We start from the raw sequence: 57,671 nt of genomic DNA, 5'->3' as shown, positions 1-57,671 counted from the left end.
CATGTGGGCTCACATCCGGAAGACGCCGAAGTTCGACGTCCCCTTGATCGGGCCATTGGCGATGGCGGACAAGCACATTCCCAGCACGGTGCGGGTATCACGAGGGTCGATGATGCCGTCGTCGTACAGCATCCCGGACAGCACCATGGGCAGCGATTCGGCCTCGATCTGTCCCTCGACCGCAGCCCGCATCGCGGCGTCGGCGTTCTCGTCGACCTGCTGGCCGCGCGCCTCGGCGGCGGCGCGGCTCACAATCGACAACACGCCCGCGAGCTGTGCGCCGCCCATGACCGCGGACTTCGCGCTCGGCCAGGCGAACAGGAACCGCGGATCGTAGGCGCGGCCGCACATGCCGTAATGGCCCGCACCGTAGGAGGCACCGATGAGCAGCGAGATGTGCGGGACGGTCGAGTTCGACACGGCGTTGATCATCATCGAGCCGTGCTTGATCATTCCGCCTTCCTCATACTGCTTGCCGACCATGTAGCCGGTGGTGTTGTGCAGGAACAACAGTGGCGTGTCCGAACGGTTGGCCAGCTCGATGAACTGGGTGGCCTTTTGCGACTCTTCGGAGAACAGCACTCCCCGGTGGTTGGCGAGGATACCGATCGGATAGCCGTAAAGGTTCGCCCAGCCGGTCACCAGCGACGACCCGTACAGCGGCTTGAACTCATCGAATTCCGAACCGTCAACGACACGGGCGATGACGTCGCGAGGATCGAACGGGATGCGTAGATCGGACGGGACGATGCCCAACAGTTCCTCGGCGTCGAACAGCGGCTCGGTCACCGGGCCGGGAGTCGGGCCCTGTTTGCGCCAGTTGAGCCTGGCGACGATGCGCCGACCGATGCGGATGGCATCGAGTTCGTCGACGGCGAAGTAGTCGGCCAAACCCGAAGTCCTGGCGTGCATTTCGGCGCCGCCCAGCGATTCGTCATCGGATTCCTCGCCGGTCGCCATCTTCACCAGCGGCGGCCCGGCCAGGAATACCTTCGAGCGTTCCTTGATCATCACGACGTGGTCGGACATGCCGGGGATGTAGGCGCCGCCTGCCGTTGAGTTGCCGAACACCAGCGCGATGGTCGGGATACCAGCTGCGGACAGCCGGGTCAGGTCGCGGAACATCTGACCGCCGGGGATGAAGATTTCCTTCTGCGTTGGCAGATCGGCGCCACCGGATTCGACCAGCGACACCACCGGCAGCCGGTTCTGCATCGCAATCTGGTTGGCCCGCAGGATTTTCTTCAATGTCCACGGGTTGCTGGTGCCACCCTTGACGGTCGGATCGTTGGCGACGACCAGACACTCCACGCCCTCGATGGCGCCGATGCCCACCACGATGCTGGCGCCGACGTTGAAGGCGGTTCCCCACGCCGCCAGTGGACTCAATTCCAGGAACGGCGAATCGGGATCGAGCAGCATCTCGATGCGTTCGCGCGCGGTCATCTTGCCGCGATCGTGATGACGCCGGACGTACTTCTCACCGCCGCCGGCGAGCGCCTTGGCGTGCTCGGCATCGATCTCGGTGAGCTTGGTGGTCATCGCCGACGCAGCCTCGGCATAGGCCGGTGACGCCGCGTCAAGCGTCGAGCGCAACTGAGTCATGGGCGATTCGCTCCGCTTCTCGCTTGTGTCATGACTGGAATCCCAACGTCTTAGCCGCAAGCGCGGTCAGTATTTCGGTGGTGCCGCCGCCGATGCCAAGGATGCGCATATCGCGGTACTGGCGTTCGACCTCGGATTCGGTCATGTAGCCCATGCCGCCGAACAGTTGCACGGCCTGGTTGGCGACCCATTCGCCCGCCTCGACCGCTGTGTTCTTCGCGAAGCACACCTCGGTGATCAAATTGCTCTCTCCCGCCAGTTCCCGCTCCACGAGGTGGTGCGTGTAGACCCTCGCCACGTCGATGCGCCTGGCCATGTCCGCCAGCGTGTTCTGGACCTGCTGACGCGAAATCAGTGGCCGTCCGAAGGTTGCCCGGTTGCGGCACCATTCGACGGTGAGGTCCAGGCAGCGCTGCGCGCTCGAATACGCCTGTGCCGCAAGGCCAACACGCTCGGATACGAACGCCGCCGCGATCTGTGCGAAACCGGTGTTTTCGCCGCCGATCAAGTTGGCTGCAGGCACCCGCACATCGGTATAGGACAGCTCGGCCGTGTCCGACGAGCGCCAGCCCATCTTGTCGAGCTTGCGGCTGACCTCGAAACCTGGTGTGCCCTTATCGACCACGATCAGCGAAACCCCCGCCGCGCCAGGGCCGCCGGTGCGGGCGGCCGTCACGACGTAGTCCGCGCGCACCCCCGAGGTGATGTACGTCTTGGCGCCGTTGATGATGTAGTCCCCATTTCCTGAGCCGTCGCGAACCGCACGCGTGGTGAGGTGCCCGACGTCCGAGCCGCCGCCGGGCTCGGTGATGGCCAGGCTGCCGATTTTCTCGCCGTGCAACGTCGGCCGCACGTACGTGTCGATCAGCCGCTGATCCCCGGAGGCGATCATGTGTGGCACCGCGATCCCGCACGTGAAGAGCGACGCGAACACGCCGCCGGGCGAACCGGCGTAATGCATTTCCTCGCAGATGATCACGGCGTCGGCACCGTCGCCGCCACCGCCACCCACAGCTTCGGGCAGGCCGGCGCCGAGCAACCCGGCTTCGGCGGCCTTGCGGTGTAGGTCTCGGGGGAGTTCGCCGCTTTGCTCCCACTCGTCGACGTGCGGCAGGACCTCACGTTCGGCGAAGGCGCGCACGGTCTTTCGTAGCTGTTCGCGCTCGGGGGTGTGCCAGATACTCATAGCAGACTTTCTGGTATGTCGATGTGACGGCTGCGCAGCCACTCGCCGAGCCCCTTGGCCTGCGGGTCGAACCGCGCCTGATACGCGACGCCCTGGCCGAGGATGCCGTCGATCACGAAGTTGACGGCCCGCAAGTTCGGCAGTACATGCCGGGTCACATCCAAATCGGTTGTCTCGGGTAACAACTCACGCAGTTTCTCAACGGTCAGTGTGTGTACGAGCCAGCGCCACTGCTCTGAGGTGTGCACCCAGACTCCGACGTTGGCGGAGCCGCCCTTGTCGCCGCTGCGCGCGCCCGCGATCACGCCGAGCGGCACTCGCCGCGTCTCACCGAATGGCAGCGGCTCGGGAAGCGCGAACGGTGGGACCGGCGCAAGCTCCAGCGTCTGGGCCGCAGGCGCAATGTCTACCCGGGTGCCATCGGCATGCACAGCGACATGCGGCACCTTGGCGGCGTCCACATAGCCGGGCGTGAACACCCCGTACACCTGGCCGTCGCCCGGTGGTGACGTGCTGGTGAATCCTGGATAGCTGGCGAGTGCGAGTTCGACTGCCGCCGAAGAGAATTGGCGTCCCACGTTTGCAGGGTCGGGATCACGGACGACGCAGCGCAGCAGCGCGCTGGCGGCTTCCTCGGTGTCAGCGTCGGCGTGGTCGGTGCGGGCCAGCGTCCATTCCATCTCCGCAGGCTTGACCGTCAGGCTGGTTTCCAGTTGCCTGCGCACGAGTTCGGCCTTCGCCTCGATGTCCAGACCCGTGAGCACAAGCGCCATCTCGTTGCGGAAGCCGCCGATGCTGTTGAGCGACACCTTGAGCGTGGGCGGTGGCGGCTCACCCTTGACGCCGCTGATCCGCACCCGGTCGGGTCCGTCGTCGGACAGCTCCATGGTGTCGACACGCAGTGTCACATCGGGATTCGCATAGCGTGCACCGCCGATCTCGTAGAGCAGCTGGGCGGTGACCGTGCCGACGGTGACCGCGCCGCCCGTGCCGGGATGCTTGGTGATCACCGACGAGCCGTCGGCATGAATCTCGGCGAGCGGGAAGCCGGGATGTGTCAGGTCGGCGAGTTCGGTGAAGAAGGCGTAGTTCCCGCCGGTGGCCTGCGCGCCGCACTCGATGACGTGGCCCGCGGCCACCGCACCCGCTAGCGCGTCATAGTCCGTCGGTGCCCAGCCGAAATGCGCGGCCGCCGGGCCAACGATCACCGACGCATCCGTCACGCGTCCCGTCACCACCACGTCGGCGCCGCCGCGCAGGCAGTCGGCGATGCCCCATGCCCCGAGGTACGCGTTGGCCGCCAACGGAGTGCCGAAGCCCAACTCCTCGGCGCTCGCCACCAGGTCGTCGCCCTCGACGTGTGCGACGCTCACGGTCAGGCCGAGTCGGTCGGCCAGCGCCCGCACCGCGCTCGCCAGGCCCGCGGGGTTCAGGCCGCCGGCATTCGCGACGATCCGCACGCGCTTGTCCAGCGCGAGCCCTAGGCAGTTCTCGAGCTGCTTCAAAAAGGTCTTGGCATAGCCGCGGTCAGGCGCCTTGGCGCGGTCGCGGGCCAGGATCAGCATGGTCAGCTCGGCCAGGTAGTCGCCGGTCAGATAATCGAGGCCACCGCCGGTGAGCATTTCGCGCATGGCAGCCAGCCGGTCACCGTAGAAGCCGGAGCAGTTCCCGATGCGCACTGCACCAGAGGAAGCGGCCACCCAGTCTCCTGTCGTCGTCATCGACCAACCAACCGGTAGGTTAGCGGTTACCGGCGGTATCGCGTAAAGGCCATCCCTTGTTTTGGAGCCTATGCAGCTCACCGGCTATCCTGAAGGACAATTGCCGACGCCCGTCCAAGCGTGGCGCGCATTCAGTACTTGTAAAAGGAGAGCTCGATCATGGCTGTGCCCAAGCGCAGGATGTCGCGCGCGAACACCCGTAGCCGGCGCGCGCAGTGGAAAGCCACCCGTACCGAGTTGGTGAATGTCACCGTCGCGGGTCAGCAGCACAAGGTGCCCCGGCGCCTGCTCAAGGCCGCCCGCCTCGGCCTCATCGACCTCGACCGCCGCTAACCGGCCGCGCACGCTGCGGTGGCGAAATCTCGCCGGTAGCGGCGGCTCCGGCGAGCCTCTCAGGCCAGTCTCAGGTGATCGATAGACACTGTGGCTGTGCGCATACTTGTCGTTGACGACGATCGCGCTGTGCGCGAATCCCTGCGCCGGTCGCTTTCGTTCAACGGATATTCCGTCGATTTGGCGCAGGACGGCCGCGAAGCTCTCGACTCGATCGCCAACGACCGGCCCGACGCCCTCGTACTCGACGTGATGATGCCGAGGCTCGATGGCCTCGAGGTATGCCGTCAGCTTCGCAGCACCGGAGACGATCTGCCGATCCTCGTGCTGACCGCCCGCGACTCGGTGTCAGAGCGGGTGGCCGGGCTGGACGCCGGCGCTGACGACTACCTGCCCAAGCCGTTCGCTCTCGAGGAACTGTTGGCGAGGATGCGCGCGCTGCTGCGCCGGAGGACCCCCGACGACAGCGCCGAATCGCCCGCGCTGACGTTCTCCGATCTGTCCTTGGACCCGGTGACCCGCGAGGTCACCCGAGGGACGCGGCAGATCAGCCTGACCCGCACCGAGTTCGCGTTGTTGGAGATGCTGATCGCCAACCCGCGGCGAGTGCTCACCCGCAGCCGCATCCTCGAAGAGGTGTGGGGATTCGACTTCCCGACGTCCGGCAATGCTCTCGAGGTGTACGTCGGATATCTACGCCGCAAGACTGAAGCCGAAGGAGAGCCGCGACTGATCCACACCGTGCGCGGGGTGGGTTACGTGTTGCGTGAAACACCGCCCTGATGTCTGCCCAGAAGTTCGGGTTCGGGCCGCGGAGAAAGTCGCGGCCGCAACTTGCCACTGCCAGCTCGCTGTCGTTGCGTTGGCGCGTGATGCTGCTCGCCATGTCGATGGTGGCCATGGTCGTGGTGCTGATGGCCGTCGCGGTCTATGCGGTGGTATCGCGCGCGCTCTATGACGACATCGACAATCAACTGCATAGCCGGGCCCGCCTGCTGATCGAAAGTGGTTCATTGGCAGCCGATCCGGGCAAGGCGATCGAGGGCACCGCCTATTCGGATGTCAACGCCATGCTGGTCAACCCAGGCCGGTCGATCTATACGGCCAACCAGGAAGGCCAGACGCTGCCGCTCGGGCAGCCGGAAAAGGATGTGGTGCAAGGCGAATTGCTGATGTCGTTGCGCACCGTCAATCACCAGCGCGTGCTCGCGCTGCACCTGACCAACGGCAGTTCGTTGCTGATCTCGAAGAGCCTGGCCCCGACGAGCGAGGTGCTCAAACGGTTGGGCACGGTGCTACTGATCGTCGGTGGGCTCGGCGTCGCGGTGGCCGCAATGGCCGGTGGAGCGGTGGCCCGCGCAGGGCTGCGGCCGGTGGCCCGGCTGACCGAAGCCGCCGAACGGGTGGCCCGCACCGACGACCTGAGACCCATTCCGGTGTTCGGCAGCGACGAACTCGCCCGTCTCACCGAGGCTTTCAACATGATGCTGCGGGCGCTGGCAGAATCGCGCGAACGGCAGGCCCGGTTGGTCACCGACGCCGGCCACGAACTGCGCACCCCGTTGACGTCGCTGCGCACCAACGTCGAGCTACTGATGGCGGCGATGGCACCCGGTGCACCACCGCTGCCCGAAGAGGAGATGGCCGATCTGCGCGCCGACGTGATCGCCCAGATCGAGGAATTGTCCACACTGGTGGGTGATCTGGTGGATCTGACCCGCGACGAGGCGGGCGGCGTCATCCACGAACCCCTTGACATGGCCGATGTGGTCGAGCGGTCGCTCGAACGAGTTCGCCGTCGCCGCAACGATATTGAGTTCGACGTCTCGGTGATCGGATGGCAGGTGTACGGCGACGGCGGCGTGTTGGAGCGCGCGGTGCTCAACCTGCTGGACAACGCCGCGAAATGGAGCCCGCCGGGCGGCCGGGTCGGCGTCAGGCTGACGCAGATCGACCCCGTCCATGCCGAGCTGGTGGTGTTCGACTTCGGTCCCGGCATTCCGCCGCAGGAAAGGGCACTGGTGTTCGAGCGGTTCTACCGCTCTACGTCTGCGCGCGCCATGCCCGGCTCGGGTCTTGGTCTGGCCATCGTGAAACAGGTGGTGGTCAAACACGGCGGCACGCTGCGGGTCGAGGACACTGTCCCCGGCGGGCAACCACCCGGAACCTCGATCCATGTGGTGCTGCCAGGGCGGCCGCTTGCGGCGACACACCCAACCGATGTGGACCAGCCAGTGGTCAGCGCCGACAATGGTTGATCGGGGCAGCGCGCCGCGGGGGGAAAGTCTGGGGATGTGCCGAACGTTCTCTAAGTGGATTCTCAGCCCGGGTGGGCACCCTGAGCTTGCATCCGTCGTTGTCCAAGATGTCGGAACCTACTCCAGGAAGAGCACCGCAGCGACATGACGAACCACCCGAGGTATTCGCCGCCGCCACCGCCGGGTCACCGGCCCGGCGGCCATGAGCAGCATGCGGCGCCCGGCTATCCCGGCGCGCCTCGGCAGTACCAGCAGCCGACGCAGCAGCAGCCGTACGACTGGCGCTACGCGACGCAGCAGCAGTTCCGTCCGCCCTACGACCCGTACCGCGGCGCGCCACAGCAGCCGCCCGGTATGCCGTTGCCGCCTGTGCGCCAAAAGCGTTCCCGTGCAGGAGCTTTGACAGCGGGCGCGCTCGCCGTCGCGATCGTTTCGGCGGGTATTGGCGGCGGCGTGGCACTGCTGACGCAGCCGGATCGGCCGTCGGCAACTTCAAGTGCAACCGGATTGGCGCCAAGCGTGCCCGCGGCCAGCCTGCCCGCAGGCTCGGTGGAGCAAGTTGCCGCCAAGGTGGTGCCCAGCGTGGTCAAGCTGGAGGTCGACCTCGGCAAGCAGTCCGAGGAGGGCTCGGGAATCATCCTGTCCTCGGACGGTCTGATCCTGACGAACAACCATGTGGTGGCCGCCGCCAAAGACAATCCAGGCGGGCCGCCCGCGCCGGTCCCGGCCGGCGGCGCCCAGACAAAAGTGACCTTCGCCGATGGCCGCACGATGGGATTCACGGTCGTCGGGACCGACCCCAGCAGCGATATCGCCGTCGTTCGCGCGCAGGGCGCATCGGGGCTCACGCCGATCACACTCGGCTCGTCGAGCAACCTGCGGGTGGGCCAGGACGTGGTGGCCGTCGGCTCGCCGCTTGGCCTGGAAGGCACCGTCACCACTGGCATCATCAGCGCACTGAACCGGCCGGTGGCCGCGGGCGGCGACGCACAGAACCAGAACACCGTGCTCGACGCCATTCAGACCGACGCGGCGATCAACCCCGGCAACTCGGGCGGCGCGCTGGTCAACATGAACGGCGAACTGGTTGGCGTGAATTCGGCCATCGCGACCTTGGGTGGCGACGCGGGTCCGCAGGCTCAGAGCGGTTCGATCGGACTGGGCTTCGCGATCCCCGTGGACCAGGCCAAGCGGATCGCCGATGAGCTCATCCAGAGCGGCACCGCGTCGCATGCCTCGCTCGGCGTTCAGGTGGGCAACGACGCGGGCGTCGACGGCGCGAAGATCGTCGAGGTCACCAGCGGTGGCGCGGCGGCGGCCGCGGGCCTGCCCAGTGGCGTCGTCGTCACCAAGGTGGACGACCGGGTGATCGGCAGCGCCGACGCTCTGGTGGCCGCGGTGCGATCCAAGGCGCCAGGCGACAAGGTGACGCTGACATACCTGGATCCATCGGGTAAGCCGCAGACCGTGCAGGTCACGCTCGGCAAGGCACAGCAGTGACCATCACTGTGGGTCCCGGCGGCCCGCCGACACTGAGAGTGGCCGCGCCACTGTCCCTTCCCAGATATACGGTTGCACTCATGGAACAGCCAGGGGAGTTGGTGGGCCGGGCGCTCGTCGTCGTCGTCGATGACCGCACCGCTCATGGCGAGGAAGACCACGAGGGTCCGTTGGTGACCGAACTGCTCGGTGAAGCGGGCTTCGTAGTGGACGGCGTGGTCGTGGTTTCCGCCGACGAGGTGGAGATCCGCAACGCCCTCAACACAGCGGTGATCGGGGGAGTGGACCTCGTCGTGTCGGTGGGCGGCACAGGCGTCACCCCGCGCGACGTCACCCCCGAAGCCACCCGCGACCTCCTCGACCGTGAACTGCTCGGTATCTCCGAGGCGCTTCGTGCCTCCGGTCTTTCGGCCGGAATCGTCGACGCCGGGGTCTCCCGGGGTCTCGCCGGGATATCCGGCAGCACCCTCGTAGTTAATCTCGCGGGCTCGCGTGCCGCGGTCCGAGACGGCATGGCCACGCTGAGTCCGCTGGCCGTCCAGATCATCGGTCAGCTATCCAGCTTGGAGATCTAACGAGATTGGTCTCGCTCCGCAACCGCCGCCGCAAGGCAGACGCCGCGTCGTGGTCAGTGGCGCGTTGCGCTGCGCGAATTTTGAGGTCGTACCGCCGGTTACGGCTACGTGAACGGCTATCTTTGACCAAATGTGATCTTCGTCACACAAGGAGTGCGCTGTGACGGACTGTTCAAAGCGCACCAGGGATGCAGTTAACAAGGTCTTCGGGGATCCCTTGCGCGAGTTACCCGTTGACGAGCGGGACAGTTTTTCGCCGGATGACGCTGCTGATCACGACCAGTGGTTGCGGGACAATATCCCGCCTCACCACGATTGACCTGTGATTTCGCGTTAAGCGCGGAAAACGCCAGACACCCATTCGGCGTCAGCCGCCGTCACGGATGTGCGACGCGAAAGCGGCCGTGCTGCCTCGTCGTTGCAACACAATCGGCCCAGCGGATCCTGTGTCACCCTCTAGTCAGGCTGCCAGCAAACTCCCATTGCGGGGTGGCGGAATCGACGCAGAGGTCCCCCACGCGTTGCCGGGGCGATGCCTCCCCGTTATGTTCCTCGTGTCAACGATGAGCGAAACGTAAGAGCAGCATGTGAGCTCTCTCATTTGCGTCACATGCCACTCACGCGTCGTGTGTGGTTTAGCGGTAGGAGCCGCGCACGGACAACCCACGGTGGACTAGCCGGTCTGCCGTCTACATAGCTAGGGAGAACATGAAGGCATTCAGTCGGGTGCTGGTCGCGATGGTGGCGGCGTTGGCCGCTTTGTTCGTGAGCACGGGCACCTCTCACGCAGGTCTGGACAACGAGCTGAGCCTGGTTGATGGCCAGGATCGGACGCTGACGATCCAGCAGTGGGACACCTTCCTCAATGGTGTGTTCCCCCTGGACCGCAACCGGTTGACCCGTGAGTGGTTCCACTCCGGTAGCGCGGTGTACAACGTGGCCGGCCCGGGCGCCGATGCGTTTGCAGGCACGCTGGAGTTGGGTTACCAGATCGGTTTCCCGTGGTCGTTGGGTGTGGGTATCAACTTCTCCTACACCACGCCGAACATCCTGCTCGATGACACGAATATCGGTCCGACAGCGTTCACCGGCGGCGGCGGCGGGGTTCCGCAGACATTTCAGGTGATCACCCCGAACCTGTTCCCGGGGGTGTCGATCAGCGCTGACCTGGGTAACGGTCCGGGTATTCAGGAGGTGGCGACGTTCTCGGTGGATGTGTCGGGTCCGCACGGCAAGGTGGCGGTGTCCAACGCGCACGGCACGGTGACCGGTGCGGCCGGTGGTGTGCTGCTGCGTCCGTTCGCCCGGCTGATCTCCAAGGCCGGCGACAGCGTCACCACCTACGGCGAACCCTGGAACATGAACTAACTCCCCAGCTCAGGGAATAGCGGAGCAGCCCCCGGCGAGATGCCGGGGGCTGTTTTGCCGTTAACCACCCCAGTAACGGAAGAAATCAGCTACAACACCTGTAACGGTTGCATCACGCTCTGCGATCATCCGTTTGTACGCCAGGCCTTACGAGATGGGGAATACATGAAGGCATTCAGTCGGGTGCTGGTCGCGATGGTGGCGGCGTTGGCCGCTTTGTTCGTGAGCACGGGCACCTCTCACGCAGGTCTGGACAACGAGCTGAGCCTGGTTGATGGCCAGGATCGGACGCTGACGATCCAGCAGTGGGACACCTTCCTCAATGGTGTGTTCCCCCTGGACCGCAACCGGCTGACCCGTGAGTGGTTCCACTCCGGTAGCGCGGTGTACAACGTGGCCGGCCCGGGTGCCGATGCGTTTGCAGGCACGCTGGAGTTGGGTTACCAGATCGGTTTCCCGTGGTCGTTGGGTGTGGGTATCAACTTCTCCTACACCACGCCGAACATCCTGCTTGACGACACGAATATCGGTCCGACAGCGTTCACCGGCGGCGGCGGCGGGGTTCCGCAGACATTTCAGGTGATCACCCCGAACCTGTTCCCGGGGGTGTCGATCAGCGCTGACCTGGGTAACGGCCCGGGTATTCAGGAGGTGGCGACGTTCTCGGTGGATGTGTCGGGTCCGCACGGCAAGGTGGCGGTGTCCAACGCGCACGGCACGGTGACCGGTGCGGCCGGTGGTGTGCTGCTGCGTCCGTTCGCCCGGCTGATCTCCAAGGCCGGCGACAGCGTCACCACCTACGGCGAACCCTGGAACATGAACTAACACCCCAGCTCAAGCCCAACAAAACACCCCCGGCCCCGCGGCTGCTTCTGGCGTGCGGCCCAGGCATCTGCCGGTTAATGTATGTGGGTGCCGAGACTGACTTTGATAAGCGTCGCGTGTGCTATCGGAATGTACGCGTTTTCGGCGCCGATACATGCGCTGGCCGATGACGCGGTCCTGCCAAACGTCAATGCGTTTCAGCCTGTGAAGCCGAGTGATTATTCGGTGATGGAGGGCGCTTGGTATGCGTTTGCCACTCCGGAAGGTCTGACGTGTGTCCTGGATCGCCGGAATGGTGGCTACGGATGCAGTGGAGCGATCCCAGCTGCTCCCAGGGGAGCGAATATTGTGAGTGCGGGGCCAACAGGTCCTCCTGATTTCGCTAGCGGCGACCGTCCGCTGTACGGCGACATTGGCCAGCCAGTCAAAGCGTTGCCGACGAACAGCCGGCTGAGCGTCGGCACCATCAGCTGCGGCACCGATGGCGTGGCCACGTCATGCGTCAACACACGAGACCAGACAGGGTTTGTCATCAGTCCTGCTGGTAGCTTCGTTATCCGCCGCTGATCAACTGGTTGCCTGTCCGAGCTCGGATTTGTCGGCGCTCGTAGTCTTGGCGGTGTCCGGGCTGGGGCCGGCCACGGTCTTGCCGCTTGCGCCGTTCGTCTCGGCGAGGATGTTGCGGATCTCGGTCAGCAGGCTCAGCTCGGTGTCCTGAGCCTGCTCGACCTCCCCCTTCTTCCGAAGCCGGTTGTACGGAAGGACCACGAGGAAATAGACCACCGCAGCGACAAGAATGAAGTTGATGGCCGCCGACAGCAGGATGTTCAGGTCAATGGCCTGGCCCCCGCCGATGCCGATCCGCAGGATGCCGTAGTCGGAATCGGGGCCCGCGCCGATGCGGCTGATCAACGGCTGGATGATGCTTTCGGTGAACTTCGTGACCAAGCCCGTGAACGCGGTGCCGATCACCACCGCGACGGACAGGTCGACGATGTTGCCCCGCGAGAGAAACTCCTTGAAGCCCTTCAACATGCGCTCAGATCCCTCCTGCAGTCGTGTGCTGTCTACGGCAAATACGAACTTAGTCGGGTTGGGCATGGGTTGGTCGATGCTCGGTGCTGACTTCGCGGGATCAACTTGCGCGGCAATCGATACGAACGGAGCGGTGATGCTGGGGGCTCCGGTGCCCGTCCCGCCGCACTGGCGGCGCTCAGTGGAAGGTGAGCGTCACGGTCTGAAGCAGCGCCGCCGCTGCCACCTCATTCGCGGCGTGCGCGCCGACGGCCACGAGCACGACGCGGTCGCTTCCATTGCCTGCGCCCTTCGGCTTCTCGGACACGAGGACGACAACGGCATTCGTCGCAACCAACTTCGGTCTGGCGTCGGTACCGGACTCGGTGCCCGCGGCGAGCACGTCGACGACATCGCCGGGGCGGACCAGATCCAACACGGCGCTGTCGGCCAGAGGGAGCGGCACGATGCGGGCGTCGGGGCCCGCCACCGATTCGGCCAGTCGAGGTCCCAGCACCCGCACGTCGGTCAGCATCTCGCCGCGGCGGGCAGGACCGGCGAGCGTCGCACCCACAACGGCATCGATATTCGACTGTGCGCCGTCGGGAACCGTTGCCGCCGTGCGGTTTTCGAGCCGGACATCGTCTGCGGTCAGTTCGACGCCTGAGGCAAGGTCACGCGTCGCGACGACGATCTCGGTGCGATCACCGTGTGGGTCGGCGCGCAGCGCGACGACAGCGGCCAGGATAACCAGCGCACCCGCGGCGGTGCGGCGGGCGGCAAGCGTGCGCGACCAGTCCGGCCGCGCGGCCAGCAGCCGGCTCAGAACAGACGGATTGAGCGAATCCCCCATGCGGCCACGCTAAGGCGCGGCGGCACAGTCATGGTGCGGAAGCCGTCCGCGGCTGTGGATAACTCCGCGGCGTCAGCTCGATGCGGCGGCCGCGGGAGCAGAGCTTGTCGAGCTGGAGCTCGAGCCATTGGAAGACGACTTGTCCGACGACGAGGACGACGAACTGGCGGTGGACTCCGAGCTCGAGCCGTTGGACGAACTCGACGAGCTCTTCGCGGCGCTCTTGGCCGAATCGCGGCTGTCAGTGCGGTAGAAACCGCTGCCCTTGAAAACCACTCCCACATTGCCGAACAGCTTGCGCAGCCGACCGTTGCACTTGGCGCAGGTGGTCAGCGCGCTATCGCTGAAGGCCTGCACTGCGTCGAACCGGTCGCCGCACTCCGTGCACGCATAGGAATAGGTAGGCACAAAAACCTCCGAGATGGTCAAACTTCTTAGCACTCTACCGGCTCAAGTGCTAGAACCGCTATGTGGGCTCGATCATTCCCATGTCTGATCGCTACTCCAACGCGGTCAAGCCGCTGTTCGGCGTCAGCGCATGCGTCATCCGGACGTCGTGCGGTTCGGCGGGCAACCGTTCGACCAACTCGTCGTCGCGTACGACGGCCACCAGTCGCGCGGCGGGCGCGGCCAACGGCAGCGAGCGGTCGTAGAAGCCTGCGCCACGGCCCAACCGCACCCCGGTCCGATCGACCGCGAGCGCCGGCACCAACACCGCCGAGGCGACGGCGATGGCATCGGCGGGCAGCCACGGCTGCGTGGGCTCCAGCAAACCGAACCGTGCCTGCACCAGGCCGCCGGGGCGGTACTCGCCCCACAGCAGTGGCACCGGCAACCCCGCCGCGTCGTGGTGGGCGACCGGCAGCAGCACCCGAACTTCGCGACGCAGCAGGGAGTCGATCAGCTCCACCGAGCCGGGCTCTGAACCGACAGGCACGTAGGCGCATACGGTTTCACCGGCTTCGATGAAGGTTGGAAGATGTTCGCACAGCGCATGAGCCTCGGCGTCGTGTAGCTGAGGCGCGAGAGCACGGCGAGCCGTCAGGATCTCGGCTCGTAGCTCCGTCTTCGTCGAGTGCGCCACGGCGTCCACGATGACAGCCTCTTCGCAGGAGTCGCAAAACGCACGCAATACAATCCTTCGCGGCCTAACCGAGCTAAGACCGTTAGGGTGTGAACGATGACACGGCCTGAGGTACCGATTCCGCACACTGCGGTCGTCCCCGCAGCGGGTTTGGGAACCCGGTTTCTGCCCGCGACCAAGACAGTGCCGAAGGAATTGCTGCCCGTCGTCGACACGCCCGGCATCGAATTGGTGGCCGCGGAGGCGGCCGAAGCGGGTGCCGAACGGCTGATCATCGTCACCTCTGAAGGCAAGGACAGCGTTGTCGCCCACTTCGTCGAGGACCTGGTGCTCGAGGGGACGCTGGAGGCCCGCGGCAAGACGTCCATGCTGGAGAAGGTGCGGCGCGCACCGGCCCTGATCAAGGTCGAGTCGGTGGTGCAGGCCGAACCCCTTGGCCTCGGGCATGCCGTCGGATGCGTGGAAGGCAGTCTGGCGCCCGACGAAGACGCGATCGCGGTGCTGCTGCCCGACGATCTGGTGTTGCCGACCGGCGTGCTGGAAACCATGTCGAAGGTGCGCGCCAAACGCGGCGGCTCGGTGCTGTGCGCAATCGAGGTGGATCCCACCGAGATAAGCGCCTACGGCGTGTTCGACGTCGAGAAGGTGCCAGATACCAACAACCCCAACGTGTTACGCGTCAAGGGCATGGTGGAGAAGCCGAAGGCTGAAGACGCACCGTCGCCGTATGCGGCAGCGGGACGCTATGTGCTGGACCGTGCCATCTTCGACGCGCTCAAGCGGGTTCCGCATGGCGCCGGCGGCGAGATTCAGTTGACCGACGCCATCGCGCTGTTGATCAAGGAGGGACATCCAGTACACGTCGTCGTGCATCGCGGGTCTCGACACGACCTCGGAAATCCTGGCGGCTATCTCAAGGCTGCGGTTGACTTTGCATTGAAGCGCGACGACTACGGCCCCGAGTTGCGGCGGTGGTTGGTGGAGCGATTAGGGCTGATCGACTGCTGATACGCCACGACGGCTCCTGAACGGCAGAAAGGCGTGCAGTGCGTTCGGTGGAGGAGCAGCAGGCCCGGGTAGCGGCCGCCGCGGTGGCGCCACGACCCGTCCGGGTGGCGATCGCCGAAGCCCAAGGATTGATGTGCGCAGAGGAGGTCGTCACCGAACGCCCGCTGCCGGGGTTCGATCAGGCGGCCATCGACGGTTACGCCGTGCGGAGTGTGGACGTGCTGGGCGTCGGTGGCGACGATGACGGTGACGGCTCGGACTCTGACGACGACGCAGGCCGCGAAGTCAGCCTTCCGGTGATGGGCTCGATCGAGGCTGGGGCCCGGACGCCGAGCCGGCTGCAGCCGCGGCAGGCCGCACGTGTGCAGACCGGCGCGCCGATGCCGACGCTCGCGGATGCGGTGCTGCCGTTGCGGTGGACCGACGGCGGCGAGTCAAGGGTGACGGTGCTGCGTGGCGTGCGGTCCGGGGCCTACGTCCGTCGCACCGGCGACGACGTCCAGCCTGGCGACGTCGCCGTGCGGGCAGGCACGATCGTCGGCGCGGCCCAGGTCGGTCTGCTGGCGGCCGTCGGTCGTGAGCGCGTGCTGGTGCACCCGCGGCCCCGGCTCTCGGTGATGTGCGTCGGCGGTGAACTCGTCGACATTTCCCGGACGCCGGGCAACGGGCAGGTCTATGACGTCAATTCCTATGCCCTGGCCGCGGCGGGCCGCGACGCCGGCGCCGAGGTGACCCGCGTCGGCATCGTCGACACCGACCCCAAGGAACTGCGGGAAGTTGTTGAGGGCCAAGTCAATCGCGCAGAGGTGGTGGTGATCGCAGGCGCGGTCGGAGGCGCCGCCGCCGAAAGCGTCCGCTCGGTGCTCGCCCAACTCGGCGACATGGAAGTCACGCGCATCGCGATGCATCCCGGGTCGGTGCAAGGCTTCGGCCAACTGGGCCCTGAGGGGGTGCCGGTGTTCCTGCTGCCTGCCAATCCGGTGAGCGCGCTGGTGGTCTTCGAGGTGATGGTGCGACCGCTGATCCGGCTGACGCTCGGCAAGCGCCAGCCGATGCGCAGGGTCGTGCAGGCCCGCACGCTGTCTCCGATCTCGTCAGTGGCGGGCCGTAAGGGCTATCTGCGTGGCCAGTTGATGCGCGACCAGGACACCGGCGAGTACTTGGTGCAGGCCCTCGGCGGTGCTCCGGGAGCGTCGTCGCATCTGCTCGCAACACTCGCCGAAGCAAACTGCTTGGTGGTGGTTCCGACCGAGGCCGAACAAGTCCGCACCGGCGAGATCGTCGACGTCGCGTTTTTGGCGCAGCGCGGCTGAACGACAGCGGCGTGTCGTCATGAACCTGTGGCGTTCGACTTCATTGCATCCCGGATGGCCGATGCCGGTCGGCCCGCTGCGGGTCGCAGGGGGATTGGTGCGACTGCGTCCCGTGCGTCTGCGCGATGCATCGTCCTGGAGCCGGATCAGGCTGGCCGACCGTGCACACCTGGAACCCTGGGAGCCGGTAACCGAGGTGAATTGGGAAGTGCGACATGCAGTTTCGTCGTGGCCTTCGGTCTGTTCAGGGCTGCGGTCCGAGGCCCGCAAGGGCCGGATGTTGCCATACGTGATCGAGGTGGACGGGGAGTTCACCGGTCAACTGACGATCGGCAACGTGACGCACGGCGCGCTGCGGTCGGCGTGGATCGGCTATTGGGTGGCCAGCTCGGCCACCGGTGGCGGGATCGCGACGGCCGCGCTGGCGCTGGGGCTCGACCACTGTTTCGGGCCGGTCATGCTGCACCGGGTCGAGGCGACGGTGCGGCCGGAGAACGCCGCGAGCCGCGCAGTGCTGGCAAAGGTCGGCTTTCGCGAGGAAGGACTGCTGCGGCGCTACCTCGACGTCGACGGCGCTTGGCGCGATCACCTGCTGGTGGCCATCACCACCGAAGAGCTCAACGGTTCTGCCGCGGGCGCATTGGTGCGGGAAGGCCACGCACAGTGGGCCTGATTCGTCGCTAGCAGGCCTCCGTCGCCGATTTCTGCCTCAGGACTGTGTCGCCTGCCGAAATCACGACCGTGGTGCAGAAGTCGGCGCCAGCGAAGAAGCCGCCGTTGTTACCAATGTGACATTTGTGACTGATGGTGCTTGTCACCGCTGAATTACAGGTGTGTAATTGACCTCGGCGCGCCGCCCATGGATGCGCTGGTCACGGACCTAGCCTGAAGGGGAAAGGAGCAGGCGCCATGCCAAGCATCCCCCAATCCCTCTTGTGGATCTCCCTCGTCGTGCTCTGGCTCTTCGTGCTGGTTCCGATGTTGATCAGCAAGCGCGATGCCGTTCGCCGCACCAGCGACGTGGCATTGGCGACGCGCGTCCTGAACACCGGCCGCGGTGCGCGGTTGCTACGGCGTGGCAGGCCTGCGGCCGGACACAACAGCGATCCGCACTGGCAACCGTCGGACGACGATCTCGACGATGACCTCGACGAAGAACCCCACGACGAGTCGACAGAGCGCGCGGTGGTGCGCGTCGCGGCAGTGCAGTCCGAGTTCGACAGCGAGCCGGACTACCTCGACGTCGACGTCATCGACGAGGACTCAGGCGCGTTACCGGTGGGCGCTTCGGCGAACGAGGCAGTCGCAGAGGACGAGCCCGGGGGCCAAACCGGCGAGCTGCCATTGGATTTCGGCGAGGAACCCGGGGCCGACGAACTCCTCGCCGACGAGGCGGAAGCCGAGTACGGACCCGAGGCCGAGTACGAGCCCGATGCAGAGTACGAGCCCGATGGCACCGAGGACGAATACGAGTACGTCGACGATTCCTCGGGCCTGGAGGCGCCGTCGGACACCGATCTGCAGATCGCCGAGTCGATCAGCGCCGCGCGCCGGCGGCGGGCCGAGGCCAGGGCCGTCACGATCGACGCGCGCAAATACAAGTTCCGCAAGCGGATGCTGATGGTGCTGACGGTGGCGACGATCGTCGCCGGTATCGCGGGGGTCACCCTGAACCCGATTGCGTGGTGGGCGTGCGGATCTATTGGCGCGCTCACACTGCTGTATCTGGCGTACCTGCGTCGTCAGACCCGAATCGAGGAGCGGCTGCGGCGGCGCCGCGCCCAGCGGATCGCGCGGTCGAGGCTGGGCGTAGAGAACACCGACGATCACGAGTTCGACGTCGTTCCGTCGCGGCTTCGGCGACCTGGCTCGGTGGTGCTGGAGATCGACGACGAGGACCCGATATTCGAGCACCTCGACTACGCCCCTTTCGCGCGCGACTTCGACCTTCCGCACGCTGCCGGCCAATAGCCAATCGATTTTCGGCGGCGGCGCCGAGGCTGGTAGCCTGTGCTACCGGTACCAGGGGCTATGGCGCAGTTGGTAGCGCGACTCGTTCGCATCGAGTAGGTCAGGGGTTCGAATCCCCTTAGCTCCACAAAGTTTACGCAGCTCAGAGGTGCTTTCCAAAGTTGCGTCGGGAACGACGTAACACTTCACGTAACATCAAGGGTTGCGGCAAGCATCCACGCCCAAAGGAATCGCGCCGGAAACACCTACCGCGTGCTGTGGCGCCAGGACGGCCGCCAGCGCTCGCTGACGTTCGAAAACCTGCCTGCCGCAGAGCGTTTCAAAACTCTGCTGGAAGACCACGGTCCCGACGAGGCGCTGCGCATCATTGAGTTAGACGAGATCGGCCGCCATGTCCCGACGGTCAGCGAGTGGCTGCGCACCCACATCGACAACCTGACCCGGGTCCAGCCGGCCACCCTCGCGCGATACCGCACCTACGTGGCCCGCGATATCGGCCCAGTGTTCGGCTCGATGCCTATTACCGCCGTTACCGAGACGACGATCGCCAAGTGGGTGAAACAGCTTGGTGGCAGCGGCAAGACCATCGCTAACAAACACGGATTCCTGTCCGGGGCGTTCAACGCCGCGGTGTGAGCTGCGGTTGTTCCGTCCAATCCGTGCCAGGGGCGACGGTTGCCGCACACGCGCGTCGAGGAGACGGTCTTCCTCACACCGGACGAGTTCCGACTGCTGCGTGACCACATCGAACGCGACCGCTGGAAGAACCTGGCCACGTGGCTGGTCACCACCGGCATGCGATTCTCAGAGGCGACTGCGCTTAGTGCCGCCGACATCGATAGGAAGGCCAAGACGTGCCGAATCAATAAGGCCTGGAAGTACTCCGGTGACTACCGGCCCGAGATCGGGCCGCCCAAGACGAAGAAATCGATCCGCACGATCAGCCTGCCGCCGGCGGCGCTGGAGGTCATCGACCTCACAGCGCCGGGCTTCCTGTTCACTAACGGCGCCGGCAATCCGGTTCGTGCGCAGGAGTTCTTCAACGGCGGCTGGAAGCCGGGACGTGAGAGTGCGATGAAGGCTGGGCTGACGAAGTCACCGCGTGTGCACGACCTCAGACACACGTGTGCCTCTTGGATGATTCAGGCCGGGGTGCCGTTGCCGGTCATACAACAACACCTTGGTCATGAGTCCATTCAGACGACAATTGGCGTATACGGCCATCTCGACCGACGAAGCGCACAGGCGGCGGCAGACGCTATCGGGTCGGCGCTCGGCTAACCGACTCGTTCGAATTGCTCTACAAGCGACTGTCGTCGACGTGTAACAGACGTTGCCCGATACCCAGCATGACTGCTAATGCCCCGACGCGGCCTATAAACCTGGCGTTCCCCATTGCAGTTTCCTTCGTGTCTTACTGCGATCATGAAAACGGTGCCGGCGTTCGTGATGGCACCTAACGAGACGGTAATCGCGACCTCGTCGCCAGGCACAAGTAGAGCACTACATGTTATTGCGTGGACCAGACTTCAATGACTACTCGTTTAGCCAGTTGTTGGTCCTTTAGTGGGACGTCTAGGCGGCTTCATCAAGCCATTCCTGCCGAAGAATGCGTGATCAATACACCCTTGCGGGTAGCGGACCGTTTGTGGTGTTTTTTACCTGGACTTAGTTGGTCAAGTGGGTTACCTGGAAAAGCTGTACTTGGCCCCGTACACCTTTGAGGCGACGTGTACCCGCGGGGCTCCATCTGAAAGAAGATGAACCGGCAGAATGGCGCACAGACTCCGCGGCCAGCACCGTACCCGCACGTGCGATTGCGGTAATACGGCTGGCCACATTGACCGGTTTGCCGAACCAGTCACCGGCGCGGCTGACTGCCATCCCGGCCGCAACGCCGACCCGCAGCCTAGGCAACCCCTCCTGTGCCGCGAGGTTCACCAATTCGAGGGCTGCGCTCAGCAGCGGATCGGGTTCAGGGCACACGAACATGACGGCGTCGCCGATCGTCTTGATGAACCGAACCGGACCACCCTCCACTTCGTGGGCAAGTGAGGTGAGACGACTAGCCACATGCTCGAGTTCCTCGGGAGATAGCACCTCACCTAAGCGAGTGAAACCCGTGAGGTCAGCGAATGCCACTGCAACTGTTCGAGCGCCGGGCAGTTTCCCGGCTGACAGCTCGGCGGCGCTCACCCACTCTGTTTCGAACGTATGGCGTAGTTGCAACATGAGAATGGCTACAACAAGTGGGCCAAGCTGCGGTGCGGCGAGCTCTGCCATCCGCTCCGCGGCCTGAGCTAACTCAGTTTCGCTAGCGCCCGGTTTCACCCAAATCTTGAAACCAGCATCACGCATCGTCGCCGCAGTACGGCGCAGTCCGTCAGACAGCACGCGCATGACGGCCACCGCATCATCGGGCTCAGCGCCGAAGTCGATGAAGGTTTTCGCTTGGGCGGCGGCCTCCACGTCAGCTCTCGGCAGAACGGCTGCATCGGGATCCTCTATTCGGGGCAGGCCAGCCGCTCGTTGCAGACGCTGCAAGAGATCCAAATCGATGCCGCTCGATTCGCAGATCTGACGGGCCGACACAAAACTGCCATCGTCGCCCAGCACTCGGTAAGAGGGCAGCAGCATGGGGGCCGCGCGCGACGCGCGGATCTGTTGCATGCTGAAGCCGCGATCAAGCAACCAACCAATGAGCTCTTCGCGGTCCCGGCGCCCTTTTCCTTCAAGGCCGTGAAGCAGACCCGACGCCTCAATGTCAACCTCGATCCCCACAGAGCCAGCCATTCCTCAGTCGGTGGTGTGGACGATCAGGACGTCGGTCTTGGACCTGCGCAAGACGTTGCCCGGCACCGAGCCAATCCACTTGTCGCTGCGCGTTCCCAGGCCCACGTTGCCGACTACCAACAGATCCGCCTTAACCTCCTTGGCGAGGCGGGAGAGCGCGTGTACCGGATCACCCGCAATCGGTCGCGCCTCGATATTTCTCGCCCCAGCCGCCCTGGCCCGCTCGCTGGCCTCCCGCAGAACCGCATATACGGGTGCCATGCCGTGCATCTTGTAGTCGCCCTCGGCCCCGAGGACGACCTCGGCGCGGCCATCAAGCACACCGTCCGGACGGGCTGGTCTTCCCCACCCACCCTTGTCCACATTGCGCAGGTGCGCCGTCGCGATGATCAACTTCGCGTTATTTGCCGCGGCGAACGCGGCTGCGTGGTCGACCGCACGCAATGACGTGTCCGAGCCATCAGTGCCGACCACCAGGGTCTGATAGGCGCCCATTTCCCTCCCCGTAGAAACCCGACGGCGGCTCAACCTCCCCACACGAAGACCGTCACTGAACACGAAACGGACCGCCGACCAACCGGAGTGCTGTCCGCCTTGCCGTTGGCGGTGCTCGAATCAGACAACCACCACCACCTCGTATTGACCAAGGGGTAAACGATCAAACACTTCCCCCGAGAATCGCAATTGCTCAAGCGCCGTGCTGCCGGAGTCGACGGCCGTAGCGACTGTGCCTGGAGAGTCCGGATGGCGACGGTGGATCGGTCGGCCGTGCGTCGATGCACATCGACTCAATTGCTGCTTCGATCTGAGCCTCCGTCATCGCCCACCGCCCCGCGCGTTTCATCCCGGCGAAAGTTCGGTCGCGAAGCTTCGAACGAAGATACGACTCGGAGAATCCGAGAATGCGCGCCGCCTCTGCGAGGTCGTAGATGATTGGAATCATCGCTGGTTCCTCACAGTGTCGGCGTCGGTGGCCCGCGGTGCCGCGCTGGCGATCGGTTCGGCGGCCTCACGCGTTGGTGCGCCGCGCTCAGTCCCGTCCTGGCGGTCCTGGATCCGCTCGGCCTCCCAGTCGGCGATGTCGCTGAGACGGTATCGAACGTGTCGACCCATACGCGCATAGCGCGGACCGGTTCCCATCGAGGCCCACTGTGCGAGAGTCTTGACCGGTAGCTTGTATCGATCGGCGAGTTCCTGGCGGCTGAGCCACTGCTCATTGATGTTGTTGCTCAAGGTGTTTCGACCCTTCCCACCTGCGATCAACGCGGTATTACATGAGCGTAAGCCCGCGCAAGCACTGCTTCAGGCGGAAGTTTCGGGACCGACGACGACGTCGACCCAGCCCATGCATGGGCCGGGCGGCGCAATCCACCCAACCCAGAACCCAATTTCCACCACAATGCTCAACCATTCTCAATCTTCTACCATCCGCGCCCAGCACCACTGATCTATGCTCAGCGCACACCAAACAACTTGGAATACAAACGATTCCGCCAAATTCCTTTCAAAATCTCTGCGTGGCACATTGGCACAGGGGTGCAATACTTGTTTCAGGCGCGCTTACGCACCCCCGAAACAAGCTCCTCCTCAACGGAGTTCGCGATCTAAGGCTGGCGGCGATGTTGACGATTTCGCGTCTGAATCGGTTCGGTATCGCCTACTACAACGACACCGCCGACCAAGCCACGCAAGCGTCGATGGACCGCCAACGCGCCAATGGTGGTCTGGGGGAGTATTACTCCGAAGGTGACAGCCGCACACCCACCTGGCTGATCGTCGGCGACACCGAGAGCATCGCTGACACAACGGGACTCAGCGGCGCCGCGCTGGATGGTGGTGAGGTCGACACCGAGACGGCCCGGATGTGGCTGGATGAGGGCCGCGCCCCGTCGGGTGCCCGGGGACGGATGTTCACCGAGAACAGTGTGCACGGTTTCGATCTGACCTTCGCCGCCCCGAAAGTGTGTCGCTGCTGCGCGCGCTGACCGATGACCTCGGCGAGAAAGTGATGGTGGCCGCTCATCTTCGCGCTGTGCAGGCGGCGATGAAGTATCTGCACCGGCACGCCGCTTATACCCGGGTTCACAACCCGATCACCGGGATGAAGGATCTGCAGCGCCTGCCGGGTTTGGTGGCGATCGCCTACCAGCACGAGACCTCACGCTGCGGGGACCCACACTTACACACTCATGTGATCGTGCCCAACCGCCAACCCCGCGCCGACGGTCAGCTGGTCAGTATTGATTCCAAGTCGCTGTATCACGAGGCCAAGGCCGCCGGAATGATTTATCAGGCCACACTGCGTCACGAGTTGCACGTCGAACGCGGCTTCGAATTCGCGCCCATCGATGCGCACACCGGGATGGCCGACATCGCCGGCGTCACCTGCGAGTCGATTCGGGCGTGGTCGCAGCGCTCCACCCGGCTGCGCGAATGGGCCCGCGACAACCTGGTGCTGGTCGACGGCCACCCCAGCGCGGCGCAGTTGGCCGCCGCGCAGAAGGCCACCCGCCCCGCCAAACCCGAATCCCTGGCATGGGCGCAGCTCAAGGAGCAGTGGCGCGCCGATGCGCGCGGCCTGGTGGTGGATCGCGACGCGCACTACCGCGCGCGCGCCGAGCGCCGCGCCCGCGCCGCGCACCACGCCAGCGCCGCGCAGCTGGGCGCGCACCGCGCCAGCGCCGCGCAATTCAGCGCGCACACTGCGGCGGCGGCCGCGCACATCGATAAGGCCGCGTTCACCCGCGCCGACCTGGTGAAGCTACTAACCGCCCAGCTGCCGATCGACGCACCCGGTGAGCCGGGTGAACTGGTGGAGCGCGCCGTCGATGCGGTCGCGGTACCCATCAATGCGCCGCGCGCCGCGCACGAACGTGAAGGCCACCAGCGCTACACCCTGGCCGCGATCATCGCCGAAGAAGAACAAATCCTGGACATGGTGGATGCGCGCGACAACCGCGCGCGCCTCGATGTACGTGCTGAGGACTGCGCGGCCTTGTCGACGGGGCAGGCGCGCGCGGTGAGCGCGATCGCGGCCTCCCCGTTCCTGGTGCAGCCGTTGGCCGCGCCCGCGGGCGCGGGCAAAACCCACTCCCTGACCGCGTTGCGCGCCGCGGCGCATCGGGCGCGCAAACAGGTGCTGGTGCTCGCGCCGACCGGCAAGGCCGTCGATGAAGCCCTCAACGGCGGCGCCGGCGATGAGGGCCTGACCGTCGCCAAAGCCCTGAGCCTCCTCGCTGACAGTCAACTGCGGCTCGATCACTCCACGGTGGTGATCGTGGATGAAGCCTCCATGCTGGGCACCCCCGATCTCGGCACCCTGCTATCGGCCGCGACACGGGCGCGGGCGAAGGTGGTGCTGGTCGGCAATGCCCACCAACTGGCGCCGGTCAAAGCCCGCGGCGGCATGTTCGAACAACTCTGCGCTGATCTGCCCTGGAGCCAACACCTCACCGAAGTCTGGCGCGTGCAAGACCCCCAGGAGCGCGACGCCTCCCTCGCACTGCGCTGCGCACACGGCCACCGGTTGCGCAGCGCGGTCAAGTGGTACCGCACCCAGCGTCGGCTGCACACCGGGGACCCGATCGCGATGGCCGCCGACGCCCTGCACGCCTACCTCGCCGACCGCGCGAACGGCAAAGACGTGCTGTTGGTGTGTGACACCTGGGAGATGGCCGACGCGCTGAACCGCCGCCTACACGACACCCTCACCGAGGGTCCCAGTGTGAGAGCCGCCCGCGACCCACACATCCGCATCGGCGATGTGATCATCAGCCGCGCCAACGACCCCACCATCGCGCTGCACCCCGGCCCTAATAACACGGCGGGCTCGTTGGATCAGGTTCGTAACGGCAACCGCTGGCGCGTCGCGGGCATCGATGTCGCCACCAATCGGCTTGCCGCCGAACGGCTGTCCGACGGTGCCCGCACCGTCTTCGACGGCGACTACCTCACCGAGCACATCACTTTGGGCTACGCCACCACCGTGCACGCCGCCCAAGGCGTCACCACCGACACCTGCCACGCCATCCTCGGCGAGACCGCCTCCCGGGCCATGGCTTATGTCGCCATGACCCGCGGCCGCCACACCAACCACGCCTACCTCTACCACAAACTCAACCACGAAGCCGACCACCAACACGCCACACCCATCACCGCACCAGAAATCCACCAACTGCACCGCGGCGACAAATACTGTGCCGCAGCCGCTTTCCGCACCATCCTGGCCAACGACGACCGACCCACCACCATGCACACCGCAGCCGAACACACGCCGACCGAACTACTCCCCAACATCGTCGCAGAGACGCTTCAACGTAACCAGCAGCGCCGCAGCACACGCCGAACGATCTGGAACCAACACCTCAAAACCGTCGACGCCTGGCACACCGCATACGAACGCCTGGCTGCCGCGGCCACCCGCTCAGCCGAACCTGGGCGATCCCAAGAACTTCTCGGCTGGTGGCCAAGACCCGTACAGTCGCGGACTGTTCGAGGATTGCTTCGATCAAATCGGCGGCGGCGTCAAGGACGTGCTCGCAGTTATCTATGACCAACAGCCTCACACGACCCTCTAATGCCGCGGCCACCGATTCGCGGACCGTTCTGCCTGGTTGTTGGGTTATGCCAAACTGCGGCTACGGCGTCGGGCACTGCTGCCGGATCAGTGACCGCTGCCAATTCGAAAACCCAAACACCGTCAGGAAACTCATCGGTCAATTGGGCCGCGACTTCCAACGCGAGACGGGTCTTGCCGACGCCGCCCACCCCGGTCAGAGTGATCAACCGGTGTGCTCGCACGGCTGCTGCAATCTCGCTGATGTCGGACTCGCGCCCGATGAAGCTGGTGGTCGCAGGTCGCAGATTCCCCGGCGTGGTGTCGAGTGCCCGCAGCGGCGGGAAGTTCATGCAGAGACCCTCGGCCCTTAACTGAAACACCCCGACGGGCATCGGGATATCGCGCAGCCGTCGCGGTCCGAGATCGACCAGATCGACTCCGCTGACCAGACTCGCTGTCGAGTCGGCCACCAAGATCTGGCCGCCGTGCCCTCCTGCCATCACTCGTGCGGCCCGGTTGAGGACCGTGCCGAAGTAGTCGCCGTCGCGCAGTTCGGCCTCGCCGGTAGCGATGCCCGTCCGCACCGGCAACTCAAGAGCTAGCTGTGCCGCAACAGCCGCGTCGACAGCCGCCTTTGGCGATGCGAATGCCGCAACCACACCGTCTCCGGTGTGGCTGAAGAGGAAGCCGCCATGCTTCTCTATCGCGGTGCGCAGCGCCGCGTCATGGGCGAGCAGGGCCGCCCGCATCAACTCCGCGTCTGACTCCCACCGGCGGGTCGAACCCCTCAATATCGGTGAACAATAATGTCACAACCCCGGAAGGCGGCACCGCCGCGGACACTCGCACAGAATGTCACATAAATCCCTGTTCAACGCCGCAAGGTGACGAACTTTTGAGACTCTCGTATGTGGTCTATATCGAGACGCGGCCTTTCGGGTCGAGACCGAACACCTGTACGGCGGTTGACTTACCTTTCAAGGCATGCGATCCGCGATCGGCGAGTCCTGACGGTCTGGACGCCAACGCGTCGACGGTCTGCTCGGTCAGCAGGATCACGTCGCCCGTTGTCTTGGTCAACTGTTCGACGCGGGCGGCTACGTTGGTGGTGTCGCCGATCAGGGTGAACTCCAGATGACTTCCGCCGCCGATGGTGCCCGCGATCACCACACCGGTATTGATTCCAATGCCGACCCGAAGGTCCCCGCCGAATTGCTCGGCGACCAGACGCTGAATCAGCACACCAGCGTTCACCGCCGCATCAGCATGATTCGCAAGATCATGAGGAGCGCCGAAGACCGCCAGCGCACCGTCACCGAGGAACTTGTTAACGTGCCCACCGGCGTCAACAACGGCAGGCACCACAATCTCGAACAATGCGTTGAGTCGGGCGACCGTGTCCTCGGCGGTGTTCGCTTCGGCGAACGGCGTGAAGTCGCGGACGTCAACGAACATCACCGTCACCTCACGGCGCTCCCCAGTGAACACGTCATCACCCTGCTCAAGCAGGCGTGCAGCGAGGGCGGGATCGACGTAGGTGCCGAACGCGGCCCGAAGGCGCTGCCGCTCAGCCAAACCGGCCTGCATCCGGTTAAACGACGCGGACAGTGCCCCGAGGTCATCGTCTTGCACAACCGGAAGGCGTTGGGTGTAATCGCCCGCCGCGACACGTTCAGTTCCGGCTGCGAGGTCGCGTATAGGACGCAGAGACGGCGCCACAACTGTGCCGACTGTGATCGGTACACCCAAGATAAGTGCCAACGTCGTCGCGATCGCCACGGCAAGCACCGCCGGAGGAACATCACCGCTCCTATCGAGCACGATCCCCAACCCCACGCCCATGGCGGCGAACCAAAACAATGAGCCCAAGGTCGAGAGGTTCAGCCACGTCGCAAATGTCGGACGAGCGCGGGGGAGGCCGTCGCCGATCGGTTGATCCCCGGCAAGGGCTGCCCTAATCGGTCGCACTGCTGCCTCGAAAAAGGCGTGCGTAGTCACCAGCGTCGCAGCGAATCCAGTTGCTGCGCCAAGGATCCCGTACTGGACAAGCGTCACACCGCTCGCACCGGCGATCGCACCGACAACTATCAAGAGGAGGGCGGCCGAGGCCGGCATGAAGCCCAACGAACGCGCCAACGCCGCCCGAGCCCACGTGTAAGTCGCGTCCAAAGCGCCCGCACGATCGACCTCAAGCCCAGCCGCCCACCGTTGGGCAATGCGAAAAACCTGGTTACCGGGAAGCATCACCACCAGTGCCATCACCGCCACCGCAACAGCGGTTGCAGCCGTAGCCTCGACGTAACGAGATGACTTCTCCAAAGCAACTATGACCGACGACCAAACCAGGTACGCCGACAACATCTCTGCGAACGTGATCAGCCAGACCGCCCACGGGTACCTCGCCCCGTACCGATCCCACGCCCACTGCCAAATGCGGTCCATGCCGGGAGACTAAACGCCAGCTATCCCAGATCCATCTGGATGAACAATTAGGAATCTGATGTCCTCGGATGTCAACCACTGTGGCTGAGAGCGAAAACTTGACCCGCCCTCGGCATACACTTCCGCCGTGTTCTCCGAGACGCGCTATGCGATGAACGGAGACTTGCGCGTCGCCTACCGCGCGTCGGCCGAAGGTGTGCGCGACATCGTGGTCGTCTCTAACTGGTTTGCGAACTGCGAACTCCTTCCGGAACTCGCGCCCGTTCGTGGGTGGGTCGAGGCGATGACATCGCTCGGTCGCCTAATCCTCTTCGACCAGCCGGGCACGGGAGTGTCCGATGCTGTCACGCCGGGCGCGCTGCCGACGTTGGAGCAATGGGCCGACAGCATCACCGCGGTGCTCGACGATCTACAAAGTCGTGAAGCGGTCCTCGTCGCGGTCGTCGGCGCATTTCCGGCTGCGGCATTCTTCGCGGCAACATACCCATCTCGCACGACAGCGCTGGTGTCGCTTGAGGGCTACTCAGACCCACTCGATGACCACGGAGGTGGTGAGGGGCCGATTTCTGAAGAGGGCGTCGCCGCAATGGTCGCCGCGTGGGGCACTGGAGAATTCCAGCATCTACTCAATCCGGACATGCCGTGGAACGAGGACATCCGGGCGACGTGGGCCCGATACGAACGCCTTACGGCGAGCCCGGCGACTGTCGCACTGATGGCCCCACTCGCGCGATTGAATGTACGGGCGTTACTTCCGACGATCCGCGTCCCCACTGTCGTCGTGCACCACAACCACGACGAGACGATCACGCCCGAGTGGGGCAAGAACGTCGCGGATCGCATATCGGGGGCGAAGTACGTCCAGCTTCCGGGGCGCAACGTCTACCACTTCGTCGAACCATGGCGGGCATCGTTCCAGGAGATCGCCGAGTTCCTCACTGGCCACCAGGCTGAGGTGGCCGATGATCGAGTGCTGGCCACGGTGCTGTTCACCGACATCGTGGAGTCGACACGGCTCGCCGCGGACATGGGCGACCGTGACTGGCATGCGCTGCTCGATGCGCACGATGCAGTGGTCCGGTCGCAACTCGCACGCTTCCGGGGCCGTGAGGTGAATACGTCAGGCGACGGCTTCCTCGCGACATTCGACGGTCCGCAACGAGCGATCCGCTCCGCTATGGCAATTCGCGACGCCGTGCAAGCGCTCGGCATCGAGGTACGTGCCGGGTTGCACACCGGCGAGTGCGAGGTCCGCGGTGACGACATCGGCGGGATCGCCGTGCACATCGGGGCGCGGGTGAGCGCACTTGCGCGGCCGAACGACGTGCTCGTGTCCAGCACGCTGCGCGACCTGGTGATCGGGTCGGGTATCGAGTTCGAGGACCGCGGTGCCCACCAGCTCAAGGGCGTGCCCGGCGAGTGGCACCTGTTTGCGGTCGTCTCGGCATAGGAGACGTCTGTTTCTGAACAGCCGCTGAGTTCGCCGACCTGGACATCCCAGGTTCGTAAGTTGTCAAGCGGCTTGGTTGCTGGGTGTGGTTTGGCGATGTGCCCAAGCTTTGTGTTCGTCGTAGGCGGTGTGGTGGCGTAGGCAGCCGTGCAGGATGCCGACGAGCCGGTTTCCCAGGGCCCGTAGTGCTTGGTGGTGGGTGTCGCCGGCGGCGCGGTGCTGGCCGTAGAAGACGCGGGCGCCGGGGCTTGTGGACAGGGCACAGAAGGCCCATTGGTCGATGGCGTCGTAGAGGCGTCGGTTGCGGACGTGGCGGGCCAGCACGGCGTGTTTCTTACCCGACGCGACGGTCAATGGTGATGTTCCGGCGTAGTTCTTGCGAGACTTGGCGTCGGTGTAACGATTCGGGTCGTCCCCGAATTCACCGAGCACCCGGGCGCCGAGCACAACACCGAGTCCTGGCAGGGAGAGGTAGATGTCGGCGTCCGGGTGTGTCTCAAAATGTGTCGCCAGCTCGGTTTCGAGGTCGGCGATCTGGCGGTTCAACTCGACGATGATGCCCACCGCGGCTCGGGTGGTCGCCCCGAACGCGGCGGTCACCGCGGCGGGGGCGGCGAGTTGATCGGTCCGTAGCATTTCCTGAATCTGCAGTGCCCGGCTGTCGAGATTACGTTGGCGCCCAGCCTGTTTGAGTGCTGACCGGATTTTCGACAGACTCCGGCCCGCGGCCTGGGCTGGGGTGGGTGCACGCCCCAGGATAGCCAGCGCATCGTGGCCTGCCAGGTCGTCAAACGCCTCCAGTGCCGCCGGGTAATACTCCCGCAACGCACTACGCAGGGCGTTGGTGTGCCGGATCCGGGCCCAGATCAGGTTCTGGTGTCCGCGGGCGAGAACCTTGATCGCCTCGACGGCTGCGGTGTCACCGGCGATCGGGCGGTGGTTGTGCCGGTCGGTGCGCACCAGATCAGCCAACACCTTGGCGTCCCCGGCATCGGACTTCGCCCCGGAGACCTGATGGCGCTCGCGGTAGCGAGCGACCGCGAGCGGGTTAACCGCGAACACCTGATAGCCAGCCGCGCTCAGTGCCTCGACCCACAAGCCGCGGTCGGTTTCGATGCCGATCACCACATGGCCGGCCTCTTCAGCGTGCGCGGCCACCAGCTCGTGGAACCCGCGGATACCCGGGAGTCCTTCAGGTAGCCGTCGCGACGCCAGCCGGGCACCGTCAACGTCCATCAGGTAGACGTCGTGGTGGTCTTCGGCCCAATCGTCTCCAACGAAGATCAGCGGGATCACCCCTCCTCAATCGATGTGGTCGAACATGTCCGAGCCCAAGGACACCCGGCGGCAACCTAATGGATCAGTGCTCTCGCGGCACGACACCCCATCAGCGCTCAAGGTGACCTCACCAAACCGACCGGGGCACGATCTAGGACTAGGAATCGATCATTCACTCCAGGCTGAAGAAGTGCTCACCGGCCGGCGGCTCGGGATCAGCGTCCCCCGATCAACCAATTACTGGTCGAAGGCGCGCTGGTCGATCCCCATTAGGCTGAATTGGGCAGCCAGCGAGAATCGCGACTGACATTCGAGGCTCTCGTATGTCGTGTAAATCGAGACATGCGTGCCCGGGCTGCGTCGGCAGTGAGCTAAGGGGATGGCAGCGTCATCGCAACGGCCTTGCTCATGGCCAGCTTGTTCGGTTTCTCATTCCAAGCCGTGGGGCCAAAATAGGGCCAAACTGCCAAAGCAGGTGCTCCAACCCGTCCAATCAGAGGATTTTCGCCTGGCATGACCAGCAGAGAGACAACGGCGTAAGCTCCAACTCCGCCTGAAAAGCGGAAGCTCGGGTGTCGACTCGGGCTGGAGGTATCCCGCGTCGAGACAGCGGTCCGCGTGGCGGTGGACATTCCCTTCGCGACAGGTTCTCCGGACACCCCGCCGGACCCGCAAATTAGCGATTGCTTGGGAACACTTTTGAGTACCAATCCCGTGAACCGCCCGAAATCCGTGCGACGGGGTGCAAACGGTCGGACACCTGACCACATCTGGCCAGCCTTTTCACGACACTGCGAATCAGCCAAATCGCTTCGGACACAGCTCACAGACAGAGCCCGCACGGTGATCGCTAGTAAGCGTTACTGCTCTAATGAGTGGTTGATCGGCCCGTCAGCCAGCGCTGCCCGTAGGTGATCACATTGGCTGGCGAAGAATGTCAAAGACACCGGCGCGTCGGGCACGATCGAATCAAACGCGTGGAACGCGCCGACCGCAGTCTCAACGTGGCAGGGCGTGCCCGCCTCATTCAAGCGCCTGCCGTACTCGATGGCCTCGTCATGCAGCAAGTCCAACGAGCCGGTGCCGATCCAGGCCGGTGCCAGCCCGGCGAGATCGGTGCGCCGCGCCGGGCTGGCGACCGCCGGGTCCGCGTCCCCCAGATACCACCGCCAGGCTTGGCGGTTGTCACCCTCCGACCAGATCAAGCGTCGGCGACCGGTGGCTTGACTGCCGGTGCGGTCGTCGAGGTTGGGTTGGGACAGCAATTGAAAGGCCGGCTGGATCTCGCCGCGATCGCGAGCCAGAAGCGCCAAGGCTGCTGCCAGCCCACCACCGGAGCTGAGACCGCCAATCGCGACTCGTGACGAATCCACCCACGGCTGCTGCGCCAACCACAGCAGCGCAGCGTAGCTGTCTTCCAGCGGAGCGGGATATGGATGTTCGGGCGGCAACCTGAAATCGACGGCTGCAACCGCCACGTTTGCCAGATGAGACAGCCTGCGGCAGAAGCCATCTTCCAGTCGCGCGCTGCCCATCACGAACCCACCGCCGTGGATCCACAGCAACGCAGGCGCCGGATCAGCGAGGCGCGCGGGACGATGCAGGCGCACACTCACATCAGAATCGACCGCCACCACCGGCACATACCGAACGGCATTGATGCGTCCCAACAGCGTCATCGCTGCACGCGGCACCGCCAGCCCACGGCTGAGGCCATAGCCTCTCGGCAGAATTCTGGCCACGGTCCGCAAGGCAGGGTCCACATCAGGTCCCGACGTGAACGAGGTCACTTGTGGCTGGTTCCGGCGAGATCGTGCAGACCGCCTTCGATGTCGCGGATAGTTCCTACCACTACGGACATGCCTGCGATAATCCCAGCTATCACTACCTGACACGGATCTTCCGTGTGATTGGAGTGTTTGGCGCCGGCACACCTCGCGGCCTCGAAATGGTCGAGCATCAGCGGCAGGCGGAAGCTCCTAGCACTGTTACGTCGCGTAACACGCTGCGCCATATTCGCAGGAAAGCAAGCGCTCGCGTAACAACGCGTACAAACAATAATCGAAGTTCAGGGGCCATTTTCGCAGGAAAGCAGAGGGGTTCGATTCCCTTAGCTCCACCAGAGAAACACCAGCCAGACCGGGTCTACGCCTTAACTGGCGAATTAGAGACAGCCGCCCCGGCCCGCAGTCGGCCCGCAGCAGCGTTCAATTTCGGCCCTGGAACAGGTTGCGGCGCAGCGGCTTTGATTGCATTCGTCGGTGGACCCATAGCCACGGGGCCGGTCCATGTGACCAAGTTCGATCCGCTCCTCGGCTTACACTTCCGCCATGTTCTCCGAGACGCGCTATGCGATGAACGGGGACTTGCGCGTCGCCTACCGCACGTCACGTGAAGGTCCCCGCGACATTGTGTTCGTCCCGAACTGGTTCACAAACTGTGAGGTCTTTCCAGAGCTGCAGTCCATTCAAGGCTGGGTCGAGGCAATGACGTCGCTCGGTCGACTGATCTGTTTTGACCAGCTGGGCACGGGAGCGTCCGATCCCATCACGGGTGGTGCGTTGCCGACCTTGGAGCAGTGGGCTGACAGCATCACCGCGGTGCTTGACGATCTCGGCAGCAGTGAGGCGGTTCTCCTCGCAATCGCCGGTGCGTTGGCACCAGCGGCGCTGTTCGCAGCAACATATCCGTCTCGCACCACCGCACTCGTTGTACTCGAGGGCTACGCGCATCCGGAACGCCATGATGGGTTCGATCCCGAGGAATACGACGCTGCCGCCGTCGCCGTGTGGGGAACCGGGGAGTCCATCCATGTCGTGAATCCGGACATGCCGTGGAATGAGGAGATCCGGGCAACGTGGGCTCGGGCGGAACGCCTGGCCGCCAGCCCACGCACCATCGCTGTCGTAATGCCCCTGGTGACCAAAATGGACGTGCGTGCGGTTCTTCCGACAGTTCGCGTGCCGACGCTCGTGGTCCAGCACGCCGACGACCCATTGATCCTGCCCGCGATGGGCAAATACATCGCTGATCACATACCCGGCGCGAAGTACGTCGAACTCCCGGGCCGCAACCTGTACCACTGCGTGGAACCATGGCGCGCGTCGTTCCAGGAGATCGCCGAGTTCCTCACTGGCGAGCAGCCAGCAGTGGCTGACGACCGGGTCCTAGCCACGGTGCTGTTTACCGACATTGTGGAGTCGACGCGCCGGGCAGCAAAATTGGGTGACCGCGAGTGGCATGCGCTGCTCGATGCGCACGACGCCGTCGTCCGGTCGCAGCTTGCTCGCTTTCGTGGTCGAGAAGTCAGCACAGCGGGCGACGGCTTTCTGGCGACCTTCGACGGCCCGCAGCGAGCGATCCGCTGCGCGATGGCTATTCGTGACGCGGTGCAGACGCTCGGCATCGAGGTGCGGTCAGGGTTGCACACCGGCGAGTGCGAGGTGCGAGGTGCGGACATCGGTGGGATCGCGGTGCACATCGGCGCAAGGGTGAGCGCCGTGGCCGGCCCGAACGACGTGCTGGTGTCAAGCACCTTGCGGGACCTGGTGATCGGGTCGGGACTGGAGTTCGAGGATCGCGGCACTCACTCACTTAAGGGCGTGCCAGGCGAATGGCGTCTCTTCGCCGTCGCCTCGACGTAGCGTGGGTTTCGGCGAAACGGCACCATTACCCGCGCGACTTCCGACGAGCGTCGGCAGCGGTGCGGATCGCCGCGTCCAGGTTCACGGCCACCGCGTCAAGGTCGGTGTCGAACAGGTCCGCGTAGGTGTCCAACGTCATCGACGCCTTGGCGTGCCCGAGCATCCGTTGCACCGCCTTCACGTTGGCACCCGCGCTGATGGCCAGCGACGCCGCCGTGTGCCGCAGATCGTGCGGAGTGATCGTCGGGAACGACCTGCCCGGCAGTGTTACGGCCTCATGGTCGCGCTATCGGATCCGTCCACCATCCCGGCGGCAGACGACGGCGATATTCGAGTAGTCAAATACTCACGTCGACCCTTGCGCCGGGGGCGAGGCTGAGCCTATGTCGAAGATCTGTGGGCGTGACTCGTCATACGCGCGAGCTCGCATCGCGAATTGGGCTCGGCACCGCATCGACGCCGGTCTCAATGCGCCGAGTACGAGGGGTATTTGAATGACGGATGACGGAGCGGCCGCAGCTGCCGCGGCAGAGCCAACCACTGAGCTGCGGCTGGCTCTGGTGTGCTATGGCGGGGTATCGCTCGCGGTCTACATGCATGGGGTCACCAAAGAACTGCACAAATTGATCTGTGCGGCAAGGGCATTCGACAGGGACTCCGAGAACAACCCGTTCGACGAAGGACAGACCGAAGCCGTCTATTTCGAGGCGCTGCAAAGCATCAGCATGGCCGGACGCAAGCTGTCGGTCAGCATCGACATCATCGGTGGCACGTCGGCCGGCGGCATCAACGGCATCGCCTTGAGTAGGGCACTGGCTTACAACGTCGACATGGAGCCACTGAAGAACGTCTGGCTCAACCAAGGCGACATCCGCCAGCTGCTGCGCGGACCTTCCAAGGTGCCGCTGACCCTGCAGGTCGCACTGACGGTCGGCCGCCAGCTGCTCCACGCCCTCGGCAACTCCTCGCCTCTGAAGGGCGAGTACATGTCGAAGCTGTTGTTCACGGCTCTCAGCAAGATGCAGGACAGCCCGCCGCTGTCCGACGCCCCCTCGTTGTTGCCGGACATCGCCGCCGGCCTCGAACTGTATGTACCGACAACCGATCTCCTGGGTTACGACGCCCTAGTGGCCTCGGGTGCAGGTGGCGCGAGCAATCGCGACCACGACTTCCGCCAGGTCATGGTGTTCAGCCGCAACGAGGAAGCCGACGATGAGCATAAGCTCGAACAATTCGGCCCTTCCTACACCGCCGACCTCGCCTTCGCCGGACGCGCCACCTCGAGCTTTCCGGGTGCCTTCGCACCCGTGAGCCCCCAGTCGTTCGTCGAGGAAGTCACCAAGATGCTTCCCGGCACCGCGGATGTCGATGTCAGGATCCACCCGAAGACACTTTTCCTGCGCCCGTACGGATCACGCAGTAGCGCAACGCAACTCGATGAGCAGGCCGCCGCGCAGCAGGCGTGGGCGGCGGCCAAGGACGTCTATTTCGTCGACGGCGGTGTGCTCGACAATGCGCCGTTCGACCTCGTCATCGATGCGATCGCCCGACGCCAGGCGCAAAGGCAGGTGACGCGTCAGCTCGTGTATGTCGAGCCCGACCCGGGGCAGGCGCTGTATGCGCACGTCGGCGGCACAGCTGATACAGCCAGACCCAAGCGGCGGTGGCTGAAGGACCTGCTGGCCGTCAGCGGTGTCCGCGGTAGTCACCCGATCCTGACGGACCTGGCTCGCCTGCGCGACCTGAACTGGCGCATCGCCGAGGTTCGCGCGATCTCCGAACAACAAGAGCAATACGTCGCCGAACAGACGCGGGTCGCACTGGCTGAGGTGTGGAACGAGACGGGTGGCGGCGGATCCGCCGGGGTGACGCTGCTGTCGGCCCAGACCACCGCCGAGCTGGTCCAGGAGCTGGCCCCTGCTGATATCCAGTCCGCCTCGAACAGGGTCTACACACGGGCCGAAACGTCACTCGAACCTATCTGGCCTACCTATCTTCTGCTGCGGTTGGAGGCTGTGCTCAAACAGCTTTCGGCCGACATCTGCTGGACACTTCAGTGCCCGAGCCCGTCCAACGCGGCGGGTTTCATCGCCGCGGCGTGGATCGAGTGGGCGCGCGCGCAGGACTGGACGGATCGGGCAAAGCTTCGCGATCTGCTGGACGCCACCGACATGCTCTACCGGCAGCGGCGCCTGCTGTTCATCATCAACGGAATCAACGCCATGTATGACACCGCAGTCGCCCCGCCGAGAGCCGACCTGGACACGTTGAAGATGATCGTGTGGGATTTGGTCGGCCACATTCGAAGCGGCACAGCTGATGCGGTCGGCGCGCTGAAGGCCGAGGGCGCGCTCAGCTTCCTCGACATCGCCGACGAGATTGCCGTCAGGGCCGATCCCAAGGACTTCGCGGCACACCGCGCAAACGACTTTGAGGTGCTGTTGGAAAAGTACAAAGAGAAGGTGAGCGGACTGACCACCGACAGCGACCAGCTGCGCAGCGCCTTCGCCGATCACACCGCCAGCCCAGACTGGACGGAGGAAGCCAAGACAACGCTGGTGAGTAGCTATCTGGGGTTTCCGCTGTGGGACGGGATGCTGTTTCCGACGATCTCGTTGTCCAATGTTCCGCAGTTCAGCCCGATCCCGGTGGCGCAGTTCAGCCCGATCAACGCCACCGCGCTGAAACCGCCCATCGAGGAGAAGCACGGCACGCTGCGGTCATCACGGGGGGACGAGAAGCCGCCCGCGAAGCTAAAAGGCTTACCCGTCAAGCACTTTGCGGCATTCTTCGCGACCCGATACCGCCAGAACGACTACCTGTGGGGGCGCCTGGATGGCGCCGAATTAATCTTGCGCCTGCTGACCGATGTCGGCCTGAACGAGCAGGAAACCACGACGCTGGCGACCATCGGTGGTGCGCAATCGCCTGCGCCGCCCTACGCCGCCGAAGCGTTCGACGCGGTGCTGGCCAGTGAGACCGACCTGAACCTCGTGAAGGACCTGCGCGACTACCTCAGAGGCGAAATCGAAAAGATGCCCCGGACACCCTCGGGCGCAACGGTTTCGGATTCGGTGTAGTGGCTGACCCAACCGTTCCGCGATCACAGCAGGAGAAGACGCCGATGACCGAGCGATCGGAGTTGCTGAAGGCTTTCGCAGTGCTCTACGAGGACCAGCAGGTCAGTGAACCCCTCACGGGCAGCGTGCAAGAGAACCGCGTCGAGACCGCAAACTACAGGCGTTATCGGTCAAACTTGATGGACTGGCAGGAGGCCAATGTTGCCTACGCGGTCGAACTAGCACATCTGGCCCAGGCCGATCAGGCAACGAGGGCAGCCGCGCTGGAGCCGCTGCAGCGGGCAGCAGACCAGGCGTTCGACGAATTCAGAATGTCGGAGGGCATCGCTGATATTGAAATGGCCTTGACGGTCTGTCAACTGTTGTCCGAAGCGAGGCGCGAGGCTGGCGGGCAGTGAGCCGATCTCCCGCTCGCGACAAAGGATTCGCCGATCAGCTCGGTGGGAGGATCGGCGGAACCTGACAGATCCAGGCGAGAGTTTGCATGCCGGCCCGCGTGAGGGTCTGGTTGTTCACATCCGCGCCGGTGAGACTGAAAGGTCCGAGATTCAGTGCACCGCTGGTGAGTTGATCGCGTTCCTCATCGGTCCAGCGGGCTGTGATCTTGAGGTTGCGCAACACCACCATGCCCACAGTGATCAGCGTGATGGCTGTTGAAGCGGTGTTCGCGGCACTTCCGCTGGCGATCTGGCCGCGCTGAAAACCGGGCATCGACCAATCAGGCGACGTGAGGAACACCTCGTCCCACCATGGCCGATCGAAATTGACTATGCAGTAGTCAAATCCAACGCTGTAGCCGGTGAGGGTGGATGTTTCGCCGGTGAGCGTGTCCGCGACGATGGCGAGTTGCGTTCCGGGTTCGACCGCTTCTCCGACGACTTTGTCGATCTCGATCAGCACGCCGGGCACCGGAGAACGGATTTCGGAGATCAACACTTCGTCGGTGGTGGTGTTGAAGAACCTGATGCCGACCAGTGGTTCGTCTACGGCGACGGTGTCCCCCACTGCTTTGTGCCATTCGTTCACGCTGCTGGTGAATGACGGTTTGACGATGTTGGGCATGTTCACAACGTTTTGTGCAGATCTCTCGGCGGCCCTTCGGCGTACGCCGATGACGGCGAGCTGATCGCCGGCCTGCACGGTGTCGCCGTCTGCGGTGGAGGCTTCCAGCAAGGTGCCCGAAGCCGGTGCGAGAAGCGTGTTTCCGACCATCTGATCAGGCTGCTCGTCGGAGAAGTAGTGGACGCTGGCCAACGGATCACCCTCGGAGACCGTCTCACCAGCCTGCCGGAAGAAGCTCACCGGGCCCGGGTGTAGTCCCGGCTCGTCTGGCATCGTCACCAACACTTGAGCGTCGAACACCGGAACGGGAACCGGTGTCGGGGCCGGCGGCGCCGGCTGGCTGCCGTCGAAGCTGCACTGTTGCCAAGAGTCGGAATCCGGCAGAAACCAATCCGGTGGGGCCATGCTTGTGGCAAAGATATCGTCAACGACGCCAGTCGGATTGACGCCCGCGCCGCCCGGAGTAGGGCCGCCGACCAAAACGAGTTGGTTGAGGTCCAGCATTTCCAATGCGCCGGCCTTGAGGCGCTCGAACGCCTGCTTGGCGTCATCGGTGTCGAATCTGGCGACGCTCGCGGTCAGCGCCGCTTTGTACCACTGCGACAGCCGGGCACCGGTACGAGGCAGATACCAGCCCTTGCTGAGACTGGTGGCGCCCGGCAACTGGTCTGCCAATTGCGCGGCGCGCTGGTGGGCCAGAAGTTGCTGCTGGCCGGTGCTTCCGCCGACACCGAACTCCTTGGCGCTGAGCGTGGTTCCGAGCCCGTCGAAGACTACGACGATGCTTCCGGGCGTATCGCCGCCGGCGCCGCCGATCTTCTGCGCGAAGAAGCCATGGATGGCAGCGCTGAGCTCGTCAATCGTTATCGGCATCGCGACCTCGATCCCTTGGGGTCCTCGACATTTCACCGCTGCGCGCAACGGCAGTACCGACTGTGCCCCGTGACGTGCCGGCACACGTGAGTAGACGGCTACTCGAATGTCTGTGGGGGTGCGCCGAGCTTCGAGCAAGTAGGAAGTCTTTGAATAATCGAGTACTCGGCTACGTGTATCACCGCAGCCTCGCGCCGTTAGCGTTCATCCCGTGACTAAGTCACAGCGCGCAGCAGAAGGCGAGAGTTCCTCTAGCGCTGGCTTCGACACCTAATTACGCACGCGCACAGTGTTTCACAGCGAACGGCGACGGGGGAGCAGGTCCGCGATGAGTCCCGAAGATCCGCAACTGCGGTACAGCGATCAGAAATCGCATTACACCAACATCGCGCTGGCGAAGGCTCACGACGGCGATCATTCCGACTGGGATCCCGCGGCGGGCTGGGCGGCCAACCGCGCCCGGGTCATCGACGTCTACGCCTACTACCGAGACGTGGCCCTTGCTGAGCCCAGCATCTTCTTGTGGGCGGGGCTGGGGCATATGGCCGGCGGCGCGGTAGTGGGCGGTTTGGACCTCGGCATCGGTGACGTGCCGACCTCGGTGATGATCGCCGCCGGCCGCGATATCTTCTTCGACCTGGCCTGGCAGCACGAGGCATTCCTCGACGGCGCGGACATCGTCGAGCTCGCCGGGCTGCACGACCAGTTCCAGACCTATCCGTCGTATAACGCTGACGGCACCGAGGGCTTTGTTGCTGTCGCGCCGGCACTGTCATACGCCGACGCATGGCGTGACATCACCTCCGGTGACCCTGCGCGCATCGCGCAAGGTAATCAGGCGCTGCTTCGCAACGAGCAGCAGTCCATCGTTCAGCCTCACTACGACCACCTGATGTCCTTGGGTGAGGCGGGACTGGCCAGCGCGTTCACCAACAACATCCACCCATACCACCGCGGATTCCTCATCGACTTCCCCCAGGGCAACGTCTTGCAGTTCGATTCACGCTGGGGCTGGATCACGTTGACCGGCGGCATGTTTGAGAACTGGGGCAACGCCGGCGACGACGAACGCAGCCGGTTGATCGAGCTGCCCTTCGACCAGATCCTGCGCGGCGACTTCGGAGATCCTGGTCGCCCCGACCTCATGCCGCCCGGGGGGCCCTGATCATCGGCCGACATTCGACACCGGCCGAGCTGTCCACCATCCGACGCAAAACACAAGGGGAGTTCCAATGCCACTCGACAATGAACCGCGCGCACTTGCGGCCAATGTTTTGACTCAGGTTCTCAGCTATATCAAACAGAGCACGCCGACCCGCACCGATGGCAAGGCCACCCAGGGGTTTGTGTACTCGACATTGACCGTGGGCCAGATGATCTCACCGAAAGACTTCGCGTTCCCATGGAGTCCGATCGGTGGATCACCGGCCCAGACCATCCCGGGGCCGCAGCCCCCGCCCGGCGATCCGGCGGCGGCAGCTGCCGAGGCACAGGCCAAGGCCGCCGCCCAGGCGAACACCAGGCGCGCGATCAACGCGGCGTTCAAGACCGAGCAGCTGGTCAACACCATGCTGGTCGTCACCAACGACGGCACGCTGGAAACCTACAGCGGCGGCGGCCGCCATCTCGACTTCGCCTACCACGAGATCCTGCAGGCGATGGAGGCCGAAGCCGCGCCGCCGCGCTCTGATGCCGACAAAGCGCGTCTGGATGCCGCCACGAAGGTGCTCTACGACGAGAACAACAACGAAACACCGGCGTACAAGACGTATCAGAAGAATCAGGCCGACTTCGCTGCTGCGCAGGCGGCTTTCACCGTCAAGAGCAACCAGCTGCTCGCCAACCCCTTGACGGCTGATTCGGCGGGACTGCTGCTGCGCCCGGACGAAGTGTTGGTCAAGCAGGCGCGGGATCGCTGGCGCAGCCAGGGCGCCGAGGAGATCGAGGCGGCGCTGGCGACCCGGGAAAGCATGGGTGTGCCGCTGGAGCAGGGAGCGATCATGGATGCCCGGGCGCTCTACGATGCCTGGAATATCCCGGTGATCGGTGTTGGCGGTGCCGCGCAGCCGTTCTCCTACGTGTTACCCAGCGACTGGGCGGCACTGGAGAGCGACGAATCGGGCTGGACCACAATGACTCTCAACCAGGACGACTACAGCAGCCATTTCGACAGCCACGGCTACAACCTCAATACCGGTAACTGGGCAGGGCAGTCGGAGGCGACCTCCGGTGACGCCGGTATCAGCGTATTCGGCTTCGGCTTCAACGGTTCCTACTCCGAGGCCGACAGCAACAGCCACTCGGCGTCCACAACGACCGGCAGCGACGGCTCGAGCTTTCGCAACGACGCGAAGAACCTTAGCGTCAGCCTGCAGTACGGGCTGTGCGAGATCGCGCGCCCGTGGCTGATGAGCGACCTGTTCCGGTTGCAGAACTGGCATCTGGTCGGCGAGAAGGCCGGCGTGATCAGCACCGGCACCATCGACGATCAGGTGGGCTCCGAAAAGCAGCTCCTGCCGATGTTTCCGACGCACTTCCTGGTCATCCGCAACGTCAGCATCAGCGCCGAGGACTGGGGCAGCGACGGGGAGACACTGAGCACCTACTACTCCAAGCACGACTTCAGCCAGGAGGAGCATTCGAGCACCGTCAGTGGCGGTGTCGAAGTGCCCGTCTTCGGTCCCATCTGCCTGGATGCCGGTGCCTCGCACAGTGAAAGCGGTTTTTCCGGTGGGTATCAGGACGAGGCGGGGAACAGCTTCTCCAACGACTACAAGGCCCACTTCGACGGGTCCACGCTCACCGTGAAGGGCGCCCAGATCGTCGCCTGGCTGTCTGAGGTACTGCCGGCCAGCCCGCCCAAGGACGACCCGGCGCTTGCGGCGCCGCCTGCGTGAGGGATGGGACATCCGATGTCAGCTGACAACGAACTGGTCAGCGGCGAGGGTCGACGGTTGAGGGCCGCTGCTGCGGCCCTCAACCCACACACACCAGGAGGTGGCTGATGGCCGTCACCGTCGATCAACTCGCCGCCGCGGTACACCAGTTCTTCGTGGCTAAACTTCCTGGGCCGCTGGGGGATACACCGGGAAGCGCCCTGCTGGTGTTCGACACGTTCGGGGCTCCGCTGAGCCCGGCGGATTTCGGTGTTGGCGCGGCGCCCGCACAACAACAGCTGATCGCCCATCAGCGTGCGGCCCAATTGGCTGATCAGCTTCCCGCGGCCAACGGGTTGGCCAACGGCTGGTATCAGTCCCAGACGGGCGCCCGGCTGTCGCGGTGGTATCACACGGTGGTCGGTGAAAGCGTGTGCACCTCAACGTCGGTGCAAGACATCGCCACGTTCGAGAAGCGCAAGGCGGCGGCGCTGGAACAACTGGACCTCAACCAACTCGTGGAGGTCGGTGGGGTCACGCCAGCCGGCGGCTCGGTTGATCCGACCGGTGTGCAGGCCACCTTTTACGCGACGAGTATGGCGCCGTCGGACTGGTTCGAGCCGCAAGCGGCGGGCTGGGAGACACACCACATCACTGCCCAGGATTCGGCGACAACCCCGACCGGACCGTTGCCTGTACCCGAGATCCATCTGCGCACAGCCACGCCGAGTGCCAACGCCCCTGCGCCGGGTGAGGGGCCCCCGCCCACCGCATTCACCATGCCACCTATTGCCGACTCGAACACTCCGGCCACCGTGACCGCCTGGCTGAAGAAGCTGGGGGACCAAGTGCAAGCAGGTGATCCGATCGTCGAGGTGGCGACCGACAAGGTGGACACCGAATTGCAGTCACCAGCCACCGGAACCGTCTTGGACATCGCGGCCAAAGAAGGCGACGTGGTGCCCACCGGCGCACTGCTGGCACTGATCGGATCGGGCCGCCCCGTATCGCCGCCCACCACAACCGGTTTCGACGTCACCTTCGAATACTGCGTGGTGAGTTTTGACAGACCGTGGTGGGACGCCGTGTTTCTGACCACCCCAACGTGGTCGGTGTCCGGATTCGCCAAAGCCCAGATCGCCAGCGGCAGCGCGGCCAGCCCGGCGTTGGCTGTTCCGGCGATCACGACCGGGATGGTCGTGGTGCGCAACCTGAGCATCGCCGCCAACTGGACCGATCGCGATCAGCTGGCGCTCGCGGATGGCGCCGTCAGCCTTGGCCCGTTCTCCACGCTGGGCGCAGCCTTCGACGGTCAAACGCTCAGCCGCCCCGGTATGCAGGCCCTGGCCTGGATTTGCCAAGTACCTCCGGTCATGCCGCCGGCATGAGCGGTTACGGCCTTATCCCAGAAGGAGTTTCACCATGGCCACCTTCAACCCGTTCACCGATGATCCCGATAAGGCGCAAGCGTTCGACGCCGGTTATGTCGACGGCTTCACCGACCCGGATGCGCCCAACCCCGGCCCGCTCAACGCCGACCTGCTCGACGTCTACCAACAGGGCTTCGCCGAAGGGGCCCAAGACCGGGATGCGGCACCGACGGTGCCCGACCAGCCGGATCGGTTCGAATCCGCTCCCGACGGGACGCTGATCCCGATTCCGTCGGAAGCGCCGGCCGGGCATAAGATCCTCGACTCGGCGACGGTGACCGTGAGCCCCAAACGCGACTCGGGGTATTACGTGGCGATCGACAATGTGCCCGACGACAGTCATGTCGGTGAGCTAGTCGGTGAGCTGCTCACCGAAGTGTCGCTGACCAAGCTCGAGCACTTGCTGATCGAGGGCGGCGCCGAGATCGCCCCCAAGGTCCTCAAGTTCGGGGGGCTTCTGATCGGGTGCTGATCTCTGTGTTCACTCCGTCACCGATCGCCCGTGAGACGTTCCTGCGTAGCCAGCTCGACGACGGAACAAACGTCACGTACATGGTTCTCGACAAAGAGCAGTGAGAACCATTCGCCGTCGCAGCGGCAACCGTAAGTGGTTAAACGAAAGAGGGTGTTTTCCATGGCGATGACGCTTGATCAGCTTTCCACCGTCTTGCATCAATTCTTCCAGGACAAGTTGCCCGGTGCGGGTGGCGCGACACCCGGCAGCGTGCTTCTTGTCCTCGACGGGCTGGGAATCCCGTTGACTGCCGGTGAGTTCGGCGTCGGCGGCTCTGATGCACAACAGCAGCTGCTTAGCCATCAGCGGGCTTCTCAGCTGGCCGATCAACTGCCCGCGATGAATGCCCTGAAAGCGGGCTGGTATGTCAAACAACAGGGCAGCCGGCTGTCGCGCTGGTATCGCAGCGTCGTCACCCAAAGCGTATGCACCTCGCCGACCGATCAGGACAAGGCGGCGTTCGAGGCGCGAAAGGCCGCCGCCGGTGAGGCGCTTGACCTCAACGCTCTGCCCGAGGTCGCCGGAGCCACCCCGGCGGGTCCCACGGTCGACCCGACCGGGGTGGCAGATACCTTGTACGCCACGGGAATGGCGCCGCCGAACTGGTATCAGGCTGGCGCCGACGTGTGGGAAACCCACCGCATCACCGGCAAGGACACCGCGCCCGCCGCGGCGGGAACTCCGCTGCCGGTGCCGGAACTCGACGTACACCTCGCGCTCGAACCACGGGCGGCGAACCCCACGCTCGCGGGCCCCGATGCAGCGCCGGGCTTCGCCACGATGCCGCTGGGGGCGGTGACCGGCTCTGAGAGCATGGTCGCGCTGCTGCCGACACCGCCGGGACTTGGCGCGCTCATCGGGCCGGTGGGGCCGCCGCCCAAACCACCGGGGTTCAGCGTGGCGTTCGACTACTGCATCGTCAGCTTTGATCGACCGTGGTGGGACGAAGTGTTCGTCAGCACCGGCAACTGGTCGGTGCCCGGGTTCGGCAGGGCCCAGATCGCCAGCGGCGACGGCGGCAACCCAGCGGCGGCGGTGCCGCTGATCACCACCGGGATGGTGGTCATCCGCAACCTGGCGATCACCGCGGCGTGGACCGACAGCGACCGGCAGATGCTGTCGACCGATGCTGCCAGCCTCGGCCCGTTCAGCACGTTGGATGCCAGCTTCAACGACCAAACCTTGACTCGTCAGGGGATGCAGGCCATCGCCTGGATATGCCAAGTGCCCCCGGCACTTCCACCGGCGCAGTAGGGGTGCGCGGGTGCGCGTTTAGGGACCGGCCGCAGCCGCGACGGCGGCATCGACGTCGAAACTTTTCGCCTGAACCACCAAGTCCTCCAACTGCTGGGCGGACAAACCACCCGCGCGGTTGAAGATCAACCGGCGTTTCTTGAACGCCATCACCGTCGGAACGGTGCGGATCTGCGCGGCCGAGGCCAGCTGATCCTGCGCATCGATGTCGACTTTGCCGTGTAACACGTCTGGGTGGCTCTGCGACGACGCGACGAAAATGGGCGCGAACGCGCGGCTGGGGCCGGCCCACGTGGCCGAAAAATGCACCAGCACAATGTCGTTGCCGCGCACGGCGTCGCCGAAGGTGGCCATGGTGAGATCGCGGGTGGCTCCGGTAGGCTCTGGTTGGCCCTGTTGCCCGCCTTGCCCAGCGCCCAGCAATTGCTCGAAGTCGCTGTTCTGCTCGCCGTAGCGGTTGTTGAAGCCGTCGAGCACAGCCTGCTGCAGCACTGCCGTGTCGACCTCCTCGACGCGGCGCGGTGATGGGTTGCCGGGGGAGTTTTCGTAGTTGAAGTCGATCACGTCGATGAACACCGGTTGTCGCAGACCCCGAGGGGTCAGCAGCGCCAGCAAGGCAGCCGCGATGGACGGATAGGAGGTGAACTCGTTGCCCAGGAAGTCGACGATGTCGGCCCTGTCGATACTGAAATCCACTCCTACCGCGCTCAGTGCCGCGATCACGCTGTCGGGGTCTGAAGACATGGGACCTACTCTCGGTGGCGGATCGTTGCGGCCGTTGAGCAGACCGCAACGATCCGCGTGGGTGGGTGCTGCTAACCGTTGACGAGATCCCGAATCACCTGCGGGACAGCGTCATCGTCGATGCTGAGCTCATCGCCGGGCACCGATCCCTCGATCTGCTCGATCTTGTTCTGCATTTCGGCCATCTGGTCGTCGGTGAGATCGCCGACGAGCGTGTCGGTGCTGACTCCCGCCGCGGCGGCGACGTCGGCGGCGTACTGCTCGGGGCTGTTGGGGCCGTCACCGCCGGGCGCGTACTTGCGAAACGCATCCAGGATCGACAACGACGGGTACGGTCCCTGATGCAGGAACGCGGCGATCGCGGCGAATCCGGTGTCGTGGTCGGGGAAGATCAAGAAGTTGTGCCAGTTGAACTTATCCGTGAATTGGCCGAAATCGGCGCCGCCGGGTACGCCGGTCAGGTTGCCGGGGTTGTTGTTCAGCCACGCGTAGGACCCTGCGCCGTGCCGCAGGTGGGGCTGGCCCCTGCGCAACACACCGTCGTAGACCACGAAGTTGAAGATGTGTGTTCCGTTGTCCCCGTAGTCGTTTGGATCGTTGGGATTGGCGTTCGGGAACCACTGCGTGCGCGGGACGTTCTTGTCTGTTGAGGTTTGTTCGCCCGGTATCGCGTTGTCGTTCCCCTGACCGTCGTAATACCAGATGTGGTCGCCCGGTTCGAGAGCCATGATTCATCCTCCCCGAAATTATGCTGTTCGCTGGTGGTTGGGCGACCGCGTATCGCCGTCCGCACACTGCGCGTCTGCGCGCGGTGTGCGGACCGCGGATGTGCAGTCATCCCGAGACGAACCGTAAGGCGCAATTGGGCCAACCATGTGAGTATGCAACTACTCGAATTTTCTCAGCGTGGGGCTCCTGGTCTCTGACGCGGCTCGATGTCGTCATCGTGGTGTGCGGCGACGGCAGGACGAAAACGTCTGTGCGCGTGCGGAGTCGCTTCAGCGGTGTATCACATCGCTGCGATATCCCATGTGCTCGTTTTCGTCGAAAACAGGTAGAGGTCTACGCATGTCGCCGGCCCCTGTGACGGCCATGATTTGCCTACCACGGGTGGGGGAGGCCAACGATGGTGTCGTGTCGAAGGGCGCGGCGGGCACGGGCATCCTCGGAAGGGAGCATCGAAGTGCTGTATCCCATTGAAATCAAAGCCAATATCGGGGGCAATGTAGGCGACGCACTCGCCGCCCTCGGCGACCCGAGCCCGGCGACCAAACGGGTGGTCTGGTTCGCCGAAGACCGCAGCGGCATCGTGGCCGGGAAGCTGAACCTGCTGTCCCGCGGAATCATTCTGCGGGTCAGAAGCGGGGAAGACGACGATTCGACGGCCAAGCTGCGGCCCGTCGACTCCGCACACCTGACGCCGCCGTGGGCCGATCCGTTTACCGAACCGCCTTTGAAGTACCGCATCGAAGGTGACTGGTCAGGCGACCGCCACGTGGTGGCTGCTTCCGCGGAAGCCAGCCATGAGCAGGCTTCGCTGTCAGAAGCGGTGCACGACAGCCGTTTCGATCAGATCTTTGGCCCCCAGCAGCGCCGCCTCGTTCGGGACGGCGCCCACATCGCTGTCGAAGTCGGCCAACTGGTGGCCCTTGGACCCATCGACTCCACCAAGTGGCAGGACCTCACGATGGGCGGTGTGAACAACGTGGACGCCGAACGGTGGGCCGTCGCCGACCTCGACTTCCTCGAAAGGTCCGTCCGGGTCAAACCCGAAGACGATGAGACAGCGGCGCACTACGGGGCGCGCACCGAACAGGCCCAACAGAACCTGCTGAGCGCTATCGCCGAGCTCAAGCTTGAGCTCGACACCAACGCCGAAAGCAAGACGCAACGGGTGCTCGCGGCGCTGGCCGCGTCGATTCAGCGAACCGGCACCGACAGTAGGGAAGCCAGCTAACGTTAATCCTCGGGGATCGGAGGGGGCCATGGCGTCATCGGCCGGATACGAAAAGCAAGCTTACCGTGCGGGGGATGGCTACCGCCTCAAGGCCTCGGTGGTCGTGCGCAGGGGCAGAAGCCGCGAGTTGACGCGCACGGTGGCATTGATGAGTGCGCTGTTCCTGCTGCAGGTTCCGTTGTGTTTGAACGCACTCGGACGACTACATTCCGAGGCGGATCTGGCGCCGGTGGTGCCAGGGCGGCTTTCGCTGGCGGTCGACCTCGCTTTCATCGTGACACGGGTGTTCGTGGCCTATCGCGCGGCCGGACTGCTGCGATCACGCCGGGCGGCCCCGATATGGATTCGGATCAGCCGCGTCGGCGTCGCGCTGGTGTTGCTCGGCGCGCTCGGCGACGTCTGGGAAAACGTGCGGCTGTGGTGGTTGCTGAATGTGAAATCCCCAGACAGTGCCTGGTTTTGGTTGACATGGCATCAGGCGTTCGCTGGCGGCGGTCCCGGCCGGGCGGGGTTCCCGTGGTACAGCTTCGTCGTGATCACTGCCAGTGCGGCCGGGTTGGCCGCCGTGCTGCTGCCGTTGCTACTTCGCGACGACCATCAGGATGACGACCGAAAGGCAGACACCGAGAAGAAGAGCAGACCGCCGCTGGCTACCCCGGATCCCGACAGAGCTGACGACGTGGTGATCTGCTGTTCCGGTGGCGGCATCCGCGCCTCTGCCTTCAGCCTGGGCGGTCTGCAGCAGCTGCAGTCGGCCGGGATCTACCCGAAAGCCTCTGCGGTAGTGGGTGTTAGCGGCGGCGGCTATATCGCGGCCGCCTATCACGTTCTGCGCTGGAACACCTCGGACGGATCACCCACCGATCAGGATTGGAAACTCAAACCGGAATCGATGCCTCCCTACGCGCCCGACAGTCCAGAAGTTCAATGGTTGCGCCGAAACACCAAGTACGTGCTGGACTCTACGGGTGCGCTGATAAACGCCATGTTGTCGTTGACGTTCGGTATCGCGGTGAATCTGCTTCTGGTGGCGGTGGTTATCGGCAGCGTGTCTTGGCTGCTGGCGTGGCTGTATCTCGCGTCGGGTCGATTGCACCCGTGGGACGCCAGCAACGTCAGCGCCGGAATGGGGGCGCCGTGGGCGTCAGAGTGGACATGGGCCCTTCACGTTTGGGTCATACCGGCTGTCGGGGTGGCGCTTTTCGTGGTCGAGAAGGCCATTGACCGCTTCTTCAACGTGCCGCCCAGATGGCGGCCCCTGCTGCGGGTCCCCACCCCGTGGCTGATCGGCCTGGGAGCCATCCTGACCGCCTTGGTGTTGGGGGTGCCGTGGGTCGTGGAATCACTGAGCGAGTACACGGCCAAAAGCGGGTCCGTGTACGCCGGGCTGCTGCACCAAGTCGGGTTCCTACCGACGGCGGTGTGCAACGCGGTGCTGGCGACCCACACGTCTGCATGCGGCGTCAGTGCGACCCGCGACGTCAGCACTCAGTCGGCACTGACCGTGGGTTCTGTCTCGGTGGCCGCGGTCGTGAGCTCCATCCTTGCGGTCCTGGCTTCGGCGAAGGGATCGTCGACGGTCAAAGCCGTCGAGCGCGGACCGATGGGCACCTTTCTGGGCAAGGTGTGGGGGAAAGTGAAAGACCCCGTGGTGCCGTATACCGCGGTCACTGTGATCGCGGTGGTCGGTGTGATCTTTTTCCTTCACACGGTTACCCGGCTCATCGACGACATCGGTAGCCCGGCACGCAATGACGACGGGATGATCGCCGACTGGGTGACCGGCGCGAAGCTCACCGTCCTGCTGATCCTCGCGCGCCTGCTCACCGACGCCAACCGAACCTCGATGCACCACTTCTTCCGGGAAAGGATCTCCGAGGCTTTCTTCGTGCACCGAACCGAAATATTTATCGACAAGCTCGACTACAAGAAACCGCTGCGGTTTTCTCAGGCAACTCCGCGCGACGGCGGCCCGCGACTGGTGGCCTGCGCGGTGGCCAATGTGTCGGACCGCGAGATCGTGCCGTCGAAACGCGGTTGCACCCCGTTTATCTTCGGGCATCACCGAATGGGCCTGACCGACAGGCTGCTCCCGGAGGGCGCTGCGCGGCGCGCCAGTTCGGTCTACGAATTCGCTGCCGACGAGTTTTACCGCGACGCAACGATTCCCGCGGCCGTCGCGATCAGTGCGGCGGCTTTCTCGCCACTGGCCGGCCGCGAAAACGTGCGGGTCGGTCCATACCGCGCGGTGCTGGCGCTGGGCAACGCCCGCCTTGGGGTGTGGCTGCCGAACCCGATCTGGATCGATGAGTCCGACGTGCTCAAGCGCCTCCTCGCACTCGGCCGATTCGAGGAGGCCGCTGTCATCTGGAACGGGCTTCCTGAAGTCGAGCGCGACGGCTGGATCAAGATCCCCAAGCGCACAAGGGAATTGCTTGACCAGTTCGCCGATCCCGACCGCGACGATCCGTCACCACGTGACTATCCCGCGGTCAAATTTCTGTTCTGGCGACAGGCGTGGATGCGGGGCCGGGCCGTCTTCAAGAAACCCGGCATGTTCAGTCTGATCAGAGAGGCCATGGGCAAAGCCTCGCTGTACGACCGGTTCCTGTACATCACTGACGGCGGGCACTACGACAACCTGGGCCTCATCGAGGCGCTGCGTCGGCGACCCCGCGAGATTTACGTCCTTGACGCCTCCAACGATCCTGAGGACACGTTCCGCGCTCTCGGCCGGGCCATCGCCACGGCCCGCATCGACCTCAACTGCGAACTGGTCATGGACCCCCGCGGCATGCGGCGCCTGGCACAGACCCGATCCGGTGCGGCCTGGTGCGTAGGCGACTACACCTTTTTCGGCAACGGCGCCGACAGCGACGACCGCAATACCACCGGCAAGGTCTACCTGGCGAAGGCGATCATGCTCGAGGACCTACCCTGGGATATCGAAGCCTATGCGTTCGACAACCACGACTTCCCACACACCAGCACCAGCAAGCAGCTTTACGGCGAGTTCGACTTCGAGGCTTACCGCGAGTTGGGCAGCAACGCCGTCCGCGAGTTGCTCCAGTCTGATGAATGCAGAGTCAAGCGGGGTTTGGCGCCATCGCGAGGCGTGTTCGAGGACCGGGAACCGGTTGACAATGCACTTGCCGGCGTCAGCGCTCGAGGCACCAACGGCGAGAGCGAGTAGGCGAAAAACGTCACCGACCGCGGAGGAACGCCGGATCAGACGCAGTTCTTCTTGCAGCTTGGCCTAAAGGCGAGGGCCCCGTGAAGCGCGACGTTGACTACGTGCTGACCCGCCCGGCCGTGATGTCGGCCACCAACAGGTCAGGGATGTACCGCTCTTTTGTGGGCTTTGCCACCTGTTAGCTTCCTTGCTCGTCGCGACGGAGACGCCGTAGCCTCGTGACGTGTCCGGCCTGACAGTTGTCCGCGCCGACGAACTTGCTGCGCTGGAGGTTTTCGCCGGCTGTCCCACCGACTCTCTGGTGCCGTTGGCGGAACAGCTGCGACCACTGACCGCGGCGCCCGGCCAGGTGCTCATGCAGCAGGGCGAGCTTGCGGTGTCCTTCTTGATCATCGAATCGGGACGCGCCGAGGTGACGCACACCGGAGTCGACGGCCATGACACCGTCGCGGAGTTGGCGCCGGGGATGATCGCCGGCGAGATCGCGTTGCTTCGGAACGGGCCGCGCACCGCGACGGTGATCGCGAAGGGAACGCTGACCGGCTGGGTCGGCGGCAGGGACGCGTTCGCGACGATGCTCGAGCTCCCCGGCATGCTCGAGAAGCTGCTACGCGTGGGGCGTCAGCGCCTCGCCGCGTTCCTCACGCCGATCCCGGTGAAGATGCGCGATGGCACCCAACTGCACCTGCGGCCCGTGCTGCCCGGTGACAACGAACGCACGACGCACGGCCCCGTCGAGTTCTCCAGCGAGACGCTGTATCGCCGCTTCCAGACCCCGCGCAACCCCACCGCGTCATTGATGCGGTACCTGTTCGAAGTCGACTACCTGCACCACTTCGTCTGGGTGATGACCGATGGTTTCGACGGGCCGGTGGTGGCCGACGCACGCTTCGTCCGCGACGAGGATGATCCGTCGGCCGCGGAAGTGGCGTTCATCGTCGGCGACGACTACCAGGGCAGGGGCATCGGCACATTTCTGATGGGAGCACTCGCCGTCGCAGCGGATTACCATGGCGTGCAACGCTTTACGGCGCGGGTATTGAGCGACAATTATCCGATGCGCGCGATCCTCGATCACTTCGGTGCGGACTGGCACCGTGACGACCTCGGCGTCGTCACCACCGTCATCGACGTGCCCCGGCCGCCCAACCCGCCGTTCACACCGGAGCTGACCAAACAGATTCGCGACATGACCCGCCAGGTCGTTCGGGTGGTCGGCTGATGCGCCCGCCGCTTTCCAAGGACACCCGGCTGTGCATCTCGCTGGCGGGACGGCCCAGCAATATCGGCACCAAGTTTCACAACTATCTGTACGACCAACTCGGCCTTGACTTCATCTACAAAGCGTTCACCACCACCGACATCGATGCCGCCATCGGCGGGGTGCGGGCGCTTGGCATCCGCGGATGTTCGGTGTCGATGCCGTTCAAAGAAACCGTCATCCCGCTCGTCGACACGGTCGAGCCGTCCGCGGCGGCGATAAATGCCGTCAATACGATCGTCAACGACGATGGTCATCTGACCGCGTCGAACACCGATTACCTTGCCGTGCAACGTCTTATCCGCGATCACGGCCTGAATCCGGACGACGCCGTCCTGATCCGCGGCAGCGGTGGAATGGCCAGCGCGGTCGGGGCGGCGTTTTCGGGCAGTGGCTTTCATTCCGGCATCGTGGTGGCACGCAACCGTGATGCCGGGCGCGCGTTGGCAGACCGCCTGGGCTATGACTACGCCTCCGAGGTCGCAGAGCTCACCGCCCCGATCATCGTCAACGTCACGCCGATCGGGATGGCAGGCGGGCCGGAGGAAAGCGAGAAAGCCTTCGACGACGCGACGATTGCCAAGGCCTACGCGGTATTTGACGTGGTCGCTCTGCCGTCGGAGACCCCGCTGATCAAGGCGGCGCGCGCGGCAGGCGTCAAGGTGATCACCGGCGCCGAGGTGATCGCACTACAGGCCGCGGAGCAGTTCGAGCGCTACACCGGCGTGCGTCCCACTCCCGAGCAGATCGCGCAGGCCTCCGCGATTTCGCGGGCCTGACTACGGCGCGTTGACCACCACAATCTGACGGCGCATCTTCTCGATGCCCTGAGTCCACTTCGAATACATCATGCTGGCCTCGAGAAACCACACCAGTGATGAGTGCACCGCTTCGCCGCTGGGTGGGGCGTCTTCGGGCAGCAGCACCGAGAACGGGATGGACACCGGTGCGCCCCGGCGCAAGGGGATGCCCTTGCCGAGTTTGATCACGTCGCCGCGCGTGTATCCGCCGCCCGCGGCCGGTGTGCGTGCAAGAGGATGCGAGATCGAGCTGTATGCCCAGTAGATCCCGAGTTCGGCGTCGGACATATCGACGGTCGGCGTGAGGGTGACGCTGCCGCTGATGAACTCGCCTGCGCGAAAGACCAGTGATGGCAACACGATATCGAGTTCGGTCCTGCCGTCGCCGCCGGTCCGTCGCTGCGGCTCGTCGACGACATCGGCGTTGTCCCTACCGATGACGACGCGGAAATCGCCACGGGCGTCGACGTCGCGGCCGCCGCGCGCGATCGTGAGGCGTGCCGACCACCGGGCAAGCGCGTCCGACGATCCCGGCGCCCACGACGGCACTGTGAAAGACGCTGAGCCGCCGGTGAATTCGCTGGTGCCGATGGGCAGGTCGACCTTCGTGACACCGACCCAGTCCTCGGTGTCCTTCTCGCTGCCCGCGTCGGTGCCGACCTGGTCCATCATCAGCCACGAGTCATTCATTGCGGCGGCCGCTGCATCGGCGCGCCCGGCCCAGCGGTAGCGGTAGAAGTTGGTGTAACCCCAATCCAGCGTCGCCGAGGACACCTTGGCGATCGGCTTGTCGGTGGTGATGGTCGCCTGCACCGTCGTCCGCGGCCGCACCACCGCCGGCGTCACCGACACCTGTACGCCGGTGGCTCGATTGAACAGGCCCATTATTTCTTCTGCGAGGCGGCGTATTCTTCGGGCCGGTTCTTCTTCATCCACGCCCGCACCGGCCAGAACAACAGCCAAAGCGGTCCGTAGACGGCGTAGTAGACCGCCGCGCAAAAAAGCACGCCGACGATCCAGGCCGGATAGATGAGAATCAAGCAGAACTGCAGGAATTGCTTGATCCCGACCGGGTAGCCCTCGGCCTGCGACAGGACAAACCGTGGGCTCATCGCCTTCAACAGCCCCTTGCCGGTCGATGTTTCGGCCTCTGCCTCGGCCTGTGCCGCGCTGACGTCGCGACCACGTTCCTCACGGGTGAGCCCACGCGCGGGGGGCGGCGGTTCGTTGGGGGCTGGAGTTGGAGTGGCGGTCATGGAGTGATCTTCGTCTGCTCGTCGATGACGTTCGTCGCGTTCATCAACGCGCCCATCTGATCCTCGGTGCCGTCGGCGTTGAGCTGCAGCACGAACAGCCCGTCCTGGCCCGGGATCACCACCGTCTTCTGGGCGATTGCGCGCTTCACACCGCCCTTGGCGTAGGTGCCGCCGATCTGCGTCGCGTCGAAGCCGCTGAGCTTGCTCGGGCTGCCGTCCTGGGGGCCGTCATAGCCGGGCAGGTTCTTGATCTCGCCGGGCGCGTACTCCAGGATCTTCGCCGGGTCGACATTGCCCGCCAGCTTCGACACGAGCGCGATGATGGTCGGCGGGTCCTGGGCGAACGTCGGATCGCTGGACAGAATCGCTTCGTAGGCCCACTGCGGCGTGTGGTTTCCGGCGTCTGCCCATCCGGGCGGGAGCGGCAAGTCGATGGTCGGCGCGCCCGCATCGCCCCGGTGGATGGGCGTCTCGACGATGCCGTTCTCCTTGATGTAGTCGACGATCGTCTTGCTCGGGCCCGCGGCCTGTGCCGACGTCGACGGTGCGGCGTTGCTGGTCGCGGTCGACGACGCCGAGGACGTCTGCTTCGAAGTAGACGGTTCCGACTTGGTGTCCGAGCCGCAGCTGGACAGGCCGATACCGACTGCGATCGCCGCGACGGCGACAACGCCGGCCCGAATTGAGCGTGACATCTCGTCTCCTGTCGAAAAGGGAAATCTCCGGCGTAGCCTACGGTCGGCAAACATCGGGCGCAGGCGAAATCGACAGCTCGGGTGCGGTTTCGCGGCAATATCTCGCCGTTACCGGCGGCCCGGGAGACCGCACACAACTGCGACACAGTTCGCTCATCGACGTCTGACGCCCGCGTAAGCGCCGACGGCAGGTCGGCTCTGCCCGCTGTCGGCCGCCAAATGTGTTGCACCCCAGGCGTAGTCAGCACTTGGCTGTCAAATACACCGTCTGGTAGACGATTTGGTTCACCATTTCGGTGCCATTTTGTACCGGCCGAATCACGGGCCCGACCGGACGCACGGAGTCAACCGTGCAGTGATCAAGCGGCGCCGCGCCGATCTTTTTCACCACGACATTGAACCCGTTGTCCTCTAGCTCGTTGACGGTGTCTTGTGCCGACCCGACACCTGACGGCGCGGCCTGCGCGTTGGCCGGAAATCCCACTGCCAGTGCGATGAACGCTGCACCGGCAATTGCGCTAAATGTCAACTCATTTAATTGTGGTGCCCTCACGTCTGCTCCTCAAGACCGACAGCTTCCCCTCTAGTCACCGCGGTCTGATAAGTGAAACTCGTAGTAGCGCAATTTGATTCCGCTACGACAAATGACGTGATGGTGTCGGCGCGGTTACACGTCGCAGTTCAGCGTCACATTGATCGACTTGCTCACGACGACGGTGATGAGTCGACGCTGTTTGCCCTCGCCGACCCAGAAAGTCCTGGTCTGCGTCTGCGGGTTGCGGACGCTGGTGACGATGCACTGGTCGGTCGGCGCATTGCCGACTCGGTCGATGATGACGTTGTAGCCCTCGTCCTCGAGCAGCCCAATCGTTTGGTAGGCGTTGCCTTGTTGAGTGGGCTCTGCCATCGCAAGGCCCGTCGGCGCGAGCATGACGCCCGACACCGCTAGTGTTGCTGCCACGCCCCGGCCTCCGCGCATGACAGTCTCCATTCTGTTGTTTGCCTGGTACTTGTTCATCGCTCTGCGGACACGGGACGTTGCAGGGCTTTTCTAAGCAATCTCTGTGGTATCAACGGGCGTGCGGCTGTTTGCCTTGCTCGCAGCGTTGCCACTGATGGTGGCGGCGTGCGCACAGTCGCCGTCCCCTGCGCCGTCGACCGCCGCGACGGCTTCGTCGACGTCGGTGAACCCGGCGCGGATCGAGGGGGTGCGAACGGCACTGCCGAATGGCTATGAGGTGGCCGCGCTAGCCGGGCGACCGGCCCCCGTCGCGTTTTGGGGGCTTGGCCCGGACTGGATCGCCGACCCGCCGCGGTGCGGGGCGCTCGCGGATCCCGTCGGTGGCGCGGCGACGACACGGGGCTGGTCGGCGTCGGGCGCAGGAGGGATCGTCTACGCGGTGGTGGCGAACTCGACGGCGACGCTCAAGCCGTCGCTGCTCGACGAATGCGCCCAATGGACGGTGTCGGCGGGGCATACGGGTGGAAACGTCACCGTGGTTGCGGGGCCCGTGATCGACGGCGCGACGACCGTCGGGCTGTCCGCCTCGACCACCACGACCGTCGAGGGCGGCACCGAAACTCATTCGCGCGTCGACACCTTCACCGCGTATCTCGGCGATTACGTCGCGTTCGTCACCGTCGTCGGCGATCCGGGCTCGCCGAATCCTCAACTCGGACACGAATTCGCATCGGACTTGCTGGTGAAAACGGTGTCGGCGTTACGCGGTTGAACGCGTGTGTGCCTGTACATTGGCGGCGATGTCGAACCCCAAGGCGATGGTCGTCGTTGCGTGCGCAGGCCTGCTGGCCGCGTGCGCGACCGGACAATCCGCAGAGCAGGACTTGTCCCATGCCGACATCGCACACGTCGGGAACGTCAAGTCCACCTTCGGAC

50 protein-coding genes, 1 tRNA gene and 3 pseudogenes (2 of these 54 running past the window's edge) are annotated in these 57,671 nt (G+C 64.6%); 30 read left to right on the top strand and 24 right to left on the bottom strand.

The genetic code is table 11. The features are described 5' to 3' along the window. The 4 genes in view from MYCSM_RS25425 to MYCSM_RS25410 are tightly spaced (at most 28 nt apart) and all read right to left on the bottom strand, a layout consistent with a single transcriptional unit that may run on beyond the window. Positions 1-3: the start of an acetyl/propionyl/methylcrotonyl-CoA carboxylase subunit alpha gene (locus tag MYCSM_RS25425; RefSeq protein WP_015309043.1), read on the bottom strand. Its footprint begins 1,935 nt before the window's first position; 3 of the gene's 1,938 nt are visible here — the first part of the coding sequence; its start codon is at positions 1-3; the stop codon falls past the left edge of the window. Between the two features lie 6 nt (positions 4-9). Next, positions 10-1,605 carry an acyl-CoA carboxylase subunit beta gene (locus MYCSM_RS25420; protein ID WP_015309042.1) on the bottom strand — a complete coding sequence of 532 codons (1,596 nt, stop codon included), beginning with the start codon at positions 1,603-1,605 and terminating at the stop codon, positions 10-12. A gap of 28 nt (positions 1,606-1,633) precedes the next feature. Next, complete coding sequence (locus MYCSM_RS25415) at positions 1,634-2,791, bottom strand: acyl-CoA dehydrogenase family protein (protein WP_015309041.1); 1,158 nt, start codon at positions 2,789-2,791, stop codon at positions 1,634-1,636. Then, positions 2,788-4,470 (bottom strand): acyclic terpene utilization AtuA family protein, encoded by a 1,683-nt coding sequence (locus tag MYCSM_RS25410; protein ID WP_198345121.1) that lies wholly within the window; start codon positions 4,468-4,470, stop codon positions 2,788-2,790. Before MYCSM_RS25410 ends, MYCSM_RS25415 begins: the two co-directional genes overlap by 4 nt. A gap of 201 nt (positions 4,471-4,671) precedes the next feature. Here MYCSM_RS25410 and rpmF point away from each other — a divergent pair, with 201 nt between their 5' ends. The 7 genes from rpmF to MYCSM_RS25375 all read left to right on the top strand — a co-directional run bounded on the left by rpmF (position 4,672) and on the right by MYCSM_RS25375 (position 11,371). Beyond that, complete coding sequence (gene rpmF, locus MYCSM_RS25405) at positions 4,672-4,845, top strand: 50S ribosomal protein L32 (protein ID WP_015309039.1); 174 nt, start codon at positions 4,672-4,674, stop codon at positions 4,843-4,845. 96 nt (positions 4,846-4,941) lie between these two features. After that, entirely contained in the window at positions 4,942-5,628 is a 687-nt protein-coding gene (locus tag MYCSM_RS25400) for a response regulator transcription factor (RefSeq protein ID WP_041312672.1), read from the top strand. Further along, entirely contained in the window at positions 5,628-7,103 is a 1,476-nt protein-coding gene (locus tag MYCSM_RS25395; protein WP_015309037.1) for a HAMP domain-containing sensor histidine kinase, read from the top strand. Before MYCSM_RS25400 ends, MYCSM_RS25395 begins: the two co-directional genes overlap by 1 nt. Before the next feature lie 144 nt (positions 7,104-7,247). After that, positions 7,248-8,603 (top strand): S1C family serine protease, encoded by a 1,356-nt coding sequence (locus tag MYCSM_RS25390; RefSeq protein WP_015309036.1) that lies wholly within the window; start codon positions 7,248-7,250, stop codon positions 8,601-8,603. Between the two features lie 32 nt (positions 8,604-8,635). After that, complete coding sequence (locus tag MYCSM_RS25385; protein ID WP_198345120.1) at positions 8,636-9,178, top strand: MogA/MoaB family molybdenum cofactor biosynthesis protein; 543 nt, start codon at positions 8,636-8,638, stop codon at positions 9,176-9,178. A gap of 708 nt (positions 9,179-9,886) precedes the next feature. Next, positions 9,887-10,546 (top strand): MspA family porin, encoded by a 660-nt coding sequence (locus MYCSM_RS25380; RefSeq protein ID WP_015309032.1) that lies wholly within the window; start codon positions 9,887-9,889, stop codon positions 10,544-10,546. Between the two features lie 165 nt (positions 10,547-10,711). Next, positions 10,712-11,371: an MspA family porin gene (locus MYCSM_RS25375; protein ID WP_015309032.1), complete on the top strand. Its 660-nt coding sequence runs from the start codon at positions 10,712-10,714 to the stop codon at positions 11,369-11,371. Positions 11,372-11,938: 567 nt separating this feature from the next. Here MYCSM_RS25375 and mscL read toward each other — a convergent pair. From mscL to MYCSM_RS25355, 4 genes are all read right to left on the bottom strand, one after another. Beyond that, positions 11,939-12,406, bottom strand: a complete 468-nt coding sequence (mscL, locus tag MYCSM_RS25365; RefSeq protein WP_015309029.1) for a large-conductance mechanosensitive channel protein MscL — start codon at positions 12,404-12,406, stop codon at positions 11,939-11,941. A gap of 178 nt (positions 12,407-12,584) precedes the next feature. Then, positions 12,585-13,238 carry an SAF domain-containing protein gene (locus MYCSM_RS25360; protein ID WP_015309028.1) on the bottom strand — a complete coding sequence of 218 codons (654 nt, stop codon included), beginning with the start codon at positions 13,236-13,238 and terminating at the stop codon, positions 12,585-12,587. A gap of 72 nt (positions 13,239-13,310) precedes the next feature. Continuing rightward, positions 13,311-13,646 carry an FmdB family zinc ribbon protein gene (locus MYCSM_RS36245; RefSeq protein ID WP_015309027.1) on the bottom strand — a complete coding sequence of 112 codons (336 nt, stop codon included), beginning with the start codon at positions 13,644-13,646 and terminating at the stop codon, positions 13,311-13,313. Between the two features lie 91 nt (positions 13,647-13,737). Continuing rightward, the gene (locus MYCSM_RS25355) at positions 13,738-14,331 is read right to left on the bottom strand and encodes a 5-formyltetrahydrofolate cyclo-ligase (RefSeq protein ID WP_015309026.1); all 594 of its coding nucleotides are present in this window, start codon (positions 14,329-14,331) and stop codon (positions 13,738-13,740) included. Positions 14,332-14,418: 87 nt separating this feature from the next. On the opposite strand from MYCSM_RS25355, the gene MYCSM_RS25350 reads away from it, so the two are divergent. The 7 genes from MYCSM_RS25350 to MYCSM_RS36235 all read left to right on the top strand — a co-directional run bounded on the left by MYCSM_RS25350 (position 14,419) and on the right by MYCSM_RS36235 (position 19,895). Continuing rightward, positions 14,419-15,330: a UTP--glucose-1-phosphate uridylyltransferase gene (locus MYCSM_RS25350; protein ID WP_015309025.1), complete on the top strand. Its 912-nt coding sequence runs from the start codon at positions 14,419-14,421 to the stop codon at positions 15,328-15,330. A gap of 38 nt (positions 15,331-15,368) precedes the next feature. Beyond that, the gene (gene glp, locus MYCSM_RS25345; protein ID WP_015309024.1) at positions 15,369-16,643 is read left to right on the top strand and encodes a molybdotransferase-like divisome protein Glp; all 1,275 of its coding nucleotides are present in this window, start codon (positions 15,369-15,371) and stop codon (positions 16,641-16,643) included. Positions 16,644-16,662: 19 nt separating this feature from the next. Next, positions 16,663-17,316 (top strand): GNAT family N-acetyltransferase, encoded by a 654-nt coding sequence (locus tag MYCSM_RS25340; RefSeq protein WP_041312667.1) that lies wholly within the window; start codon positions 16,663-16,665, stop codon positions 17,314-17,316. A gap of 236 nt (positions 17,317-17,552) precedes the next feature. Further along, complete coding sequence (gene sepX / locus MYCSM_RS25335; RefSeq protein WP_015309022.1) at positions 17,553-18,614, top strand: divisome protein SepX/GlpR; 1,062 nt, start codon at positions 17,553-17,555, stop codon at positions 18,612-18,614. Positions 18,615-18,668: 54 nt separating this feature from the next. Continuing rightward, positions 18,669-18,741 (top strand) — tRNA-Ala (locus tag MYCSM_RS25330). A 125-nt stretch (positions 18,742-18,866) separates the two neighbouring features. Continuing rightward, positions 18,867-19,250, top strand: coding sequence for an N-terminal phage integrase SAM-like domain-containing protein (locus MYCSM_RS36240; protein WP_157681396.1), 384 nt, complete (start codon positions 18,867-18,869; stop codon positions 19,248-19,250). 39 nt (positions 19,251-19,289) lie between these two features. Then, positions 19,290-19,895 carry a site-specific integrase gene (locus tag MYCSM_RS36235; protein WP_083906341.1) on the top strand — a complete coding sequence of 202 codons (606 nt, stop codon included), beginning with the start codon at positions 19,290-19,292 and terminating at the stop codon, positions 19,893-19,895. 387 nt (positions 19,896-20,282) lie between these two features. Here MYCSM_RS36235 and MYCSM_RS25320 read toward each other — a convergent pair whose 3' ends face one another. The 3 genes from MYCSM_RS25320 to MYCSM_RS38430 form a co-directional block, all read right to left on the bottom strand. Beyond that, complete coding sequence (locus MYCSM_RS25320; RefSeq protein WP_157681395.1) at positions 20,283-21,395, bottom strand: adenylate/guanylate cyclase domain-containing protein; 1,113 nt, start codon at positions 21,393-21,395, stop codon at positions 20,283-20,285. Positions 21,396-21,410: 15 nt separating this feature from the next. Further along, a complete protein-coding gene (locus MYCSM_RS25315; RefSeq protein WP_015309020.1) occupies positions 21,411-21,902 on the bottom strand; it encodes a universal stress protein in 492 nt (163 codons plus the stop codon). A 444-nt stretch (positions 21,903-22,346) separates the two neighbouring features. Further along, the gene (locus MYCSM_RS38430) at positions 22,347-22,640 is read right to left on the bottom strand and encodes a helix-turn-helix transcriptional regulator (protein ID WP_015309018.1); all 294 of its coding nucleotides are present in this window, start codon (positions 22,638-22,640) and stop codon (positions 22,347-22,349) included. Positions 22,641-23,026: 386 nt separating this feature from the next. On the opposite strand from MYCSM_RS38430, the pseudogene mobF reads away from it, so the two are divergent. Then, positions 23,027-25,854 (top strand): annotated as a pseudogene (mobF, locus tag MYCSM_RS25300) (MobF family relaxase); the annotation flags it as partial. Here the strand turns inward: mobF and MYCSM_RS25295 are convergent. Then, positions 25,820-26,814, bottom strand: a pseudogene (locus MYCSM_RS25295) (AAA family ATPase); the annotation flags it as partial. The pseudogenes mobF and MYCSM_RS25295 sit on opposite strands and share 35 nt — an antisense overlap. Before the next feature lie 66 nt (positions 26,815-26,880). Further along, positions 26,881-28,407: an adenylate/guanylate cyclase domain-containing protein gene (locus MYCSM_RS25290; protein ID WP_015309016.1), complete on the bottom strand. Its 1,527-nt coding sequence runs from the start codon at positions 28,405-28,407 to the stop codon at positions 26,881-26,883. Between the two features lie 127 nt (positions 28,408-28,534). On the opposite strand from MYCSM_RS25290, the gene MYCSM_RS25285 reads away from it, so the two are divergent. Then, positions 28,535-29,857 (top strand): adenylate/guanylate cyclase domain-containing protein, encoded by a 1,323-nt coding sequence (locus tag MYCSM_RS25285; protein ID WP_015309015.1) that lies wholly within the window; start codon positions 28,535-28,537, stop codon positions 29,855-29,857. Between the two features lie 63 nt (positions 29,858-29,920). Here MYCSM_RS25285 and MYCSM_RS25280 read toward each other — a convergent pair whose 3' ends face one another. Both MYCSM_RS25280 and MYCSM_RS25275 read right to left on the bottom strand, forming a co-directional pair. Beyond that, positions 29,921-31,144: an IS110 family transposase gene (locus tag MYCSM_RS25280; protein ID WP_041314959.1), complete on the bottom strand. Its 1,224-nt coding sequence runs from the start codon at positions 31,142-31,144 to the stop codon at positions 29,921-29,923. Between the two features lie 851 nt (positions 31,145-31,995). After that, on the bottom strand, positions 31,996-32,925 hold the full coding sequence (locus MYCSM_RS25275) for an alpha/beta hydrolase (RefSeq protein ID WP_015309013.1): 930 nt from the start codon (positions 32,923-32,925) through the stop codon (positions 31,996-31,998). A gap of 540 nt (positions 32,926-33,465) precedes the next feature. Between MYCSM_RS25275 and MYCSM_RS25270 the strand changes: the two genes are divergently transcribed. Then, positions 33,466-34,779 (top strand): adenylate/guanylate cyclase domain-containing protein, encoded by a 1,314-nt coding sequence (locus MYCSM_RS25270; RefSeq protein WP_015309012.1) that lies wholly within the window; start codon positions 33,466-33,468, stop codon positions 34,777-34,779. Between the two features lie 25 nt (positions 34,780-34,804). Here MYCSM_RS25270 and MYCSM_RS36225 read toward each other — a convergent pair. Continuing rightward, a pseudogene (locus MYCSM_RS36225) lies at positions 34,805-35,029 on the bottom strand (tyrosine-type recombinase/integrase); the annotation flags it as partial. 244 nt (positions 35,030-35,273) lie between these two features. Here MYCSM_RS36225 and MYCSM_RS25265 point away from each other — a divergent pair. Beyond that, the gene (locus tag MYCSM_RS25265) at positions 35,274-37,859 is read left to right on the top strand and encodes a patatin-like protein (protein ID WP_015309010.1); all 2,586 of its coding nucleotides are present in this window, start codon (positions 35,274-35,276) and stop codon (positions 37,857-37,859) included. A gap of 44 nt (positions 37,860-37,903) precedes the next feature. Continuing rightward, positions 37,904-38,257, top strand: coding sequence for a hypothetical protein (locus MYCSM_RS25260; protein WP_015309009.1), 354 nt, complete (start codon positions 37,904-37,906; stop codon positions 38,255-38,257). 34 nt (positions 38,258-38,291) lie between these two features. On the opposite strand, the gene MYCSM_RS25255 is transcribed toward MYCSM_RS25260, so the two are convergent. Next, complete coding sequence (locus MYCSM_RS25255; protein WP_015309008.1) at positions 38,292-39,794, bottom strand: hypothetical protein; 1,503 nt, start codon at positions 39,792-39,794, stop codon at positions 38,292-38,294. Between the two features lie 328 nt (positions 39,795-40,122). Here MYCSM_RS25255 and MYCSM_RS25250 point away from each other — a divergent pair, with 328 nt between their 5' ends. The 5 genes from MYCSM_RS25250 (at position 40,123) to MYCSM_RS25230 (ending at position 45,868) form a co-directional block, all read left to right on the top strand. Continuing rightward, complete coding sequence (locus tag MYCSM_RS25250) at positions 40,123-40,959, top strand: hypothetical protein (protein ID WP_015309007.1); 837 nt, start codon at positions 40,123-40,125, stop codon at positions 40,957-40,959. Between the two features lie 67 nt (positions 40,960-41,026). After that, positions 41,027-42,691 carry a hypothetical protein gene (locus tag MYCSM_RS25245; protein ID WP_015309006.1) on the top strand — a complete coding sequence of 555 codons (1,665 nt, stop codon included), beginning with the start codon at positions 41,027-41,029 and terminating at the stop codon, positions 42,689-42,691. 107 nt (positions 42,692-42,798) lie between these two features. Continuing rightward, positions 42,799-44,058 carry a biotin/lipoyl-containing protein gene (locus MYCSM_RS25240; RefSeq protein WP_015309005.1) on the top strand — a complete coding sequence of 420 codons (1,260 nt, stop codon included), beginning with the start codon at positions 42,799-42,801 and terminating at the stop codon, positions 44,056-44,058. Positions 44,059-44,092: 34 nt separating this feature from the next. Continuing rightward, a complete protein-coding gene (locus MYCSM_RS25235) occupies positions 44,093-44,572 on the top strand; it encodes a hypothetical protein (RefSeq protein WP_015309004.1) in 480 nt (159 codons plus the stop codon). A 162-nt stretch (positions 44,573-44,734) separates the two neighbouring features. Continuing rightward, positions 44,735-45,868, top strand: coding sequence for a hypothetical protein (locus tag MYCSM_RS25230; protein ID WP_015309003.1), 1,134 nt, complete (start codon positions 44,735-44,737; stop codon positions 45,866-45,868). A gap of 18 nt (positions 45,869-45,886) precedes the next feature. On the opposite strand, the gene MYCSM_RS25225 is transcribed toward MYCSM_RS25230, so the two are convergent. Further along, positions 45,887-46,222: a thioredoxin family protein gene (locus MYCSM_RS25225; RefSeq protein WP_041314957.1), complete on the bottom strand. Its 336-nt coding sequence runs from the start codon at positions 46,220-46,222 to the stop codon at positions 45,887-45,889. 461 nt (positions 46,223-46,683) lie between these two features. Beyond that, a complete protein-coding gene (locus MYCSM_RS25220) occupies positions 46,684-47,340 on the bottom strand; it encodes a hypothetical protein (protein ID WP_015309001.1) in 657 nt (218 codons plus the stop codon). A gap of 455 nt (positions 47,341-47,795) precedes the next feature. Here MYCSM_RS25220 and MYCSM_RS25215 point away from each other — a divergent pair, with 455 nt between their 5' ends. The 4 genes from MYCSM_RS25215 (at position 47,796) to MYCSM_RS25200 (ending at position 53,802) form a co-directional block, all read left to right on the top strand. Further along, positions 47,796-48,569: a hypothetical protein gene (locus MYCSM_RS25215; RefSeq protein WP_041312663.1), complete on the top strand. Its 774-nt coding sequence runs from the start codon at positions 47,796-47,798 to the stop codon at positions 48,567-48,569. A gap of 28 nt (positions 48,570-48,597) precedes the next feature. After that, positions 48,598-51,762: a hypothetical protein gene (locus MYCSM_RS25210; protein ID WP_015308999.1), complete on the top strand. Its 3,165-nt coding sequence runs from the start codon at positions 48,598-48,600 to the stop codon at positions 51,760-51,762. A 223-nt stretch (positions 51,763-51,985) separates the two neighbouring features. After that, entirely contained in the window at positions 51,986-52,984 is a 999-nt protein-coding gene (locus MYCSM_RS25205) for a GNAT family N-acetyltransferase (protein ID WP_015308998.1), read from the top strand. Further along, a complete protein-coding gene (locus MYCSM_RS25200) occupies positions 52,984-53,802 on the top strand; it encodes a shikimate 5-dehydrogenase (RefSeq protein WP_015308997.1) in 819 nt (272 codons plus the stop codon). The genes MYCSM_RS25205 and MYCSM_RS25200 overlap by 1 nt, the downstream gene beginning before the upstream one ends. Here the strand turns inward: MYCSM_RS25200 and MYCSM_RS25195 are convergent, their stop codons facing one another. The 5 genes from MYCSM_RS25195 to MYCSM_RS25175 form a co-directional block, all read right to left on the bottom strand. After that, positions 53,803-54,708 carry a hypothetical protein gene (locus MYCSM_RS25195; protein WP_015308996.1) on the bottom strand — a complete coding sequence of 302 codons (906 nt, stop codon included), beginning with the start codon at positions 54,706-54,708 and terminating at the stop codon, positions 53,803-53,805. Beyond that, positions 54,708-55,079, bottom strand: a complete 372-nt coding sequence (locus MYCSM_RS25190; RefSeq protein WP_015308995.1) for a hypothetical protein — start codon at positions 55,077-55,079, stop codon at positions 54,708-54,710. The genes MYCSM_RS25195 and MYCSM_RS25190 overlap by 1 nt, the downstream gene beginning before the upstream one ends. Further along, on the bottom strand, positions 55,076-55,774 hold the full coding sequence (locus MYCSM_RS25185; protein ID WP_015308994.1) for an LpqN/LpqT family lipoprotein: 699 nt from the start codon (positions 55,772-55,774) through the stop codon (positions 55,076-55,078). Before MYCSM_RS25185 ends, MYCSM_RS25190 begins: the two co-directional genes overlap by 4 nt. 241 nt (positions 55,775-56,015) lie before the next feature. Beyond that, positions 56,016-56,303 carry a hypothetical protein gene (locus tag MYCSM_RS37890; protein ID WP_041312660.1) on the bottom strand — a complete coding sequence of 96 codons (288 nt, stop codon included), beginning with the start codon at positions 56,301-56,303 and terminating at the stop codon, positions 56,016-56,018. A gap of 138 nt (positions 56,304-56,441) precedes the next feature. Beyond that, a complete protein-coding gene (locus MYCSM_RS25175) occupies positions 56,442-56,735 on the bottom strand; it encodes a hypothetical protein (protein ID WP_335337498.1) in 294 nt (97 codons plus the stop codon). A 118-nt stretch (positions 56,736-56,853) separates the two neighbouring features. Between MYCSM_RS25175 and MYCSM_RS25170 the strand changes: the two genes are divergently transcribed. Both MYCSM_RS25170 and MYCSM_RS25165 read left to right on the top strand, forming a co-directional pair. Next, the gene (locus tag MYCSM_RS25170; RefSeq protein WP_015308991.1) at positions 56,854-57,507 is read left to right on the top strand and encodes a DUF5642 family protein; all 654 of its coding nucleotides are present in this window, start codon (positions 56,854-56,856) and stop codon (positions 57,505-57,507) included. Positions 57,508-57,535: 28 nt separating this feature from the next. Next, positions 57,536-57,671, top strand: partial view of a DUF5642 family protein gene (locus MYCSM_RS25165; protein ID WP_015308990.1) — the beginning only. The gene runs 533 nt beyond the window's last position; the window shows 136 of its 669 coding nt (coding positions 1-136); it begins with the start codon at positions 57,536-57,538; its stop codon lies beyond the right edge, outside the window.

Source organism: Mycobacterium sp. JS623 (genome assembly GCF_000328565.1).
Classification (GTDB): domain Bacteria; phylum Actinomycetota; class Actinomycetes; order Mycobacteriales; family Mycobacteriaceae; genus Mycobacterium.
The sequence above is the reverse complement of the archived record's forward strand: the minus strand, read 5'-3'. Positions and strand labels throughout refer to the sequence as shown.

Bases quoted from the DNA above. Each gene is read 5' to 3' on its own strand.
- MYCSM_RS25235 (WP_015309004.1), top strand. From the start codon at position 44,093: ATGGCCACCTTCAACCCGTTCACCGATGATCCCGATAAGGCGCAAGCG.
- MYCSM_RS25420 (WP_015309042.1), bottom strand. From the start codon at position 1,605: ATGACTCAGTTGCGCTCGACGCTTGACGCGGCGTCACCGGCCTATGCC.
- MYCSM_RS25200 (WP_015308997.1), top strand. From the start codon at position 52,984: ATGCGCCCGCCGCTTTCCAAGGACACCCGGCTGTGCATCTCGCTGGCG.
- MYCSM_RS25225 (WP_041314957.1), bottom strand. From the start codon at position 46,222: ATGGCCACCTTCGGCGACGCCGTGCGCGGCAACGACATTGTGCTGGTG.
- MYCSM_RS25340 (WP_041312667.1), top strand. From the start codon at position 16,663: ATGAACCTGTGGCGTTCGACTTCATTGCATCCCGGATGGCCGATGCCG.
- MYCSM_RS25185 (WP_015308994.1), bottom strand. From the start codon at position 55,774: ATGTCACGCTCAATTCGGGCCGGCGTTGTCGCCGTCGCGGCGATCGCA.
- MYCSM_RS25315 (WP_015309020.1), bottom strand. From the start codon at position 21,902: ATGGGCGCCTATCAGACCCTGGTGGTCGGCACTGATGGCTCGGACACG.
- MYCSM_RS25265 (WP_015309010.1), top strand. From the start codon at position 35,274: ATGACGGATGACGGAGCGGCCGCAGCTGCCGCGGCAGAGCCAACCACT.
- MYCSM_RS25415 (WP_015309041.1), bottom strand. From the start codon at position 2,791: ATGAGTATCTGGCACACCCCCGAGCGCGAACAGCTACGAAAGACCGTG.
- MYCSM_RS25220 (WP_015309001.1), bottom strand. From the start codon at position 47,340: ATGGCTCTCGAACCGGGCGACCACATCTGGTATTACGACGGTCAGGGG.
- MYCSM_RS25240 (WP_015309005.1), top strand. From the start codon at position 42,799: ATGGCCGTCACCGTCGATCAACTCGCCGCCGCGGTACACCAGTTCTTC.
- MYCSM_RS25195 (WP_015308996.1), bottom strand. From the start codon at position 54,708: ATGGGCCTGTTCAATCGAGCCACCGGCGTACAGGTGTCGGTGACGCCG.
- MYCSM_RS25210 (WP_015308999.1), top strand. From the start codon at position 48,598: ATGGCGTCATCGGCCGGATACGAAAAGCAAGCTTACCGTGCGGGGGAT.
- MYCSM_RS25350 (WP_015309025.1), top strand. From the start codon at position 14,419: ATGACACGGCCTGAGGTACCGATTCCGCACACTGCGGTCGTCCCCGCA.
- MYCSM_RS25270 (WP_015309012.1), top strand. From the start codon at position 33,466: ATGTTCTCCGAGACGCGCTATGCGATGAACGGGGACTTGCGCGTCGCC.
- MYCSM_RS25375 (WP_015309032.1), top strand. From the start codon at position 10,712: ATGAAGGCATTCAGTCGGGTGCTGGTCGCGATGGTGGCGGCGTTGGCC.
- MYCSM_RS25290 (WP_015309016.1), bottom strand. From the start codon at position 28,407: ATGGACCGCATTTGGCAGTGGGCGTGGGATCGGTACGGGGCGAGGTAC.
- MYCSM_RS25230 (WP_015309003.1), top strand. From the start codon at position 44,735: ATGGCGATGACGCTTGATCAGCTTTCCACCGTCTTGCATCAATTCTTC.
- MYCSM_RS25255 (WP_015309008.1), bottom strand. From the start codon at position 39,794: ATGCCGATAACGATTGACGAGCTCAGCGCTGCCATCCATGGCTTCTTC.
- MYCSM_RS25380 (WP_015309032.1), top strand. From the start codon at position 9,887: ATGAAGGCATTCAGTCGGGTGCTGGTCGCGATGGTGGCGGCGTTGGCC.
- MYCSM_RS25360 (WP_015309028.1), bottom strand. From the start codon at position 13,238: ATGGGGGATTCGCTCAATCCGTCTGTTCTGAGCCGGCTGCTGGCCGCG.
- MYCSM_RS25190 (WP_015308995.1), bottom strand. From the start codon at position 55,079: ATGACCGCCACTCCAACTCCAGCCCCCAACGAACCGCCGCCCCCCGCG.
- MYCSM_RS25245 (WP_015309006.1), top strand. From the start codon at position 41,027: ATGCCACTCGACAATGAACCGCGCGCACTTGCGGCCAATGTTTTGACT.
- MYCSM_RS25250 (WP_015309007.1), top strand. From the start codon at position 40,123: ATGAGTCCCGAAGATCCGCAACTGCGGTACAGCGATCAGAAATCGCAT.
- mscL (WP_015309029.1), bottom strand. From the start codon at position 12,406: ATGTTGAAGGGCTTCAAGGAGTTTCTCTCGCGGGGCAACATCGTCGAC.
- MYCSM_RS25260 (WP_015309009.1), top strand. From the start codon at position 37,904: ATGACCGAGCGATCGGAGTTGCTGAAGGCTTTCGCAGTGCTCTACGAG.
- MYCSM_RS25395 (WP_015309037.1), top strand. From the start codon at position 5,628: ATGTCTGCCCAGAAGTTCGGGTTCGGGCCGCGGAGAAAGTCGCGGCCG.
- MYCSM_RS25390 (WP_015309036.1), top strand. From the start codon at position 7,248: ATGACGAACCACCCGAGGTATTCGCCGCCGCCACCGCCGGGTCACCGG.
- rpmF (WP_015309039.1), top strand. From the start codon at position 4,672: ATGGCTGTGCCCAAGCGCAGGATGTCGCGCGCGAACACCCGTAGCCGG.
- sepX (WP_015309022.1), top strand. From the start codon at position 17,553: ATGCCAAGCATCCCCCAATCCCTCTTGTGGATCTCCCTCGTCGTGCTC.